This window comes from uncultured Maricaulis sp., from assembly GCF_963975345.1.
Classification (GTDB): Bacteria; Pseudomonadota; Alphaproteobacteria; order Caulobacterales; family Maricaulaceae; genus Maricaulis.
In genome coordinates this window covers 54,723-109,763 of sequence record NZ_CAXBGE010000012.1, presented here as the reverse complement: position 1 = coordinate 109,763, position 55,041 = coordinate 54,723, and the positions used below count along the sequence as shown (strand labels likewise).

Below are 55,041 nucleotides of genomic sequence, written 5' to 3'. Positions count from 1 at the left end.
GGCCGGCTGGCGCATCCGGCATCTGCACACCTCCTGAAGAAAGGGTGTCTCATGGATGACAATGATCTCGACCGGCTCCTTCGTGGGCTGAAAGACAAGCCCGCGCTGGAGCAAACGGGCGCGTTCGAAGCCGGGGTCTGGGACAGGATCCGGCGGAATGCGAACGGGCTGCAACGCCTGACGGCCAGCTGGAGCATACTGGCGCCCGCGATCGCTTGGCGGGCGGCGCCTGCGGCACTGGCGCTGGTGATTGGCGGCATTTCGGGGGCCGCGATATCGGCACCGCACGTGCATGATGAATTGGATGTATTTCGGGCGAACTCGTCCTATTTGATAGCCTCGAAACTTGATCCACGGGAGGACCGGCACTGATGCTTCGCACCGGACTTGTCGCAACAGTTCTGGGTCTGTTGGGCGGCTTCCTCGGTGTTTGGCTGGGGTTGACCTTCCTCGCGGGTGGCCCCGCAGTCGAGACCAATTTCCATGACCTCGTGCATGAAGACCTCGTCCTGACCCAACACCAGGAAGCGGCGATTGCCATGCTGGAACGCGAGTTTGCGACTCAACGCGCCAATGACGAAGCCCGAATGAGCAGCGCGCGCCACGTTCTCGCCGAAACCTTGCTGCGAGATCAGGCGCTCTCCGCTGACGTCACGCGCGCTGCGGCGGACATTCATCAGGCGATGGGTGATTTACAATTGGAAACCCTGAGCCACATCCTGGCCATGCGCGCCGAACTCGACCCCGACCAACGCGTCGAGTTCGACCGGCATTTGGCGCGAGCGCTAGATGCCGCGGACTGAAAGCCGCGATGATGCGGTGCCGAGCGATGCCGAGCTGGTGATCCGGGCCCGATCCGGCAACGAGCCGGCCTTCGGCCAGTTGATCTGCCGCCATCAGGACTCGATTTTTCGCTTTCTCTCGCACCAGATTCACGATCGCGCCGATGCCTCTGATGTCGCCCAAGAGACATTTGTCGCGCTGTTCCGGTCTCTCCACCGCTTCGATACCGGACGCCCCTTTCTGGCGTGGGCCTTTGTCATTGCCAGAAACAAGGCGCGCGACCATCACCGCCGCCGCGTCGCGCTGCGCTGGATCGGCATTGACGACCAGTTGGACCGGATGGCCTCGCCAACACCGGATCCAGAGCGTGAAGTCGCGGATCGGGAGGCGCTGTCACAAGTCGAGCTCTTGATCCGGGCCCTCCCTGAGGGGCTTCGAACCCCCTTGCTGCTTTCCGCCATCGAGGGCTTGTCGCATGAGGAGATCGGCGCGGTAATGTCCTTGTCGACCAAAGCGGTGGAAGTGCGCATCTATCGCGCCCGCAAGGCTCTAAAGGAGCAGCTCTCGCGTGAGGGCTGAGATGGTTTCAAACGTAAACCTATCATCGTGTGAGCGGCCTTGAAGTTGTCACGACAGGGCAAGCCATATTTGATCCAAGGAGAGAAACCATGAAGCCGATCATCTTGACGTTAATTGCCTCAGCCAGCCTGGGTGTGCTGGGTGGTAGCGCCTGGGCTCAGGAGCATGACCACGGCGCCATGAACGAGGAGTCGGCCAGCTCCGCCCCAACGATGGAAGATTGCCGGGCCATGCATCATCAAATGATGGAGGGCGGCGCCACCGCCGACACCGCCACTGATGCGCCGGCCATGGCCGGCATGTCCGATGCGATGCGCGAACGCATGACACAGTGCCATGCCATGATGGAAGAAGCCCATGGCGAGGATGCCGACGCGATGGGTCACGACCATGCCGGCGCGATGTATCAGCATGAGCCTGCCACGAGCGAGGATGAGGCCGGACACGAGCACGGCGAGGATTCCCAGCCGCACTAGGCTGGCCAATTCGATTCCTGAGGGCGGTGCTGGCGCGACCCGTGCCGCCCTTAATCTATCAGCCTCGAACCTTCCCGACTGCGGCCAGTCAGCGATGAAACAGCCGGTGGAGCGGAACGTACAGGACCGCTATGTACCAGCCGTAGAGATATGAGCCGATGGCACCGAACAGGGCCCCTTGCGGTGTCAGCCACTCGAAGCCGGGCAGAAGCGGAGCCCAAGCTTGGTGCATGTGAAACCGTTCCGGCGCGATCAGGCCGAGGATTATACAGAGCAGATAGGTGACCAGCAGGAAGCTGGACAGCGTTAGGCCTAGCGGCACAATGCGCGGCCCCTGCGGTGATGATTGCGCACTCATTTCACGATCCTCTCATCCTTGCACACAATAGCTACGCTCGAGATGTGAGTCCCCCTCACTTTTGCGAAGACTGGCCGCTGTGTCAGAATGAATTTCGTTCACGCTGCGGCAGATTCTGGAGTGGTGTTCGGGGCGCACATATTCTGGCGCGGCGCACGCGTCGATTCCCGATGCAGTGCGCCACAGAAAAAAAAAGGACGTCCGGACATCATGCAACGCTGCGCCTGGGTCAACAGCCCCGATCCAATCTATGCCGAGTATCACGACACCGAGTGGGGTGTGCCGGAATATGATAGCCGGGCGTTGTGGGAAAAACTGATGCTGGATGGTTTCCAAGCTGGCCTCGCCTGGATCACCATATTGCGCAAGCGCGAGACGATGCGCGCGGCCTTCCACGGTTTCGACCCGGATATCATTGCCCGTTATACCGATGCCGACCGCGCGCGCCTGCTCGCCGATCCCGGCATTATTCGCTCCAAGCTGAAAGTTGAAGCGGCGATCACGAACGCCCAAGCCTATCTGGATATGCGTGATCGCGGCGAGGACTTCTCGGACTATCTCTGGGGCTATGTCGAGGGCGTCCCGGTACAGAACGCCTTCACCGAACTGTCCGGTTTGCCGACCCAGACACCCGTCAGTCAGGCACTTTCCAAGGACCTCAAGAAACGCGGATTCAAATTTGTCGGACCGGTGATTGTGTACGCTTTTATGGAGGCGGTTGGGCTGGTCAATGACCACGAAATTTCCTGCCCGAGGCATGCGGTCGTGAGCGCCATGGTTCGGCGTTGATCCTGCTCGGGGACGGACATGGACGATGGGCGCCGCTGGTCAAGCCTGGTTGGGCTTGCGGTCAATTTGGTGTGTTTGAACTGATCGCCCAGGTCATCCAGCGCCAACGCTGCTAACAAATCACACTTTTCCCGCCGGGGCGTCGGGACGCAAATTTTCTGGGACGTCGATGCGGCAGGTCTGGCCGTCGGCTTGTGGGGCCTCGCTGGTGGCTTCGAGGCGGTCGAGGCGGATCAGGGCGATGGCGTCGTGGCCGTGCGATGAGGTGATCTCGCCAATCGTGCTGGTGCCGGCCAAAACGGGGGTGCCGCGCGCTGGGGCGTCGCCGGAAAAGCTCAAGGAAAGCGAGCGCTTGCGGATGGTGCCGCGGCGTTTCATGCGGGAGACGACCTCTTGGCCGATGAAACAGCCCTTCTTCCACCCAATACCGCCATAGACGTCGAGATTGACATCGGTCGGGAAGATTTCGGCCTCGCCGTAATCGCGCCCGAAGGCGGGAATTCCGTGCAGAATTTCAAGCACATCGATCGAGACGGTATCGCCCGCCTGCTCGCCGACACCGCGATGGACGGTGCCGCCGAACCGCGGGTCTTCCGCCGAGCCTTCAAACGGGTGTTCGCTCCACAAAGCTGCCAGATCGGTATTGATCACGATCTCGGCCTTGGCGCGCAGCTTGAACATCGACAGGCGTTTGGCGAGCGCTTCGGCGGGCGCGTTAGGTACGTCCAGCCATACTGTTTCCCCATCGGCGAACAACAGGAAGTCTACTGCCAGCTTGCCCTGCGGTGTCAGGAGTGCGCCGGGGCGACATTGACCGGGCTCGAGCGTTTCGACATCGGCGGTGATGACCCGTTGCAACAGCGCGCGCGCCTCGGGCCCGGAGACGGACAGGATGGTGCGGGCAGGGGCGGTGTGGATGCGGGGGGCTGAGGTTTCCATCCCCCTCCTATCGCATTGCCTTGATGACTGGCCAAGTGGGGTGATGCGGGGTATTTGCGCGAGCATGCATCATGTCCTTTTGATCACATCGACCCGGATCGGTGACGCCATCATCAATTCCGGCGTCCTGCGCTATCTCGTCGAAACCCGGCCGGAAGCGCGCTTCACGATTGCCTGTGGGCCCTTGGCGGCCCCGCTATTTGCCGCCGTGCCCCGGCTTGAGCGCGTGATCGTGATGAGCAAGAAGAAAGCCGGTGCCCACTGGTTTGATCTCTGGCGCCAGACGGTGGGGCAGAGCTGGGATCTGGTGGTTGATCTGCGCTGTTCGGCAACGGCCTGGGCGCTGTTGGCGAATGAGCGGCGGATTCTCAAACAGTCCAGCGCCCCGATCCACAAGGTCGCCGAGGCGGCGAGTGCGCTGGGGATCGCCACGGTTCCTGACCCGAAAATCTATCTCTCCGACGCCGCCGAGGCCAAGGCTGCCGAGCTCTTGCCCGATGGCGCGCCGGTGTTGGCGATCTGCCCGTCGGCCTCGATGCCGTACAAGGTCTGGCCGGGCGCGCGCTTTGGCGAGTTGGTCAAACGGATGACGGCGCCGGGCGGTGCGATGGCCGGGGCGCGGGTGGTGATTTTTGGCGGTCCGGGGGACGAGGCCGCAGCGGTGCCGATCCATGCGGCTCTGCCCGATGCCGGCTTGATTGATTTGACTGGCAAGCTTGGCCTGATGGATGTCGCCGCCTGTTTGCAGCGTGTGCGTCTCTTCATCGGCAATGATAGCGGGCTGATGCACATGGCCGCAGCGATGCAGACACCGACCTTGGGTCTGTTTGGCCCCTCCGATGAGCGCCGCTACGGGCCCTATGGGACGCATTGTGCCATTGTTCGCGGTCAAGCCGGATTTGACGAAATCGATGCGGCATTCGACGATCGCCGCCAGCACCCGGAAAGCCTGTTGCTCGATCTTGAGGTCGAAGGGGCGTATGAGGCAGCTGCAACGCTATTGCAAAGGACGTGACGAAATGACCCGGACTTTCGATCTCATTCTGCGTGGCGGCGAAGTCGTCAATCATGATGGCCGCCGCATCGCCGATGTTGGCGTTATCGGCGGCAAGACCAGCGAGATCGGTGATCTTTCTGGCGCCTCGGCGGGCGAGGAGGTCGATTGCACCGGTCTGATGGTTCTGCCCGGCGTGATCGATACCCATGTGCATTTCCGCGAGCCCGGTCTGGAATGGAAAGAGGATCTGCAGAGCGGATCGCTCGCCGCCGTGCTCGGCGGTGTGACGGCCGTGTTCGAAATGCCCAACACCGAACCGGCGACCACTTCGCCGGACATGGTGCGCGACAAGCTTAAGCGCGCGAAGGGCCGCATGCATTGCGATCACGCCTTTTACGCCGGTGCGACGTCAGAGAATGCCAAGGCGCTCGCCGAGATGGAACGGATGCCGGGCTGTTGCGGCGTCAAGGTCTTCATGGGTGCTTCGACCGGCTCCCTGCTGGTTGCCGATGATGAGGGCGTCGAGGGCGTGCTGCAGGCCATCGGCCGCCGGGCCGGCTTCCATTCTGAGGATGAGTATCGCCTGCAGGACCGCCGCCACCTCGCCGTGGCGGGCGATTGTACCAGCCACCCGATTGTCCGCGATGCGGAAGCAGCCCTGATGAGCACGAAACGCCTGGTGCGCCTGGCGCGCAAGACCGGCAAGCGCATCCATGTCCTGCACGTGACGACGGCCGAGGAGATGGAATTTCTCGCCGACCATCGCGATTATGTGTCCGTCGAGGCGACACCGCAGCACCTGACGCTTGAGGCGCCGGACGTCTATGAACGGATCGGTTCGCGCGGCCAGATGAACCCGCCAATCCGCGACGCCTATCACCGCGCCGGTCTCTGGCGCGGCCTGCAGCGCGGTATTGTCGATCTGCTTGGCTCCGACCACGCACCGCACACGCTGGAAGAAAAAGCCAAACCCTATCCGCAATGCCCGTCCGGCATGCCCAGCGTGCAAACAATGGTCCCGGTCATGCTCGACCACGTCAATGCCGGCCGGCTGACGATTGAGCGCTTTGTCGATCTGACCTCGGCTGGGGCGCAGCGCCTGTTCGGCATTGCCGGCAAGGGCCGCATGGCGGCGGGCTGGGATGCCGATTTCACCCTGGTCGACATGAAGGCCAGACGCGAAATCACCGACGCTTGGTCGGCCTCGAAATGCGGCTGGACACCCTTTGCCGGCCACATCGTTACCGGCTGGCCGGTCGGGACCATAATTCGTGGCCGCATCGTGATGCGCGATGGCGAGCTTGTGACCGGCGGCAGCGGCGAACCCGTCCGCTTCGAGGAATCCCTCGCCCGCGTTTGATCAATTTATCTGAAGGAAACCGGTGTGGAACGCCAAAGCTTCTATTTTTTCGATATCGACGAAAATATCCTGCATCTGCCAACGCGGATCCATTTGCTCAACACCATGACCGGCGAAGAGCGGGCCCTGCGCCAGCACGAGTATGAGGACATCAAGGCCTATCTCGGTGTGCCCGGACTGTGGGAGGACTGGGCCGATCCGCCGGCGCGCGCTTATCGTGAGTTTTCCGACGGCAAGGATCGCAATGGCGAGGAATATCTGCTGCGCGATGTCCGCCGCGCCCTCGACAGTGCCCATTGGAAAGGCCCGTCCTGGGATATTTTCAAATACGCTGTGCTCAAGCGCCGTCCGATTGCCGTCATCACGGCACGGCAACATTCGCGCGAGATCATCCGCCAGGGCCTGCGCCTGCTCGTCGATGCCGGGCATATCCCGGAAGAGCCCGATTATCTCGGCATCTATCCCGTCTCAAACCCGGAAATTCGCGATGAGCTCGGCGCCCATATGACGACAGCGGGCCTGAAGCGGCGGGCCATTCGCCATTGCGTCGAGGCGGGGCTGGACATGTATGGCCGAGATTTGCCGCATTCCTTCGGCATGTCGGATGATGATCTCAAGAATGTTGATCTGATCACGTCGGCGATGCTGGAGTGCAAGCTGGATTATCCCGACAAGCGCTTCTTCGTCATCTCCACCAATCGCCGCCGCCATGTGAAGATGGAAATCCTGCCGCCGCACAAGGCCGAGGAGAAATTGCGCGAGGCCGAGGACGATTATTACGGCTGACGATCTGTCGGCTCAATCCTCGATATCCTCAGTCAGCTCTTCCTTGGCGCGCGCCAGCCGAAAGGCATAATCGGCGCCGTCAATGACGGGCAGATGACCTTCCAGCCGATCGATCAGGGCGCTTGCTGCCAGTGCTTCGGCGTCATCATGCAGCCCGTCGCTATCGACCAGCCGGTTGAGGGCATCGAACAGGATGATGGCTTCGGCGGCACTCAGTTCGAGCTTCACCATGTCGCTCACTTTAGCTCCGGTGCACGGCGAGTAGCGGCACGGTCGCTGCACGGATCGCCGGGATCAGCCCGCCGAGGAAGCCAACGATCAGGGCGAGAACGATGCCGGTGATGATCGAGCCCGAGGTGACGGCGAAGGAGAACACCACCTGGGTGAAGCCGGATCCCAGCGTCGAGGCGCTGACACCATTGAACATCAGGTAGACAGCAACCGCACCGATCAACCCGCCGAGCGCGGCCAGGATCAGTGATTCCACCATCGTCCCGATGGCCGCGGCAAAGCCGGAAAAACCGATTGCCCGCAGGGTGGCAATTTCGCGCATCCGGGTATCGACCGAGGAATACATCGTGTTCCAAGCGCCGGCGAGGGCACCGATGGCCATCGCGATAGCCAGCGGCCAACCCAGATACATGATCAGATTGGAGGTGCCGCCCGCTTGGCCGGCGAAATAATCGACCTCGTTCTGGATATCCAGATTCAGCCGTGGTTCGTTTTCGGCATAGGCGGTGAGCTCTTCGATCGCTTCCGGGCTGGTCAGGCGGGCCCGGATTGATTGCACCGAGGTGCCGCGCTGATACAGATTCTGGATCACGGTCAGATCGGTCCAGATTTCACTGTCGAACACGGATCCGCCGGTTGAGAAGACCCCGACGACTACCCATTCATTGGAACCCAGTCGAACCGTTTGGCCGACATCGAAGCCGGAGAATTCACGGATAATGCCTTCGCCGACGATCAGCTCATTTGTGCCCGGCTCATAGGTCCGGCCTTCGACGATGGAAAAGCCCTGGCGCAGGGACTGGGCCTCGGGGCCAACGCCGCGCAGGGGCAGATTGGCTTCGGTCTGGGATGCACGCTTGAGGCCGTCTACGATGACATAAAGCTCACCCGAAACAATCGGCGTTCCGGCGGCATCGCGGGCAATGCCGGGCGCTTCCTCGATCAGGCGGACCTGATCCATGGAAAGGCCGGAATTGAGCTCGGTCTGCGAGCCGGTGCGCAACATCACGGCGACATCGGTGGCGCCAGTGCCTTGCAGCGTCTGCTTGAAGCCATTGGACATGGCGAGGAAGCCCAGCAACACCATCACCACCAGGGCGATGGAGAAGACCGTGGCACCCGAAAGCAGGGCCCGCTGCGGGATGGAGCGCAGATTGATCAGGGTGACGGCTGCGATTTGGTCGAACATCTGATCCGCTCCTAAAGCTTGCCGAGCGCGGTGACGATGGTCACGCGCTGGGCGTTGATGGCAGGCAGAATGCCGGTGATGAGGCCCAGCGCCAGCGCGACACCAGCGCCGACGATCAGCACGGTCGTCGGCATGGAGAGGCCAGGCAGGAAGCCGGCGACAGCTGCGGCGACACCGGTCACCGCCAGCGTTGCCAGACCGAGGCCAAGCAGGCCGCCGACCAGGCTGAGCAGGATGGATTCGATCAACACCATGCGGAAAATGCGCGGTGCCGGGAAGCCGAGCGTCTTCATGACGCCGATCTCCTTGGTCCGCTCATTGATCGCCATCACCATCGTGGTGCCGACAATCATCAAAATCGTCAGGAAGGCCGCGCCGACGACGAAGAGCAGGATCATGGCGATATTGCCCATCTGGGCGATGAAGGCTTCGTTGAAAGCCGCTTCGGTGCTGGTCTCGGTTTCGGCCGGTGAGTTGGCAAACAGCGCATCGATCTCGCGCGCGATCCGGTCATTCTGCGAGGCATCGACCGTGGTCAGCACCATCCAGCCGATATTGTCACGATTGAAGGCCAGCGCCTCATTGTAATAATCATACTGGAACATCGCGTAGTTAGCCGGAACCTTCTCGTCTTCCGCGTCGAAAATGGCGCAGATATTGAAGTCCCAACTCGATGTGCCGTCCTGTTTTTGCCAGATGTTGGAGAGCAGCGGGATGCGGTCACCAATGCTCCATCCATATTGGGTTGCCAAATCGTCACCGACCAGCAAGCAGTCGCGCGTATTGATGAAGGCGGCACGTTGGTCGTCCGGCATGGTCAGTTCGGGATAGACGGCGAGATAGGATTCCGGATCGACGGCGAATGTCTGGATGAAATTGGCCGGCTCCTGATAATAACCGCCGAACCAGCTGGCATGGGTCACCGCGGTGACGCCCTCGACAGCCTCAACCCGCGCCCAATAGGCGAAGGGCATGGAGACAGTGAAATTGATCCGGTTGACGGTCACCAGCCGGTTATCGGCCGCCGTCGAGGATCCCGAGGTCCAGACCGAATAGAAGGCTCCGAGCGCCCCGAAGATCAGGAAGGCAATCATGATCGAGAAGATCAGCAGGCCAGCCCGCATTTTTTTCCGGAATAGATTCTTCCGGATCAGGGTGAAGTCATTCATTGCGCCGACTCCAGGTTTTCGACGAAGCGGCCCTTGTCGAGATGCAGTTCGCGGCGGGCATATTTCGCCGCTGACGGGTCATGCGTGACCATGATGATGGTCTTGCCGAGATCCTTGTTGAGCAATTGCAGAGTCTGCAGGATTTCGTCGGCCGATTTGCGATCGAGATCGCCGGTCGGTTCGTCGCAGAGCAGGACTTTCGGGTCGGCAACGATGGCGCGGGCGATGGCGACGCGCTGTTGCTGGCCGCCGGACATCTGGCGCGGCGAATGCCGGGCCCGGTCTGACAGGCCGACAATGTCGAGCGCTGTGGCAACGCGTTCCTTGCGCGCCTTGCCCGACAGGCTGGTCAGCAAAAGCGGCAATTCGACATTCTGGGCCGCGTTCAGCGTTGGCATCAGATTATAGAATTGGAAAATGAAGCCGACATTGGCGGCGCGCCATTTGGCGAGCTTACCTTCGGACAGTTTGTCGACGCGCACGCCCTGGCATTCCACCGAACCCGATGTTGGCCGGTCGATGCCGCCGAGCAGGTTGAGCAAGGTCGTCTTGCCGGAACCCGACGGGCCCATGATGGCGATGAAATCACGCTCCTGGATCGACATCGTCAGATGTTCGAAAATCGTGATCGCTTCACGTCCACGCGTATAGCCTTTGGAGAGATCGGTCAGTTGGTACAGGTCACTCATCGACGGGTCCTCATTCGGGTCTCTTGGCCGCTATTGCGGACGATTGGTTTCATTCCGGCGTCGCGTCCATACGGACGGCTCGGCCTATTCTACAAATATCACTCGCGCGGCCATGTCCGGCAGGATGCGGTCGTCGCGTTCGTCGAAAGCGACGCGGACCTGGATGGTGGCGCGGCTGCGATCGGCGGTCGGAATGATGGCTTCTACATGGGCCGGGATGCGCCAGTCGGGATAGGCATCGAGGCGGGCTTCGACGCGCTGGCCGGGGACAACGCGGCCGATCTGGCCCTCATTGACATCGACTTCGATCTCCAGCGAATCCATGTCCACCAGTGTGGCGACGCCGGTACGGGTGAAGCCGCCGCCAGCCGAGGCCGGAGACAGGATTTCGCCGACCTGGGCATTCTTGGCGATCACGACGCCTGCGAAGGGCGCACGAACGATGTGACGTTCGATCAGGTCTTGCTGGCTGACCACCATCACGGCGGCGGCAGCCCGGTCGGAGCGCGCGGCGGCGAGTTGGGCGGTCAGGCTGTCGACCTGGGCGCGGGTGGCGCTGACATTGGCCTGGGGCCCGATATCGCGGGCAGCGAGCTCCTCGGCCCGGGTCGCCACCAGCCGCGCTTCGGCCAGCTGGGCGTCGAGCGAGCGGATGCGGGCGGTCGACGCATTGAGTTGGGATTGTAGCAGGTCGAGCTGGATGCGGGCGCGGGTGTCGTCGAGCGTCGCCAGAACCTGGCCGACTTCGACAACCGTGCCTTCTTCAACCAGCACGTCGCGGATACGGCCGGTAATCTCGGCCGAGACGGTCGCCTGACGGCGTGCCACGACATAGCCCGAAGCGACCAGGCCGGACGTGCGCGGTGCCGGGGCCGGCGCATCGGTTGCCGGCTGGGCCGTGGACGGTGAGCTGGTGGCGACAGGCTGCGTTGCCGCGGCCGGGGCCTGCGGGGTGACGAAAAACCACATCAGCGCGGCTGTCACCAGGGCGGTGACGACAAGCAGGCTGATGACGGTGACGAGCGAAACACCTGAGCGCGTCGGAGCTTCGTCGCGGTCAATGCTCAAGGATTGGAGTTGGGCACTGCGGTCGGTCATTCAATTCCCCCGGGTCGGCACGAATGCGAGACCCACCTATACATTGGCTGGTACGACAGAACACCCGGTATTGTGCGGGCTTTTGTCCCGCAAGGGTTGATTTCGCCAACGGCCACGCAGTCTGCGTCAATGACCGGGCGGGGTCGCAACGGTGCTCAGTCAAAATTGGCGGCGCGCATCATTTCCGACAGATCATGGCCGCGATGCGCCAGGGCGCGACGCTCGATATCCACCTCCTCGCCGCAGACCGGGCGGCGGCGTTGTTGTGAGCGATAACCGTCATTGAAGCTCTCGATCAACCGGTCACGCAGGCGCCCGGCCTCCGCAGCTTCCATCGCCAGCAATTCGATCATCCGCTGGCGCCAGGCCTGGGAGTCGAGGCCTTCGCAGGCCGAGGCGAGATAATGCAATTCGCCCAGCGTATAGGCGAGATAGGGCAAGGCGCGCTCGGTATCGCCGATATCGCGTTGGGTGCTCGGGCTTTGTGTGGTGTTGCTGGCGAGCCGGTCAATGCCGCGCTGGAGGTCTCGCTCATTGCGCTCGGCCTCGCGGGCACTGGCGCGCTCGGATGCCCGATCAGACGCACGTGGATTGCGGTCGCCCGGCTTTTGCGCATCAACAGCGCCGGCTGCAAACAGCAGGACAAAACAGGCAGCGAGGAGGGCGGGCAAGGTGCGCATCAGCGCCATATTGCCGCGATTTATGGCGTGGGCAAGGCAGCGATCATCGCGCGGGCGCGTCCGATCACATCGCGCGTCTTGTCCCAGTGCGTCAGGCGCAGGGCTTCGTCGAGCGGGAAGAAGGCGGCCTCGGTGACATCATCGGCTGCAACCGGCTCGCCTCCGGTCCAGATGGCGGCGAAATCGGCCAGCACATAATGCCAGTCGTCCGCCGCACCTGATGCGCCCGCTTCGCGTCCACCGATCGCATCGATGACATCGATCAGCCCGACAATACGCGCCGTGGTGCCGGTCTCTTCCATCAGTTCGCGCAGCGCCGCTTCACGTACCGTCTCGCCATATTCGACCTTGCCGCCGGGGATCGACCATTCGCCCGCATGGGGCGGCTTGCCACGCCGGATCAGAAGGACTTCGTCGCCGCGCCAGACCACGATGCCGGCACCGGGGATGGGCCGCCGGACATCAGGCATATTTGCCATGCTCCGAATAGATGGCGAGCTGATTGCCGCTCGGATCGGTGAAATGGAAGCGGCGGCCACCTGGGAAATCCAGCCGTTCGATGATCGCACCCCCGGCCGCTTCGACACGGCGTTCGGCGTCAATGATGTCCTCGGCGCGCAGCAGGATCAGGGCGCCGGTCGGGAAGGGCTTGTCCTCCAGCCGCAGCCCGCCATCAATGCCGGCGTTTTCGAAGGCGGCATAGGTCGGGCCGTAATCGAGGAAGGTCCAGCCGAAGGCCTTGGCGTAGAAGGCTTTCGCCGCTTCCATGTCGGTGACGGGCAGCTCGTTATAATCAATCTTGAGAACGGTGTCGGTCACTTCGCGGTCCAGCCCCCATCAATCGTGATCGCGGTCCCGTTGGCGTTGGCGCCCGCATCGGAGACCAGATAGAGCAGCGCGCCGGCGAGTTGTTCAAAGGTGACGAATTGCTTGGTCGGCTGTGCCGCCAGCATCACATCGCGCACCACTTCCTCCTCGGTGATGCCGCGCGCCTTGGCGGTATCGGCGATCTGGTTTTCCACCAATGGAGTTTTGACATAGCCGGGACAGATTGCATTGCAGGTGATGTCATCCTCGGCGATCTCCAGCGCCAGCGTCTTGGTGAAACCGATCACGCCGTGCTTGGCCGCGACATAGGCCGATTTGAACGGTGAGGCGACGAGCCCGTGGACCGAGGCGAGATTGACGATGCGCCCGCGCCCTTGGCGTTTCATGATCGGAATGGCCGCGCGCGCCGCATGAAAAACGGCAGTCAGATTGACCGCGATGATCGCATCCCATTTCGGCACCGGGAAATCCTCGACAGGGGAGACATGCTGGATGCCGGCATTGGAGAGCAATATGTCCAACCGCCCGAATTCACGCTCCGCATAGGCCACCATGGCGGCGATCTCGTCAGGCACAAGCATATTGGCGCCATGATAGCGCACCTCGACGCCATGATCCGCCGCGATCTTCGCGCGCAGGGCCCCGATCTCGTCCGCATCGCCCAGCCCATTGAGCACGATATTCGCGCCATTGGAGGCAAGCGCCTCGGCCATCGCCTGGCCAATTCCGCTGGTCGAGCCGGTAATGAGGGCTACCTGGCCAGCAAGGTCGGTACGGATTGCAGACATGACTCACCTATCAGTTTGTGCAGGTGCGAAGAGACTGGATTGGTGGGGGCGGGTCAAGGTGTCGTATGCGCGTGTTTTTGTATCATACACGTATAGAGAGCAATTGTGCTAGAATGAAAACGCCGGCCACGTTGGGGCCGGCGCAATCCAAGGAGGGAGCAATGTTTCGGTTTCCGAAATGCTGCCTCGTCCTTTGGGTGAGGAGAAAGCGGATCGGCGGCTGGACGCTGTTGATCCGGTTCTCCATCGCCTAAGGGCGGCCAATGGAGGCGGTCGCACCCGTCTCCAGCGGCCCTTGGACCATATCACAGCTCTGGCGTGCGGGGAAGAAGTTCGCCGTCAGGCCTCCGCCTTCGCTTTGGCACCCGGTGCGGCCGGCTGTGGCCGCGTGAACAGCAGATCGCCTTCGCTCGATCCCGCCGCGTCAAACGCATAGCCACCGGCATCGAACTTCACCAGATCGGCCGGATCGCTGATCCGGTTCTCGATTGCCCAGCGCGCCATCATGCCGCGGGCCTTCTTGGCGAACACCATCAGCATGCGCGCTTCGCCGTCTTTTTCTTCCTTGAAGCTGGCGGTGATGACGCGCGCTTTCAGCGCTGTGCGGTCGACGGATTTGAAATACTCGTTGGAGGCCAGGTTCAGCACCACCGGATCCTTGTCATCAGCCTGGAGTTCATTGAGATGCTGCGCGATCTTGTCGCCCCAGAAATCATACAGGCTCTCGCCGCGCCGCGTGTGCAGCTTGCGGCCCATTTCGAGGCGATAAGGATGGATCCCATCGAGCGGACGCAGGGCGCCATACAGGCCCGATAGAATGCGCACATGGTCCTGCGCCCAAGCGAGATCATCATCGCTCAGCGTGCCGGCTTCAAGCCCGCGATAGACCTCGCCGGCGAATGCCAAGGCAGCCTGCTTGCTGCCGGGCTGATCGGCGTCAAAGGCCCGGAACCGCTCACGATTGAGCTTGGCCAGATCGGAACTGATCTTCATCAGCGATTTGATCTTCGACGTCGAAAGCCCGCGCGTCGTCTTCGACAGCGTTCGCGTCTCGTCGAGCAGCGCGGGCGTCGTTGCGGGCAGCTCACGATCGATGTCGTCGAAATTCATGTTCTTGGCGGGCGAAAGCAGAATCAGCATGGGTGGTCTCCTTGGGGGGAGAGATAGGCAAAGGATCGCTGCGGGGGAAGGGGCAGGGTGTTGGCTAGCCCAGCAAAACCCGTGGGTTCATGATCCCCTTGGGGTCCAGCGCCTGTTTGATGGCGCGCATCACGGCGACATCGACCGGTTTGCGGGCCGCCAATTCTTCGCGTTTCAAAATGCCGATCCCGTGTTCGGCCGAGATTGAGCCGCCGAATTCATCGACAGTGTCATAGACGCAGGTCGAGATGGCGTCGGACTTGGCCATCATCGCCTGTTGCGTTGCGGCGTCGGGGCCGACGAGATTGTAATGCACATTGCCGTCGCCGACATGGCCGAAGGCGACGACGATGCCGTCGGGGAAGATGGTTTTGAGCCGGGCTGAAGCGAGCTCGATGAAGGCGGCCATTTTGGAGACCGGGATCGAGATGTCGTGCTTGATCGCTGTGCCCTGCTCGCGTTCGGCCAGCGCGATGCTTTCGCGCAAACGCCAGAAATCGAGCGCCTGGCTCTCATTTTCGGCGATCACGGCGTCCTGGACCAGCTCGGCCTCGAAGGCTTGGCCCAGGGCATCCTCAAGCGTTTCGCGCGCGCCATTGAGGCGGCCAAAGCTCATCTCGCAGACCACATACCAGGCGTGCGAGGTATCGAGCGGATCGCGCGTGCCCGGCACAAAGGCGCAGACGAATTCCAGCGCCAGTCGCGGCATGATCTCGAAGGCGGTCACGGCACCGCCGGAAACTTTCTTGGCGAGGGAAAGGAAGGAGACTGCATCCTCAACCGATTTCAGGCCGCAAAACGCCAGCTCCATCTTGGCCGGGCGCGGGAAGAGTTTCAGGGTTGCAGCCGTGATGATGCCGAGCGTGCCTTCGGCCCCGATCAACAGCTGTTTGAGATCATAGCCGGTATTGTCCTTGCGCAGACCCGTCAGGCCCGACCAGATCGTGCCGTCGGGCAGCACGGCTTCCAGCCCGAGCACCAGCTCGCGCGTCATGCCGTAGCGCAGGACGTGCACGCCGCCGGCATTGGTTGAGATTAGTCCGCCAATCATCGCCGAGCCCTGTGAGCCCAGGCTCAGAGGGAAAAGCCGACCGGCCTCGGCGGCGGTGGTTTGCAGGCTTTCCAGGATGCAGCCGGCCTCGACCGTCATCGAGTCATTGTCGGGGTCGATCTCGCGCACGGCGTTCATGCGCTTGAGCGTGATCAGCACTTCACCCTGCGGTGTCGAAGCGCCGCACAGGCTGGTATTGCCGCCCTGAGGGGTGATGGCGATGCCAGCGTCGTGGCAGATCTTCACCGCAGCCGCGACTTCGGCGGTATTGGCGGGCTTGAGCAGGATTGGCGTCTGGCCTTGAAAGCGACCGCGCCAATCGGTGATGTGGGGCTGCAATTCATGCGCGTCCTGGCTCCAGCCCTTGGCGCCAAGCGCGGCTCTGAGACGCGCGATCACATCGCCGGGCAGGGCTTGCGGGGCGGGCAGAGTCTGGGTCTCGGTCATGAAACTGGCCTCGTTATGGACCTGTCCTCGGCGCGGCGGCGCGTTGCAGGCGGTCATTGATCGCTTCGCCCAAACCTTCGTCGGGAATGGGCGCAACGGCAATATGTTTCGGGCCGCGCGCGTCCATTTCACGCAGGGCTGAGAACAGGCGGGCGGCGGCTTCGGTCAGATCGCCGTTGGGCGAGAGGTTGAGATCACCATCGATGGCGCCGAAACCAAGCAGGACTTCGCCGGCCTCGGCGTGGGTCGCATCGAGCCGGATCGGCGCTCGCGGCGCGTAATGGCTGGCCAGCATGCCGGGACTGGCCGGCGCATCGCCCTGACCAGCGCTGGCGAGCGGCCCGGTGATGGCCTCGATCCGGGAACGCTCCAATCCGCCGGGACGCAGCAGGGTGGCGCGGCCGTCGAGAATGGCGATGACGGTTGATTCCAGCCCAACGGTGCAGGCACCGCCATCGAGGATCAGGTCGAGCCTGTCGCCCAGCCCGTCGCTAACATGGCGCGCCGTGGTCGGGCTGACGCTGCCGGATGGGTTGGCGCTTGGCGCCACCAGCGGGCCGCCGAACGCCGTCAGCAGCGCTTGTGCGCCGGGATGACCGGGCGCGCGGATCGCAACGCTCATCAGCCCGGCATTGGCGAGATCGCAGATCGGAGCTTCTGCGAGCTTGGGCAGGACCAGGGTCAGCGGGCCGGGCCAGAAGGCTGCTGCCAGCTCGCCGGCCAGATCGGGCCAAGCCACCAACGTCTGCGCCATCGCGGCACCGGTGACATGCGCGATCAGTGGATTGAAGCGTGGCCGGCCCTTGGCGGCATAAAGCCGGGCGACGGCTGCGGCATTGCTGGCATCGGCGGCGAGGCCGTAGACGGTCTCGGTCGGCATCGCGACCAGACCACCCTCGCGCAAGAAGGTGGCGGCGCGGGCAATCGCGTGAGGGCTGTCGGCGGGCTGGATGGGTGCGGTCATGGCGCAGAGCTAGCGTCAGGAGGTATGACGAGGCAAGCCTACATCGCCGCATCGGCCTCGATATGCAGCACCAGTGTGACCTCGGCGGCGATCGTGCCCCAGCTGCGGGCACCGATGCCGTAATCGGCGCGGGCAATCACCAGGCGGGCATCGGCGATGGCGTGACCGTCTGTGATGGCGAGGGTGAAGGGCAGAGTGACCGGCTGCGGCGTGCCGCGGATCGTCATTACGCCGACGGCCTCATAGCCATCCGCAGTCGCCCGCACGTCGCTGGATTGAAACTCGGCCAGTGGATGGCCAGCGCTCTGCAGCCCGTCCTCGCCGGTGATGCTGTCGTCGATCTCGCTGCCGGCATCGGTGTGCGCGGTCGCGGTTTCGACCCGGGCCGAGATCGTGGCTGTGTCGAGGGCGTCGGGATCGAGCGAGATGTTCGCGCTCCAGCTGACAAATTGGCCCGAGAGCGGGCCGTCATAGCCCATCGTCTCAAAGCGGAGCGAGCTGGCGGCGCTATCGACCGTCCAGTCCTGGGCCATCGCCATAGCCGGCCATACGCCCAAGGCCAGCACGGCTCCGGCGGCAAACGCACGCAACACACAACGCATCAAATCAGCCTTTCATGAAGGGCAGCATGCGACGCATCAGCCCGTCCTTGTCGAGGTATTGATGCTTGATCGCTGCGGCGAAATGAAGGCCGGCGAGGATCAGGATCGCCCAGCCGCCCTTGCCGTGGATCTCGCCAACCAGCTCGTGGAAATCGTGGTCCTGCGACACTGGAAGGCGCGGCAGAATGAGATCGGGATTGTTGAACATCATCGAGGGGGCCTGGCTTGTCGACGCTGCGACCCAGCCCAGCAAAGGCATACCAACCATCAGCACGTAAAAGGCAATATGGGTCAGGCTGGCCACCAGCTTTTCCCAACCGGCCATGCCGACCGGCATTGCTGGCGGCGTGTGCGCGAAACGCCAGCCGAGCCGGGCAAAGCTGAGTAACAGGACCAGCATGCCGACAGTCTTGTGGGCATTCACCGCGAATTGAACGTCTGCCAGCGTCACGCCATCTGTCTGGGCCCGCAAGGCTTGGCGCAGATCGTCCATATGCCATGCGTAAAACACCATGCCGATCAGAAGGATTGCGAGGGTCCAGTGAAGAATGATGGCGACGGACGTATAATTCTTGCTCTCAGTCATGAATGGGCTCCCAGCCGCAGAAATTCGGCTTCAATGTGAATGCGTATCTCCTGGCCGACAATCGAGGCCGGAAGGCTGCCGACGGCGAAATCAGAGCGGTCGATCACCATATCGCCCGCGAATCCGACCGTGTCGTCGCCAGCCAGCATGTTGAAGCTTCCGCCATAAAACTCAATCGTCATGACCGCGCCTACAGACCGGCCATTCATCACAAGCTGGCCGGTGGCGCGGCCGTGCGTCGCGTCCACAACCTCGATCCGCTCGCTGGTGAAGACAATTTGCGGGTTTTGCGCCGCGTGCAGCCAACCATTCGCGAGTGTGCGGTCGAGATCGGGATGGCCCGAGGAAAGCGAGGCGGCATCGATGATCGCTGTCAGCTGTGCGGCCTCCGGGTGGGCCGGGTCGAAATCGAGGCTGGCGGAGAGCGTGTCGAACCGTCCCGTGTACCAGGACAGGCCGAGATGGCGCACGCGCCAGACCACGCTGGCATGTTCGGTATCGAGCGTCCAGCTGCCAGCGGGCAGGCGCTGGGGATCGGTGCTCGGCGTGGCACAGGCGGTCAGTGCGAGCAGGGCCAGAACGAGGATGGGGCGGGTCAGCATCGCGGCGATGATAGTGATTGATTCTCGCCTGAAAAGCGGCTTCTGCCCGATGGAGAGAAAAACACTGTTTCCGGGCTCGCATGTTTGGCCGCGCAGGCTATCCTGTGGCCCGGATTTCAGGAGAGATGGCATGAGTTATCGCGCACCCGTGGACGAGCTTCGCTTTACGCTTGTGGAAGTCGCTGCCGTCGATGTGTTGAAGGCGACCGGCGCCTTTCCGGACTTCACCGATGACATCACCCTCGCCATCCTGGAAGAGGCAGCCAAATTGGCCAATGACGTGCTCGCCCCGCTCAACAAGGTTGGCGATGCCGAGCATTGCAAACTCGCCGATGGCGTTGTCACCACGCCGACCGGCTTCAAACAGGCCTATGCCAAATTCGTTGAAGGCGGTTGGCAAGGCCTGCAATTCCCCACCGCCGCCGGCGGCATGGGCCTGCCGCGCGCGCTCGGTGTTGCGACGCTGGAAATGGTGCAGTCGGCCAATATGGCCTTCGGCCTGGGCCCGATGCTGACCTATGGCGCGATCGAGGTATTGCTGGTGCACGGCACCGATGAGCAGCGCGCGACCTACCTGCCCAAGCTTCTCAATGGCGAATGGTCGGCGACGATGAATCTGACCGAGCCGCAGGCCGGCTCCGATGTCGGCGCGCTGCGCACCAAGGCCGAGCCGAATGGCGATGGGAGCTGGGCCGTCTCGGGCCAGAAGATCTTCATCACCTGGGGCGAGCATGATTGCGCCGACAATATCCTGCACCTCGTGCTGGCCCGCACGCCGGGCTCTCCGGCCGGGACCAAGGGCCTGTCGCTCTTCATTGTGCCGAAAATCCTCGATGATGGCAGCCGAAATGGCGTCAAGGCGATCGGGCTGGAACACAAGCTGGGCATTCACGGCTCCCCGACCTGCACGATGGAGTATGCCGGTGCCAAGGGTTGGCTGATCGGTGCGGAAAATGCCGGCATGAAAGCCATGTTCACGATGATGAATTCGGCCCGGCTCAATGTCGGCGTCCAAGGCGTCGGCATTGCCGAGCGCGCCTATCAACAGGCGCTCGCCTTCGCGAAAGAGCGCAAGCAGGGCAAGGCGATTGATGGCAAGGGGCCGGGTCCACACGCGATCATCCTGCATCCGGATATCCAGCGTTCGCTGGCGCTGATGAAGTCGAAGATCGCCGCTGCCCGTGCCATCTGCATGGCTTGCGCCGTCGCAGCTGATTTGTCGGAATTCGCCGAAGATGAGGACGAACGCGCTGCCGCCAAGCGCCGCGAGGAATTGCTGACGCCGATTGCCAAGGCCTGGGCGACCGATATCGGCGTCGAGGTTGCTTCGATGGGGATCCAGATCCATGGCGGCATGGGCTATATCGAGGAGACCGGCGCAGCCCAGCATTTGCGCGATGCCCGCATCACGCCGATCTATGAAGGCACCAATGCGATCCAGGCGATGGATCTGGCCGGCCGCAAACTCAACATGCAGGGCGGCGCCGCCTTCACCGAACTCTATGCCGATATCGAATTGACGATTGAGGCCTGCTCCACCTCAAGCCATCCCGATTTGCCGCTGTTGGCCGAACGCCTCGAGGAGGGTCTCGATTCTCTGCGCGAAGCGGCGACCTGGCTGCAAACCGCCGATCCGGCCGATGTGTTGGCGGGCGCAACGCCATTCCTGACCTTGGCCGGCGAAGTCATTGGCGGCTGGATGCTTTGCATTGGCGCCGTCGCGGCGCGGCGCCGCCAGAAAGACAAGCTCGGCGACCCGGTCTTCGCCGCCCAACGCATCGCCCTGGCCGGCTTCTACGGCGAATCCGTCCTCACCCTCGCGCACGCCCGCGTCGACGACATCACGATGGGCGTGGAGATGATCTCGGATGTGGGGTTCGGGCTGGATTGAGGGGCGAGGTCCGCAGTCTGATCCAGATTTCGACGAGGACCAGGTTTGGGATCCAGCAGGCGTAGCTGATGAACGGATAAGCGTGCGCGAACTCGACGCCGGACATCAGCATGAGAGGCAGAAATATCCGCAGGCTGACCGCGGCGAGTGTGACGGCGAAGCTGCGAAGCATCCAGCGGCGGTGGGCCTGAAACTGCCCCGACATGGCGGCATGGATGCCGCGAAATGTCGTATATAGCCAGGCGATTGCCATGGAACCAAAGCCGATGGTGACGAGCGGGCCGAATGTCGTCCCGATCGCCAGGCCGAGGCCGGAAAGCCCGCCCAGAAAGCAGCCCGTAACATAGAGCCGGCCAATCAGGTGATGTACGCGCGGCCGTCGCTGCCGCAGGCCCGGCAGGAACTGAAACGGTCCGAGCACAATGGCAATCGATGCCGCGCCGGCGTGCAGCGCCAGAAGTCCGGGTCCAAAGCCGTTGATCAGCAGCAGGATACCTTCGATCTCCAACCAGGACGCGGGCAGGTAATAGACCGACGCATAGAGGGCCACGGCGAGACACAGAAACACCAGGACCGAATAGCTGGCCTTTTCAAAAAGAGACATCTAGAACTCCATCAACACTCAGGTGTCAGGGACTTCGCGGCAGGCCTCCCGGCTTGCAAGCCAGTATGCGCGGGGTGGTCAGCGAATTTCGTGAGCCGTCGCGCCGCACGCTTCGCGCAACGCGAAACGTGCGAATTTGACCGGGGCTTGGCCTCGCTGCAGGGCTGTTTCCATGAAACCTCATCGGTCATATCTGCCGCGCTACGGAACCTGGCCCTTCGAACTCGGTCTGATGCTCGCAGTCGGGGTGTTTTTCTCGGTGACCGGTGTCTATGGCACTGAACAGGCGCCGGCCGGCCTGCGTTACATCTATTGGGGTGTGGTGATGGTGGCCGGCGGGATCGTCGTGATCCTGGCCGAAACACTCTATGCGCGCCACGCCCCGGCCGCCGTGCAGGGCTACTGGATTTCCCTTGGCGTGGTCACGCTTTTGGCGACCCTGCCCCAGGGGGTGATCGTCGCCATGGTTGAGGCGGCGCTGTTTGGGGCCCGAAATGACGTCACCGGGGTCACCAGATTTCCGGCCGCCTGGATCAATGTCGGCTTCATTGTTTTGCCGATGGCCGCGCTGCTTCGCCTATTGCGGCTGGCGCTGGCACCGGATGTTGTCGCGGTGGCGGCCGATCCCGGCCCGGTCCAATCCGATCCGGTCGAGCCCGTCAGCCTTGCCGATAGATCGCCCCCAGCGGGGCTGGGCGAGAAACTGCCCGCCGGCCTGCGTCAGGCCGAGTTGTTGGCGTTGCAGGCTGAGGATCATTATGTCCGCATCCATACCAGCGCCGGCTCGGATCTGGTCCTGATCCGTTTTGCCGACGCCATGAAGCTGGTTTCGGACCGGGCCGGCTATCGCCTGCATCGTTCGTGGTGGGTCGCGGCGGGGAGCTTATGCGGGGCCAGTTTCAGCCGGGGCTCGGGCGAAGCCGAGATCGTTGGCGGGCTCAAAGCTCCGATCAGCCGCACCTATGCCCCGCAATTGCGCCGCGCCGGACTTCTGCCCTGAAAAACAGACACGAGGATGACGCCCTACGCCCGGGGGCAACCGGACGCAGGGCGGCGTGGCGTCTCAAGCCGGTCGGGATGGGCCCCGGGTCGGCACCCCGAAGGGCCTAGCCGTCGTTGACGATGTCATCGAGAACGTCCCCGGCGTCATGGATATCGTCGCCGGCACCCTTGAGGGTCTGACAAGAGGTCAAAAATACACAGCTAAACAAAATCAGTGCCAAAATACGCATGTGAGTCTCCAGTGATGGCGAAGCGCCATCGGTTCAATCACACTGCCAGATGGAATAAATGGCAGCGTGATATTCTTGAAATTCGCGCTTGAAGCGCGGCTGTAGCCAAAGTGTCAGGCGCGTCGCACCAGGCTGAGCAGAAACAGAACGACGACGGCGCCGACTGTGGCACCGATGATCGCGCCGACAATCCCGTGCAGGGCAACGATGCCCAGCACGCTGAACAGCCAGCCGCCGACGAAGGCGCCGACGATGCCGACCACGATATTGCCGAGCAGACCGAAGCCATAGCCTTTGACTATGAGACCAGCGAGCCAACCGGCAACGGCGCCGATAAACAACCAGATTAGTAATCCGCTGAGAGTCATGGTTTCAAACTTTCAAATAGCCTCTTGATAGCCAACCGACATGGATTGCCCGTCTGGAAATAATGTCAGATTTTCGGGGAAATCTATGGTTCGCTATCTCAAGTTGTTAACATAGCCGCACTTTCATAAATATGCAAATACATTCGAATATGTGACGCTTTTCTCTTGAAGAAGAGGCTGGAATAAATGGCCCGCTTCGATCCACGCTTGTGAATGGCCCTGCCGCGTGCGCCGCGCCAGAAAAAGAGGACGGGTATAATTAACGCGCACGCGCTGCGGCAGCCTGATGGCCAAACCGGCTTGAGTGCGCGTTGATTATACCCGTCCCCCTTTTCCCAGCGCCTGTGCTTAAACCCAATAGCCCTGCGGGTCGGCATTGCCGCGGCCATCGATCAGTCGGATCAGGCCAATGATGGAGCGGACCAGCACCCACAGCCAGATCAGGGCGAAACCGAGCAGGCCGAAGGGGGAGAGGATGACGGTGGCAACCAGGAGCGAGCAGGCGAGGATGCCGATCACGGCGGCCCAGAAAGTGCGGATCTGGAACACGTAGTGGGAATGTAGCCAGCCCGGCGCGGCATCCTTGCGCGCATAGGCGAGGATGACGGCGATCAGCGTCGTGACGCCGATAATATTGCCGACCAGGATCAGGACGTAGCCCAGCCCGGCCATCAGACGCTCGTCACGCTCGGTGGCTTGGCCGTTTTCCGGTTCGTAAATGGTCTGGGTCATGGGGTCGTCTCCTTCAATCTGCAGCTTCTCTGATGTGCGGGCGCGGGCCAAGGGGGAATAGAGCCGTAGTGGTCCCGGTGCGACCACGATGCCACGCCATGGTGCAAATTGGCGCTGCCAACGGTCACACTCTTGGTTATACCCCAATTTCGGCGTATGCGGCAGACAGGACCGGTTTCAGGGTGCTCGCAGACATGATTCAGACAGTGTGGAAGTGGATGCACGATCACGGCGGGCTGGCCCTGCTGGCCGTCGGGCTGGCGATTTATCTCGTCCTGCTGGTGCTCGACCTGTTGGTCGGCTGGCGCTTGGCCTATCCTTACAACATCGCTTGGGTCGGCGTGGTCGCTATCCCGGCAGCAGGTGTTGCGATCTTGTATCTGCAAACCTGTCATGAAGACGACGATGACTGGCCTGTGGAAGGGAAGACGAAATGAGTTTGATCGTAACGATGTCTGACACGGTTCCGGGCCGCGAAATCGACCGGGTGGTCGGTGTGGCGCGCGGCAATGTCGTCCGGGCGCGGTTTTTCGGGCGCGATTTTATTGCCGGGCTCCGCAATCTCGTTGGCGGCGAAGTGCCTGAATACACGCAGCTTCTCTCCGAGACGCGCGAGCAGGCGCTGGATCGCATGGTGCGCCATGCCGAAGAACTTGGCGCCGATGCGATCATCACCTTCCGCCTCGCTACCTCGACCGTAATGGAGGGGACAGCGGAAATTCTCGCCTACGGAACCGCGGTGAAGCTGAAATGAATTCTGTCATCAAACGCCTTGCGGGCCGCGCCGCCGAAGAAGCCGTTGAGACCGCCCGCTTTCTGGTCGGAGTCGCTGCGGTTTGGGCCGGCCTTGTCACCTTCGGTTTCGCCGCTTTTCACATCCCATCCGAAAGCATGCAGCCCTCGCTGGAAGTGGGCGACCGGGTGCTGGTGTCGAAATGGGCCTATGGCTATTCGCGCCATTCTCTGCCGCTCGGCATTGGCTATATGTTGCCGGACAACTGGAATGCGCGCCTCGCCTGGTCGCAGCCGCGTCGCGGTGACGTGATCGTGTTTCGCGATGAGCGCCAGAGCCCGCCGCGCAATCTGATCAAGCGCGTTATCGGCATCGGCGGCGATGTGATCGAAGTGCGCGAGGGTCGGCTTTACATCAATGGTGAGGCGCCGCCGCGCGTGCTCGACGATATTCGCAATTACCGCGAAAATTCTTCGCAGCGCGTCCAGACGGTCACCCATTATACCGAGACCCTGCCCGGTGATCGCTCGCATCCGATCTATGAGCGGGACGATACCCATGAACTCGACAATTACGGTCCAGTGACAGTCTTGCCGGGCACGGTCTTCGTGATGGGCGATAATCGCGATGCGTCGCGTGACAGCCGCGCATCGCCGGGGCCGGGTCTGGTGCCGCTGGCCAATGTGGTCGGGCGTGCCGAAACGGTGTTGTTCACCTTCGCCCGTTGCCGCCCCGAAGAGGGGATGTATTGCCCGACCGGCCGCGTCTGGCAGGGTTTGTGAAATGAACCGGCTGCAGGAAATCGCACGGCATCTGCCGGCTTGGGCGCGGAGCGGGTTGGGCGAGGCGCGTGACACCGTGCGCTTCCTCGCCGGCGTCGCGGCGCTGTGGTTTGCGATGACCTCGGTCGCGTTTGCTTTCTTCTACATCCCATCCGAGAGCATGCAGCCGACGCTTGAGGTCGGCGACCGTATTCTGGTGTCGAAATGGGCCTATGGCTATTCGCGCCACTCCTTGCCGTTGGGGTTGGGTGACCAACTGCCTGACAGCTGGGACGGACGGCTGGGCTGGGCCGTGCCGGAGCGCGGCGATGTCGTGGTGCTGCGCGATACCCGCCAAAGCCTGACCCTGATCAAGCGCGTGATCGGTCTGCCCGGCGACGAGATCGCGGTGCATGAGGGGCGGCTCTACATCAATGGCAATTTGATCGATCGCGAGCTGGTCGATGTGCGCAGCTACCGGCAACACCACGGCTATCCGGAAGTCGTCGAAGTCGCGCATTATGTCGAGACCCTGCCGGGCGGCTTTACGCACGAAATTTATGAGCGTGGTGACCGCGAACGCCTCGATGAGTTTGGCCCGGTCATCGTGCCGGCTGACCGGATTTTCCTGATGGGCGATAATCGTGACAATTCAACTGATAGCCGCGCCGATGGCGGGCCGGGCTTTGTGCCGATGTCGCATGTGATCGGCCGCGCCGAGACGGTACCCTTCACCTTTGCACGCTGCCGTACCGAGCCGGGGCTGTATTGTCCGTCGGGACGGGTCTGGCACTGGCTGTAATACCGCTCTAACCTCACGGTCTGAAACCGGATCGGGAGAGCGCCATGAGCCTCAAGGACAAGACGATATTCATCACTGGCGCGAGCCGCGGCATTGGCCTGGCGATCGCCGAGCGCTGTGCCCGCGACGGCGCCAATATCGTCATCGCCGCGAAGTCGGACACGCAGCAGGCCAAGCTGGAGGGCACGATCCACTCGGCGGCCGACGCGGTTGAGGCGGCGGGCGGCAAGGCGCTGGCTGTCAAATGCGATATTCGTGACGAAGCGCAGGTTGAGGCGGCTGTCGCTGCGGCGGTGGCCCGGTTCGGCGGCATTGATGCCGTGATCAACAACGCTTCGGCGATTTTCCCGCGCGGCACGGTTGATGTGCCGATGAAGCGCTATGACCTGATGCACCAGGTCAATGGCCGCGGCACTTTCATGGTGACGCAGAAATGCCTGCCCTGGCTGGAAAAGTCCGACAATCCCCACATCATCGCCCTGTCGCCGCCGCTCGATATGCGGCCGATGTGGTTTGGCCCGCACGTCGCCTATACCAGCGCCAAATATCAGATGAGTCTGTGCATTCTCGGTTGGGGCGAGGAGTTCAAGGGCCGTATCGCCGCCAATGCGATCTGGCCGCGCACAGCGGTTGCGACGGCGGCGATTTCCAACATTCTCGCCGATGATGAAGCGATGAAAGCCTGCCGCAAGCCGGAAATCCTCGCTGAAACCGCCTATCGCGTTCTCAACAAGCCGGCGGCCAGCTTCACCGGCAATTTCCTGATCGATGACAGCTTCCTTTATGCAGAAGGCGAGCGTGATTTCGAACAATACAGCTATGTGCCCGGCATTGAGCTCCTGCCTGATTTCTTCGTGCCCGAGGATGTGCCGGCCCCCCCGGGTGTCAAGATCATGAATGTGACGCTGGGGCATTAGGCGCGGCGTCACGGTGCGTCGCGGCTGAGCATTGCCGCTGTGCCATTCGGTTTTTTGCCAGTACGGTTTGTTGTCCATGAAATTCAGAACAGACTGACACCATGAGAACACTGGTTATCGACAATCCAGCCAGCCGGATGCATCGCGTACCGCCGGGCCATCCCGAACATGAGGGCCGTTATCTCGCCGCACGCGACGCGCTGACGGCATTGACGGGGCCGGTCTGGCACGAGGCGAGGCCGGCTGAAACAGCATCGGTCGAGCGCTTCCACACCGCCGACTATATCGAGCGTATCCGCGATGCCTGCGACACGGCGGCGGCTGATGAGTGGGTTTCGCTCGATCTTGATACCAAGGTCTGCCGCGACACCTGGCGGGCGGCGCTGGCGACGGCGGGCGCCTCGATCGATGCCGTTGACCGCATTATGGCCGGCGAGGCTGATGCCGCCTTCTGCCTGGCGCGTCCGCCCGGCCATCATGCCGAACCCGACCGGGCGATGGGCTTTTGCCTGCTCAACTCAATTGCCATCGCGGCGCTGCATGCGCTCGAAGTGCATGGACTGGCGCGAGTAGCGATCGTCGATATCGATGTCCATCACGGTAATGGCTCGCAATGCTTGGCCGAACTGGACACGCGGGTGATGTTCGCGTCCTTGCACCAGTCTCCCCTCTATCCCGGCACTGGCAGCGCCGATGAAACCGGCCTCAATGGCAATGTGGTCAACGTGCCCTTGATGGCGGGCACGCAAGGCCCCGCCTGGCGTGACGCCTTCACCCGGCAGGTCCGTCCGGCGTTGGCCGCCTTCCGGCCGGAATTTATTTTTGTCTCGGCTGGATTTGACGCGCACGAGCGCGATCCGGCCGGCGGCCTCGCCCTGTTGGAGGCCGATTTCGCGTGGGCTGCCAGCCAACTCGCGGGACTGGCCGCAGAATTTGCCTCATCACGGCTTGTCTCTGTGCTGGAGGGCGGATACGACTGCCCCGCGCTCGGCCGCTCGGCAGCTGCCTTTGTGCAGGCCTTGGTCGAGGCATGAGTTCTGGTCAGGCCGGTCGCGACGGGGCGCACCGTCTGAATGTGTCGGCCCCCGCCAGCCAGCCGATGACCCAATCTGACAATTTGCCTTCCCCGTCACAACCGGGACCGATCACCATTGCCCGGCACGGCAAGCCCGATGCCGACCGCAGCGCTGTGCTCGATTGGCGCCGCTATGAGAGCTGGTGGGATGAGTGTTATCAGCCCGCAGGCCTGGTAGCCGGGCAGGTGCCACCGGACGATCTGGTCGCGGCCGGCGCGGCAGCACAGATCATCTTTGCCAGCACATTGCGCCGGGCGATCGAGACGGCGCGTGCCGTCGCGCCGGGCCGTGAATTGGTGATCGAGCCCTGTTTCATCGAAGCCGAACTGCCGCCACCGGCCATGCCGGGCCGCTTCATGGCCAAGACTTGGGGCGTGTTTGCGCGCTGCTCCTGGTGGCTGGGCTTTTCGCGCGGACGTGAAAGCCGCAAGGATGCCGAGACGCGCGCCGCTCTGGCCGCGAGCATTCTGGTCGAGGCCGCCAAATCGGGACCGGTTTTGCTGTGTGCCCATGGCTGGTTCAACCGCATGCTGCGGCCACACCTGCGGGCGCTTGGCTGGCACTGCGTGCGCGATGGCGGCGATAACTACTGGTCTTTCCGCCGATACGAATTGCGTTCCCGATAATTTGTGCAATTGCCGCCCGGCGGGTGGCTGCCTATGTTGCGAGCCTGCAGGAGAATCGTGATGCCCGACGCACCCAATGCCGAGATCGAAAAAATGAGCTTCGAGCAGGCGCTTGCCGAGCTGGAAGCGATTGTGAAACAACTCGAGTCGGGCGAAGTCGAACTCGAGCGCTCGATTGCGATCTATGAGCGCGGCGCCGCCCTGCGTGCCCATTGCGATGGCAAGCTGAAAGACGCCGAGCTGAAGGTCGAGAAAATCGTCCGTGGTGAAGACGGCGCACCGGCACTCGAGCCGGCCGGGCTGGACTGATCCGGTGAGCGGTCAGAGCGCGACGATTGAAGATTTTCTCAAGCTTGATATCCGGATTGGCACGGTCGTTCGCACCGCCGCCTTTCCTGAAGCTCGCAAGCCGGCGATCCGGCTCTGGATCGATTTCGGCGGTGAGCTCGGTGAGAAACAATCCTCGGCCCAGATCACGACGCACTACACGCCTGAAAGCCTGGTCGGAAAGCAAGTGCTCGCCGTGGTGAATTTTCCACCGCGACAAATCGGTCCGATGCATTCTGAAGTGCTGACTCTCGGCGTTTCTGATGGCAAGGGAGAGATTGTGCTGATGGCACCCGATCAAAACGTGCCGAACGGATCCCGGCTTCACTAGGCCGGTAACGGATTTCGCAGGGCAGACTCATTCCAACAGGACAGGCAAGCGTGATGGAGAATTTCGAACAGCGTCTCAACGAGGCCGCCGATCGGGTCACGGTCGCACTCGATGCGCTATTGCCCCGTGCGGAGGGGCCGGAAGCCCAACTCAATTCCGCGATGCGCTATGCCGCGCTCGGGCCAGGCAAGCGCTTGCGCCCGTTTCTGGCGATGGAATGCGGCCGTCTGGTCAATGCCGATGAGCGCGGCCTGTTGCGCGTCGCCTCGGCGCTGGAGTGCATCCACGCCTATTCGCTGATCCATGATGATTTGCCCTGCATGGATGATGACGACCTCAGACGCGGCCGCCCGACCGTGCACCGCGCCTATGACGAGGCGACGGCCGTTCTGGCCGGCGATGCGCTACAGGCCGTTGCCTTCGAGATCCTCGCCCATCCGGACACCCATAATCGCGGCAGCGTTAGGGCCAAGCTGGTCGAGCGTCTGTCACGTGCCTGCGGCGCCTATGGCATGGTCGGCGGCCAGATGATTGATATTCTCGGCGAGAGCCAGGAGCTTGATATTTCAATCGTCACCCGCATGCACCGGATGAAAACCGGCGCGCTGATCGGCTTTGCCGCCGAGAGCGCCTTCATCCTGCGCGATGTGGAACCGCATATCCGCCGAGCGCTTGAAGGATTTGCGCATGATCTCGGTCTGGCCTACCAGATCACCGATGATCTGCTGGATGCCACTGGCAGCGCGTCGGATACAGGAAAAGCGGTCGGCAAGGATGCCGGTCAAGGAAAAGCCACCTTTGTCACCATTCTGGGGGTTGAGGGCGCACTGGATCGGTCGCGGCACCTGGCCGCGCAAGCCAAGGATCACCTTGAACCTTTCGGCGCGCGGGCAGACACTCTCAAAGAAGTGGTCGACTACGTTCTCACGCGCCGCTCCTGAAAGGCCAGTAATCGAATGCCCAACAGCACACCCAATCTTGATCGTATCGCGACGCCTGCCGATCTGAAGAATCTCGATCTCGAGACCCTCAAACGGGTCGCCAGCGAATTGCGTGCCGAGACGATCAATGCGGTTTCTGTGACCGGTGGGCATCTGGGTGCCGGGCTGGGCGTGGTCGAATTGACGACGGCATTGCACCATGTGTTTGAAACGCCGAAGGATATCCTGATCTGGGATGTCGGGCATCAATGCTATCCGCATAAAATCCTGACCGGCCGCCGTGACCGGATTCGCACGCTGCGCCAGGGGCAGGGCCTGTCCGGCTTCACCAAGCGCTCGGAAAGCGAATACGACCCGTTTGGTGCCGCACATGCCTCAACTTCGATCTCAGCGGCGCTCGGCTTTGCCGCTTCACGCGATTTGAAGAACGAGGCCAATAATGTCATCGCCGTGATCGGCGACGGCGCGATGTCGGCGGGCATGGCCTATGAGGCGATGAATAATGCCGGCGGGCTCGACAAGCGCCTGATCGTTATTCTCAACGATAACGACATGTCGATCGCACCGCCGGTCGGCGCGATGAGCCATTATTTCGCCCGGCTGGTATCTTCGAAAAGCTATCGCTCGCTGCGCAAGATCGGCAAGGGCGTCGCCAAGGCGATCGGTGTCGAGGGTCCGGCGCGCAAGGCCGAGGAATACATGCGCGGCATGGCGATGGGCGGAACCCTGTTTGAAGAAATGGGCTTTCGCTATGTCGGCCCGATTGACGGCCATGATCTCAACCAGCTGGTGCAGGTTCTGCGCAATGTCCGCGACGGCGATGACGGCCCGGTGCTGATTCATGTCGTGACCCAGAAGGGCAAGGGCTATGCCCCCGCCGAGGCCGCCGACGACAAATATCATGGCGTCGCCAAATTCAATGTCGTCACCGGCGAGCAACAAAAGGCCGCCAGCGGCCCGCCCTCCTACACCAAGGTATTTGCCCAGCAATTGATCCGCGAAGCGGAAGCCGATGACCGCATTGTCGGCATTACCGCTGCCATGCCGGCCGGAACCGGGCTGGACCTGTTTGCCGAACGCTTTCCTGACCGTTGTTTCGATGTCGGTATTGCCGAACAGCACGCGGTCACCTTCGCGGCTGGGCTGGCTGCGGACGGGATGAAACCTTTTGCCGCGATCTATTCCACCTTCCTGCAACGTGGCTATGACCAGGTCGTCCATGATGTGGCGATCCAAGGCTTGGCCGTGCGTTTCGCAATCGACCGGGCCGGTTTGGTTGGCGCTGATGGCGCGACCCATGCCGGCGCGTTTGATGTCGGTTATCTCGGTGCCTTGCCGGGCATGGTGTTGATGGCTGCCGCCGACGAAGTTGAACTGGCACGCATGGTCGCCACCTCGGCGCAGATTGATGATGGCCCGTCTGCCTTCCGCTATCCGCGCGGCAATGGTCTCGGCATCGACATGCCGGCGCTGATCGAGCCGCTCGAAATCGGCAAGGGCCGTATCGTTCGCGAGGGTAGCCGTATTGCCCTTCTATCGCTGGGCACCCGGCTGGAGGAAGCGCTCAAGGCCGCCGATGCGCTGGGCGCCCAGGGTTATTCGACCACGGTCGCTGACGCCCGCTTTGCCAAACCGCTCGATGAAGATCTGATCCTGCGCCTGGCGCGCGAGCATGAAGTGTTGGTGACGGTCGAGGAGGGCGCACGCGGCGGCTTCGGCGCGTTTGTGCTGCAGTTGCTCGCTGAACGCGGGGCACTCGATAACGGGCTGAAGATCCGCACCATGACCCTGCCGGATGTGTTCCAGGACCATGATGCGCCGTTCAAAATGTATGACACGGCCGGGCTCAATGCCCGCCACATTGCCGCCACCGCGCTGGAGGCACTCGGCCGCAGCCAGGATGTGGCCAAGCTCGTGGTCGCTCCAATGCTGGCTGAATAGGCCGGGTAGGCAGGGTGAAGCGCATGGACCGGATGGCGATGCCGCCGGAAGAAATGAGCGGCGGCGGGGTCACGATTCGGCTGGGCGAATATGTCGAGCCGCAAGCTCCGACCCATGTTCCAATTTTGAGCTACAAGATTGATATAGCCGGAAGGGCGGTTGGCGAAGTCCGACTCCGTCTCGGCGACAGCGATGATCTGAAACGGTATTTTGGCCAGATCGGTTATGAGGTCTACCCGGCGTTTCGCGGGCGCGGCCATGTCACCGCCGCCTGCCGGTTGGCGCTGAACGTGATGCGCGAGCTGGGTTATGAAGAGGTCTGGATCACCTGCAATCCGGAAAATTTCGCCTCGCGACGCGTGTGCGAGAAGATCGGTGGCGCCCATGTCGATACCGTCGATATCCCGGTCGGTCATGTGATGCATGAGCATGGCATTTTGCAAAAATGCCGTTACCGGGTCGTGTTGTGATGCGGGCCGATCTCTATCTGGTGCAGCACGGGCTGATCGAGACTCGCGCCAAGGCGCAGGAGGCGATCGCGGCCGGCACGGTCACTGTCGATGGGGTGGTCGTGATCAAAGCCTCGCAGAAAATCGCCGAAGGAGCCGTGGTGAGCGCCCAGCCGGCTCACCCTTATGTGTCGCGGGCGGCGCTTAAATTGCTGGCCGGACTGGAGGCGTTCGGGATCGATCCGGCAGGCCGTATTTGTCTGGATGTCGGATCATCGACCGGTGGTTTCACCCAGGTCCTGCTCGAAGGCGGCGCGGCGCGTGTGTATGCCGTCGATGTCGGCCGCGACCAGCTTCACCCGAGCTTGCGGGCTAACTCGCGAGTCGTCTCGATGGAAGGGGTCGATGCGCGATCATTGACCGCGTCGGATTGCACGCCGGCGCCATCGCTGATCGTTTGCGATGCCAGCTTCATTTCCTTGCTGAAAGTGATCCCCAATCCGATGTCCCTGGCGGCGAACCAAGCGGATTTGATCGCGCTGATAAAGCCCCAATTCGAGGTCGGCAGGGCTTCAATTGGCCGTGGCGGACTGGTGAAGAACGGGAAGGAGCGGGCGCGCGCCGTCGCTGAGGTCCGCGCCGTTCTTGACGGTCTTGAGAGCTTCTCAGTGCGCGATGTCATGGAAAGTCCGGTCAAAGGCGGGGACGGCAATCAGGAGTACCTAATCACCGCCCGCCGCAATGTCGAATCGAATTGCTGAAGCATTTCCAGCAAAAGTGGGAACCGGTTTTGCGGTTCGGAAATGCGACCATCGAGAACCCAGCATTTCCAGCAAAAGTGGGAACCGGTTTTTCGGTACACAAATGTGCCGGCACGCCAAAGCCGTCCCACCGAGATTGAAGTCGATGAAACGGCTTTGGCGATCACGCCCGGAAATTACTGCGTGTAGGTGTCGTAAGGGCGCCAGATATTGTCATTGCCTTGGCACATATAGACTTGGTCGACGATCGGTTGGCCGTATTCGTCCATCCGGCGGGTTGAGGTCCACTGGCAATTCGAGTCCTGCTGCGCACCAGCATTATAGGTGCGCGCGTAGGGATCGGCCTGCGCCCCGCCCAGCAATTGGGTGGATGAGCGCGAGTTCGAGCCGTCGATATAGCCATAATCACTGCCGTCATCGCGATAGGCTTGCGTTGGATAGCCACGATAGCCCTGGTCCTGATAGGAATTGTCGGCATAGCCGGGCTTGCCGGGATAGGCCTCGTAATCGCCATAGGTGCGGGTGGCGCGGCGATTGTCGCAACCATCACCGCCGGCGATACCGGCACCGATCAGGGCGCCAACACCAGCACCGGCGATCGTGCCGACTTCCTCGGCATTGCCGCGGTCATTGCGGTAATTCCGGCCGCGATAGTTATCATGGTGGCCGCGGCCGCCGCGGCGATAGTTCGGTCGGTTATTGGAATCATCGGCGATCTCATTGCCGATCACCGCGCCGAGAATGCCGCCGATGATGGCGCCGGCGACCTGGCGGCCCTGGCGATCAGATTGGCAATTGCCGTATGCCTGCGACTGGGCGGAGGCGGCGGGTGCCACGACAGCGAAGGCTGTGGCGGCGAGCAGGGCGGTTGTCAGCAGTTTCATGTCACTCTCCTGGCGTGGGCAGGCCATCTCTGGCCCGACTTTCACCCATACCATAAAACCGGGCCGATGAGCCTGGGATGAACGTTAATTTCCTCGGCTGCAATTGCGGTGCCGCGATTACTAAAAAGGGCCGGGCGATGGGCCCGACCCCCGATTGCAATGGTCTGTCTTATTGCTGGCGGGCCACTTCCCAGTCGCCATAGGCATCGCGGCACATGCGGACACGGTCGTAATTATACGTCCCGTCCGGCATGTAGATCTCCGCATCGCCCCAGCGGCACTGGGTGTTGCCAGAAGCATAGCTCTCGCGGATCGTGATGCTGCCGCGAACGCCGGAATAGGGATTGCCCCAGTAATAGGGTTGCCCGTTTTCGAAGGCGTAATTCATTGCGTACTGGTATTGGACCTTGTCGCAGTCATCGAGCTGGCTGACGGCGTTGCCCAGCAGGGCTCCAAAGCCAGCGCCGAGCAGGACGCCGGTGCCGACATTGTCGCCATCCGCCGCCGCACCGCCAATGATCGCGCCAAGAATCGCCCCGACAGCCGTGCCATTGCCATTGCGGTCATAGCGGCAGGCCTGATCGTAATAGGCAAATTGCCGGTTGTTATAGCCAGAGTCATAATAACGGGAATTATACCGCCACCGCGTCGAGGGACCGTAATGGCCATAATAGGGCGAGCTGCTCCAACCCACATTCATGTGGTGGAGCCAGCGAACATCGCGGCGATGATCGGTGTGGTAAAATGACCGGCGCCGTTGGGCGAATTCCTGGCGGCGGTGATCATTGCGATAATTGCCGGGGCGATGCGCGCGCGGATTGTATCCACCCGCCGTGCCGGGATGTGAATCGCGGCGATCATGCCCGACCCTCGGGCCACGCGGATTGTATCCACCCGCCGTGCCGGGATGGGAGTCGCGGCGATCGTGCCCGACCCTCGGGCCACGCGGGTTATAGCCGCCAGCCGTTCCTGGATGTGAATCTCGCCGGTCTGTGCCCGACCTCGCACCGCGCGGATTATAGCCACCACCTGACCCGGTATGTGAATCGCGGCGGCCGGATCCAAATCGCGCATCGCGCGGGTTGTTGCCACCACGCGTGCCGGGATGTGAATCGGGCCGGCTGGGGCCAGTTCGTGTGCCGTGATCTATTGCCGGGCCCGGCTGATGGCCGCCAAGGCCAGCGCGGCGACCACTGCCCTGGGTCGGAGCCGGCTGAAGGCGCGGATTGACGGGGTTCATGACCGGCGCGCCGTGACCGCGACCTGGATTCCCGCGCCCGGCGCTCGGAGCGCCGTGATTTTGCGACAGGTCGCCACGGGAGGCGGATCGTTGGGGGCGGGGGGGGCTATTACTACTACTATCGCGGCGTTGCGGTGGCGGGGTGGCTTGTCGCTGGCCGCGTTGATGGTCGGTGCGGGATGGTCTGTCGCCGCGCGGTTCTGCTCGTCCGCGATCATGAGAGTCTGAGGCGCCGGCTCGCCCCGACCCATTGCCTTCGTGACGGCGCTGCGCATCGGCGGCCTCCGTGAAAACCAGTCCAGGCAGCAGGATGAGTGCGGCGGCTGTGGCGGTGAGCAAGGTGAGTTTGGTCATCTGGGCGGGCTCCTTCAGGACGGCGAGCACGGAATCCCCGCGCCATTCTGAACAAGGTTAACCAAAACTTGATGAGCCGGGGATGAACACGCCCTTCATGTTTCTGGCTCAGAAGGCGGATTGCCCGGCATGGCGCAGCTTTTGATCGGCCAATATGATCGCCGCCATCGCTTCGCCAACCGGCACGGCGCGGATCCCGACGCAGGGGTCATGACGGCCGCGCGTCTCGATCGTGGTCTCGGCAAAATCGCGATCAAGCGTGCGCCGCTCGATCCGGATCGAGGAGGTTGGTTTGACCGCGAAGCGGATCACCAGATCCTGTCCGGTCGAGATGCCACCGAGAACGCCGCCATTATGGTTGGACAGAAAGACCGGACCGTCCTCGCCCATCCGCATTTCGTCGGCTGCGTCTTCGCCGCGCATCGCAGCGGCGCCGAAACCGGCCCCGATCTCGACACCCTTGACCGCATTGATCGTCATCATCGCCGCCGCCATCTCACTGTCCAGCTTGGCGTAGACCGGTGCGCCCCAGCCGGCCGGCAGGCCGGAGACAACGACTTCGACAATCGCGCCGGTCGACGAACCGTCGGCGCGCAGGGAATCCATGTCGGCGGCCCAAATTTCGGCCGTCGCGGCATCAGGGCAGAAGAAGGGGTTATTGCTGACAGCATCCCAATCCCAGCGCGCCCGGTCGATCTTGCGTGCGCCGACCTGAACCAGCGCGGCGCGAATGGAGATGCCGTCGCCGAGCACCTTGCGCGCAATGCCGCCAGCGGCGACGCGCGAGGCCGTTTCACGTGCCGAGGACCGTCCGCCGCCTTGATAATCGCGAATGCCGTATTTCATGTCATAGACATAATCGGCATGGCCAGGCCGCCATTTATCGCGGATATCGCCATAATCTTTCGAACGGGCATCCTGGTTTTCAATCATCAGATTGATCGGCGTGCCCGTGGTAACGGGACCATCGGTGCGATCATCGCTGAACGTGCCGGAGAGGATGCGGACCTGGTCGAGCTCCTGGCGCGGGGTGACGTGGCGTGACGTGCCAGGCCGGCGCAGGTCGAGCCAAGGCTGCAGATCGGCTTCGCTCAGCGGGATGCCTGCCGGACAGCCATCAATGACGGCGCCAATCGCCGGCCCATGGCTCTCGCCCCAGGTCGTGACTCTGAACAAATGCCCGAAAGTATTGTGTGACATGGTCGGTCCGCGCTTTTTTCAGACCATAGTCGGCGAATGGCCCGGCGTCACGCGGCGGACTGTGCCTTGCGGATCCAGCGTGCGAAACGGGCATTGGCCGAAGGCCGTGAAAACGCTTCGACGAAATCGTCCAATGGTTCGAAATCGGGCGCGGCCGGTGGCTTGCCGGGCTCATTTGTCGCCGCCAGAACGCGGACCTGAACGGTCGTGTCGGGCTCGCCGACAGCCTGTAGGCAGGCACCATCGGTTACGCCCGGCGGAATGCGCACGATGATCGCCCGATCGCCTGAGCGCAGTGATCGGGTCAGGCCTTGCCGGGCCTGGTGGGCGCTGATTCCGATTTCCATGCAGGCTGGCAGGGTCTTCTCGAGAAAGCGGATCGCATCGACAATGGCGGCCAGTCTGGACAGGGCTTCAGGCGTCGGTTCGGTCGTGTCTGGATGCAGGGTTTTGACCCGCTCGCGGAAGGCACGCTTGGCCGCGATCAGCCCGGCGCCCGGCTCCAGACCGAACGCGGCATAGGCCGCAACTACTGTCAAAACACGCGATGTCATCCTGCATCGATAACGCAAGAAGATTCCTGAAAGGTTGACGCGACCCGCAACAGCTTCATCCCGTCCTGCATCCCGATGTCGCACCACAAAACCGGTTCCCCCCGCTGTGGAAAATGCACTAGGACAGTGAGGTGCCGCCGGAGATCGATTGATGAGTGACAAAAACCTGATTCCGCCCAGTCCAGATGCGGCGGCCTATGCCCGGACCAATGAGGCCAATTCGGTCGAGATCTTTGATCGCGACGAGCCGTTGGAATTGTTCGCCGAATGGCTTGCCGACGCAAAGAAGAAAGAACCGAATGATCCCAATGCGATGGCCTTGGCGACAGTCGATGCAGAGGGCTTCCCCGATCTGCGCATGGTGCTTTTGAAGGACGTCGATCGCGGCGGGTTTGTCTTCTACACCAATCTGGGGAGCGCCAAGGGCCGCCAATTGACACTCAATCCCGGCGCCGCCCTGTGTTTTCACTGGAAATCGCTGCGGCGTCAGGTGCGGGTGCGCGGCGCAGTCGAGCCGGTCGATGCGGCCGAGGCCGACGCCTATTTCGCGTCGCGAGCTCGCGACAGCCGGATCGGCGCCTGGGCCTCGACCCAGTCGCAACCGCTCGAAAGCCGCTTTGCGCTGGAGAAGGCCGTGGCGCGCGAAGCGGCGCGCTTTGGTCTCGGCGAAGTGCCAAGGCCGCCGCACTGGTCCGGCTTTCGTTTGCGACCGACGGCGATCGAGTTTTGGCGCGACCGCCCATTTCGGCTGCATGACCGGTTGATGTTTAAAAGGGCAGATTTAACCTCGCCTTGGACGGTCAATCGGTTGTACCCTTGATCGACGGAACCAGCCGGAGGGGCTGAAATGGCGCGGTTCATCGAAATTTTGCGACGGGCGATTGACGTTATAGCCGCGATCTGTGGGCTGCTTGCGTTGACGATTCCGCTTTGGTTCGTCGTGGCGGCATTCGGTACCAAGTGGGAATTCTGGGACTGGCACACCGGTCTCGAGACGATGACTTATGCTTGGGGATTTGCACTCCTGCTTGCCGGTCTCGTGTCGGGGGTGTTGGCGGCGAGTTTCATCCTGATCCACCTCGCCTTCGCCAAGCGGTCGCACGGCAATTGGACGAGTGCCATCGCCATTCTGCTTATTGCTTCAACGGGGATGGGTTGGATGATCCATATCAACCGGCTGCAGCAAGCCCAGCCGGCGCTGCTCGATATCACGACGGATTTTTCCGATCCGCCGGGCTTTTCGACGGCGTTTCTGGAGCGTCGGCTGACCAGCGACTCAGACCTGGCCTATGCCGGAAAGACGGCCGCAGACGGGCAAGACCTCCCGGTCTTGCAGGCACAATATTATCCTGAAATCGCCTCGCTCCAGCTCGCGGAGCCCGCTGATAGCGTCTTTGGTCGCGCGCTTGATCTGGCGCGGGATCGTGGATGGCGGGTTGGCACAGCGTCCAGGCAAGCGGGCATGTTTGAAGCCGGTGCTGAGGGCTTCTGGTTCGGATTTCGCGACGATATGGCGGTTCGGATCAGGTCCGACGAGGCGGGAGGCAGCATCGTTGATATGCGTTCGCTGGCGCGCCAACCCGTCCATGATCTGGGTCGTAATGCGGGGCGGGTGAAAACCTTCCTGGAGGCCCTTGCCGCCGGCTAGGTCTGGCTGCCGAGTGCGAAGACTGACGTCAGGCTTGGCTCGCCCTCACACTCCACGCGCCCAGTTTCGACCAGATGGATCATATGGGCGAGCACTGAATGCGCGGCCGCAGGATGCAGGCGTCTGTCGATATGGGTGTAGATGGCCGTCACCAGTTCCGGAACGCATTGCGGGCCTGCGGCCAGTTGATCGAGGATCTGGTGCTCGCGCTCAAGCCGGTGATCGATATAGGCCTGCACGAACTCGGCCGGTTTTTCCACGGCCGGGCCGTGCGTTGGCCATAGCCGGGTGAAATTGCGGTCGCGCACACGCGCCAATTCCCGAAGATAATCGCCCATATGCCCGTCCGGCGGGCTGATCACGCTGGTTGACCACGCCATGACATGGTCGCCGCTGAACAGGATATTCTCTTCTTTCAGGGCGTAGCAGACATGGTTGGAGGTGTGGCCGGGCGTGTGCAGAGCTTCGAGTGTCCAGCCGGGGCCGGAGAAAACCTGTCCGTCCTCGATCTCGACATCCGGCCGGAAACCGACATCATCGCCGGCCTCGAGCCGGACCTCGCCGCCCGCCGGCGAGGCGCTCTGGGCGCCGAAGCCATAGACTTGCGCCCCGTGCTTGGCAGCGAGCGGGTGGGCCAATGGCGAATGGTCGAGATGATGGTGGGTCACGAAGACGTGCGTGACGCGCTCGCCGGCCAGTGCCTGGTCAAGCGAGGCCTCATGGATGGGATCAAACGGACCCGGATCGATGACGGCAACATCGCCATGGCCGATAATATAGACACCGGTGCCGGTATAGGTGAACGGCCCCGGATTGGGGGCGATCACACGTCGGACGGCCGGCGAAATTTGTTCGCAGCGGCCATATTCAAAGTCGAAATCTTTGAGAAACGGAATACTCGTCATGATACAGCTTGTTGTTCCGACACAGGTTTTTGAAGCAAGAAATCGAGAAATGCGGCGGCCAGTCTCTTTGTGATGCGGATCTTGTCGTCCATGGCCATGATAATGGGTGGCCCCATATCGGTCTTGTTGACATCGACAACGTAGAGCCGGCCGTCCGCCTTGTCCCGCAGCACGTCCAGCCCACCCCAATCGAGTCGCATGGCGCGCGCAAAATCGGACAATTGTGCCTGTTCGGATGCTGACAGGACGGTGTGGGTCTCGACGAGCTCCACATTGTCATTTGTATTGGCGAAGCGGTGCGAGGCCAGTCGCTGTTTGAGAATGACGAGCGGGATCGTGCCGCCAACCGTCGGGCAGCGGATGTCCTCGACCATGCCGCCCGCGATCGAATTGTCGATCACCCTTTGATAGACAAAGCCCGGTTCGGCTGCGCACGGCCCTTCAACGATCCGGCCGTCATGGGCCCCATTGGCCTCCGATTTTCGAACCATTTTGCCGTTGAATTGGGCCGGGTCGACGTTCAGCGAATAGCCGAAGCATTGCTCAAACACGGCGCCGACATGGCTTTTGGCGATGCTCTGGCAATGGCGATTGATCGCCCGCGCCTCCGGTGGCCACTCCATTGTGCTGCCACTGGTCGAATCGTCGAAAAAGAACACAGCATCGGCTTCGTCCGCAGATTTTGCGATCCGCGCCCCCGCAGCGTGCAGGACAGACCAGATCAGATACCAGGGCCGCGGCCGGTCAGGCGCGAACCAGATTTTTGGCCCAGAACGGGACGATCGGCCCAAGCGCCAGGCTTCGACCACGAAATAAAACGGGAACCAGGACAGGACTTCGCCGATCAAACCGGGTTCGAGTCGCAAGCGGGCGCCCGTCTTCTTGACGGTGACGACGCCATCTTGGAACTCAAAATCCTGCCACCAAAGCGCACGGTGCATGGACATGGCTCCTCCGGGTTTGCCCCGCGCATATTAAGTGCACGGAGAACACACGCAAATCACGCTCGTTCACAGACGGCGCAGAAATTGCGTGATCGACTTGGAACGCTGATATCGAGGGTTTGAATTTGGACGTCGCCAGGTTTCTAGGCAAGCGCCTTGTGCGCATGGGATGGATGCTGCTGCTACTTGCGGCCTGTCAGCTTGTCGGTGCATTAATGGTGGTCCATCCGGCGCCGTCGCGAACTGCAGCTGTTCCGCCCTTATCCGTCGACGATGCTGCATCGCAGCGACACAGGCTTCATTGACATCGCGACCGCCAGACTGAAACTGCATCAAAACCCGGAATGAGCCCTATTCAGTATGTTTGGTTTTATTTTCAGGCGAGTTCTAATCGCCATCCCCACGATTCTCGTGATCATTGCGGTCGCGTTTTTCATGATGCACGCCGCTCCAGGCGGGCCGTTCGACCTTGAACGCCCCATGCCGGACGAGACGCGCCAGCTTCTGCTCTCGCGCTATGGCATGGACCAGCCGGTCTGGCGGCAATTCCTTGATTACATGGGCAATCTGTTCCACGGCGATCTGGGACCATCCCTGAAAGTCCGGGACAAGGACGTTGCCGAGATCCTGAGCGAAGGCTTTCCGGTCAGCGCCACAATCGGCATTTCTTCGATGATCCTGGCCGTATTCGCCGGCTCTTTCCTCGGTTCGGTTGCCGCCCTGCGGCAGAACACCAGCGGCGATTTTGCCGTGATGACGTTCGCGATGGTCGGGATTTCCATTCCGCCCTTCGTGTCGGGCCCAATCCTGGCGCTGTTCTTCGGTCTCTATCTGGGATGGCTGCCAACTGGCGGTCTCGATCCGAGGCTGGGGATGACAGTGGACCGCTTGATCCTGCCTGTGATCACGCTCGCTTTGCCGCAGATCGCGATTATTGCCCGCCTGATGCGCGCCAGCATGATCGAAGTGCTGCGCTCCAATTATATCCGCACCGCGCGGGCCAAGGGATTGTCGCCGCCGGCGGTGATCGTGCGCCATGCCTTGCGCTCGGCGATTTTGCCGCTCGTCAGCTATCTTGGACCTGCGTCCGCGGCGCTGATCTCCGGTTCGCTGGTGATCGAGGTCGTGTTCCAACTGCCCGGGATCGGCAAGCATTTCGTCGATGCGGCGCTGCAGCGCGACTACACGCTGGTGATGGGCGTCGTGATTATTTACGCCAGCCTGATCATCGTCCTTAACCTGGTCGCGGACCTGCTCTATGGCGTCCTCAATCCGAAGGTGAAGTACGAATAATGTCAACGATTTCAACACCGGATGACAAGGCTGCGCTGATCGAGACGGCCGCAGTCAAAGGCCGCTCGCTCTGGGAGGATGCGCGCGCGCGTCTGTTGCGCAACAAGGCAGCGCTGGTCAGTCTGATCGTGCTCGGGACGCTGATCGTGCTGGCAGTCCTCGGCCAGATGGGTGTCTGGGTGCATGACTACGACACGATTTATCGTGACGAAGTCTGGGTGCCGCCCACGTTTGAAAACTGGCACCTCTTCGGCACTGACGCGCAAGGCCGTGACATGGTGGCGCGAACCCTGGTCGGGCTCGGCGTCTCCTTGATGGTCGGCATTGTCGCCACCATCGTCTCACTGGTGATCGGCGTCACTTGGGGCGCGACCGCCGGCTTTATCGGCGGCCGGGTCGATCAGGTGATGATGCGCTTCGTCGATATCATGTATTCCCTGCCCTTCATTTTCTTCGTCATCATCCTGATGGTCGTGTTCGGGCGTAATATCATCCTGATCTTCGTCGCCATCGGCGCCGTGGAATGGTTGACGATGGCGCGGATCGTGCGCGGTCAGACCATTGCCCTCAAACGGATGGAATTCGTTGAAGCGGCCGAAGCCGCCGGCGTGTCGCAATGGATGATCATCCAGCGTCACATCATTCCCAACGTGCTCGGTCCGGTCGTCGTCTATGTGACCTTGATGATCCCGGTCGTCATTCTGGCCGAGAGCTTTTTGAGCTTTCTCGGTCTTGGGGTGCAGGAGCCGCTGACATCGCTTGGCCGCCTGATCTCTGCTGGTGCCCAGGACATGGAAGTCGCGCCGTGGACGCTGATCGTGCCGGCCGTGACAATGATGCTGACGCTGTTTTGCCTCAACTTCATCGGTGACGGTCTGCGCGACGCGATCGACCCGAAGGATCGCTGACGGGCAGACACACTCCATCGCTAGATCAAAAGGGCTGCCTGGAAGGGCGGCCCTTTTTTTGTGCGAATCGGGGGTGGCTTGCGGGTTTGGGCAGTGCACTGACGGCGCCGCTGGCCAGGTGGGATGGGCCATTGTCATCCGTTTACGCCCGACATTTTCAAGTTGGATAGGCGTGAGATGCAAGTTTTTGCGATAGGATTCTCTTGGTTGCGCAAGGGTAAACGCTTAGCGGGTGGCCTGGATAAAATTTCCGTGTTGATTGAATTTGTCGATTGTGTTTACGATCACCCCTAGCGTGCATTGATGAGTTGTTTCGCGCAACTTTTGGTGACGTTTTTGGATGACACACCCGTCGAGAATTTGGCGGTGGGTCTCGATAGGGCAGGGGGCTCGCATGAGATTGTTATTGGTTCTGGCAGGGGCGTTGACGTTGTCCGCACCTGCTTTCGCATCCGAGACAGTGACTTATACCTATGACGCACATGGCCGCGTTATCAAGGTTGTCCATTCCGGCTCGGTCAATAACGGCGTCACGACGGATTATACGTATGACGATGCCGGCAATCGCATCGAGAAGAAGACGACCGGCGCCTGAGCGCTGTTCCTTCCTGAAATGTCACCTATCCAGAGCTGAATCCGGAGGACTTACGATGCGCGCCTTGTCGACTTTGTTTGCTGCAATTGTAACGGCCAGCCTCATATTTTTCTTCAACGCGAGCGCTGTCGCGCAAACGCCGCCCGACCAGGCCGTCCCGATCGTCAATCCGAACATCGATGCCAACGGCGTCAACCTGCCCTCAGGAGCCTCGGTGAACAATTCACCCGTGATCACGATCGGTAATCCCGGTTCGGGTGGTTTGAGCTATTCCCAGGTCTTCGTGGGCAATGCCTGGCGGCACAGTGTGGTCGGTGGCATCGATCAGAATCCGCTCAACAATGAGATCACGGTATTCATCGGTGGTTCGAGCGAATTGTTTACGGTGAGCGGCAGCACTTATACACCAAAATACGCCAGCCAATCGACGCTCACCAAAACGTTCGGCACTTATACCTACACGCTCGGCGACGGGACGGTGGCGGTGTTTCTGGCGTCCTATGTGGCGACGACACGCACCTATGGTGCCAGCTTGGCCTTGCTTCACACGGTCACGCGCCCGAACGGCTTCACACTGACGTATCATTATCGGCAAGGCGCGTATCTCATACAGGTTGGATTCAACCGGTATGAACCAGAATACGTTCTCTCCGATCCTTATTACCGGCTGCAATCGGTCACGACCAATACCGGCTATCAACTGCATCTCAATTATGCGCTCAATACGATGAATGATGTCGGTGATTTTTCGTCCTGGTACCGCGTTACCCAGGCGAGGCTGATCAATAACGCCGTTGATTATTGCGCGCCGACCGCCATTTCATGCACCGGTTTAACGCAGACTTGGCCCAACCTCATCATCGGTGAAACGATCTATTCGACCTATAGTGAGCGCACCTTCTACGACACGCTGTCACGGGCGACCAAATATGTGCGCGATCAATATGGCCGTCTGACCGCCGTTTATGGCCCCGGCGATATCTCGCCGCAGGTCTCGATTGGTTATGGCGCCTATGGTGTCAGTTCGGTCTGGATTGCCGGTGGCGGTGGCGGCACCTATGCCTATGCCGATGCCGCGGGTATCCGCACGACGACGTTTACCGACACGACCTCGCGCGTCTCGATCACCGAGAGTGAGATTGCGACCGGCCGCGTCGTGGCGTCTCAGAATGGCTACGGCAATCGCACCACTTACACCTATGACACCGGTGGACGTCTAACCCGGGTGACGGCGCCTGAAGGCAATTATACCAATTACACCTATGACAGCCGCAGCAATGTCACGCTGGTGCGCCAGGTCGCCAAGTCCGGCTCGGGCCTGGCCGATATTGTCACCAGCACCGCCTATCCGGCGAGCTGCACAAATGTGCGCACCTGCAACCAGCCGAGCTCAGTGACCGATGCGGCCGGAAATGTGACCGATTTCACCTATGATGCCACCCATGGCGGCATGCTGACCGCGACCTCACCGGCCCCGTCCGGCAGTGGCAGCCGGCCACAGACGCGGATCACTTACACCGCGCTCTACGCTTGGTACAAACGCACCTCCGCGAGCATCATCCAGGCGGCCAGCCCGGTCTATCTGCCGACCCAATCATCGACCTGCTCCAGTGGCACGGCGACGGCGGGCTGTATCGGCACGACCAATGAGCAGCTCACAATCGTCACCTATGGCGCGACCGGTGTCGCCAATAATCTCCTGCCCGTCACGGCAACCGCCCAAGCTGGCAACACAACTTTGGTGACAACCACGACGATGACCTATGACCATGTCAGCAATCTGCTGACGGTCGATGGCCCACTTGCGGGCACCGCCGATACGACGCGCTATCGCTATGACAATGGGCGTCAATTGATCGGCCAGGTCGGGCCCGATCCGGACGGCGCCGGCGCCTTGCTGTACCCCGCCCAGCGCACCACCTATAATTCCGATGGCCTGCCCACCAAGGTCGAGTTTGGCACGGTGACCAGCCAGTCTGATGCGGCGTGGTCCGCCTTCAGCCTGATCGACCGGCAGGAGGTCGTTTACAACGCCGGCGGACGTGCCACCCAGGCGCGGCTGATCACCGGAGCCAGTTCGGTGCAGGCGATGATCCAGTATTCTTACGACAATGCGGGACGGATTGATTGCGTCGCCCAAAGGATGAATGCCGCCAACTGGGCCTCACCGCCCAGCTCGGCCTGCACACTGGCCACAACCGGCTCCTACGGGCCGGACCGGATCACCCGCAACACTTATGATGCGGTTGGTCGGGTCGCGACCACGACCAGCGGCTATGCCACGGCGGGCGCCATCGTTGAGGCAACGCGCGCCTACAGCAATAATGGCCAGCTGGTCAGCCTGACCGATGGCGAAGGCAATCGCACCCAGTATCTGCGCGACGGTTTCGACCGGCTCGCCTCGATTGAATACCCCAGCCCGACCACGCCGGGCACCAATACGGGCAGTGATGACGAGATCTATACCTATGATGTCTATGGCCGTCTCGCCAATCGGCGGGTGCGGAGCGACCAGCAATTCTTCTACACCTATGACAATCTTGGCCGCGTCACCCAGGTCAACGCACCCGGTACCACGATCGACACGGACTACACCTATGATCTGCTGGGTCGGGTTTTGAGTGTCGCTACCAGCTCCCAATCGATCAGCAATAGCTATGATGCTCTGGGGCGCCTCACTCAACAGACTGGCGGTGATGGCGCGGTGTCCTATCAATATGACGCAGCAGGACACCGCTCCCGGATCACCTGGCCCGACGGCTTCTACGTCAAATACGACCATAATACGGCTGGCGCCGTCACGGCGGTCCGTGAAAATGGTGCCTCGTCCGGCTATGGGGTGTTGGCGACCTACAGCTATGACAATCAGGGCCGTCGCACTTCAATTACGCGCGGCAATGGCGTCACCACCAATTATACTTTCGATTCCGCTTCGCGGCTCGCAAGCCTGACACAGAATCTGACTGGAACCAGTGACGATCTGACGGTGACCTATGCCTATAACCCGGCCGGTCAGATCACCAGCCGGACCGCGTCCAATGACGCCTTCGCCTGGACCGGGCATGTCAATCTGGATCTACTCTACGGCACCAATGGCCTCAATCAGATCACGAGCGTTACCGGCCAAAGCGCGCCGACCTATGACGGTCGCGGCAATATGACCGGCGATGGCGTCCGCACTTTCGGCTATGATTATCTCAACCGGCTGACCTCGGTCTCCGGCGGGGTGACACTGAGCTATGATCCGCTCGGCCGTTTGGTGCAGCTGACCGGCACGGCGCCGGACGTGCGTTTTCAGTATGACGGCGTCGATATGATCGCCGAATACAATAGCAGTCACGTGCTGCAACGCCGTTATGTTCATGGCCCTGGCACCGACGAACCGCTGGTGGAATATGCCGGCTCCGGGACCAGCATGCGGCTCTGGCTGATCGCCGACGAGCGGGGGTCAATTGTGGCGCGCACCAATCAGTTCGGGGACGCCGCCAATACGAATACCTATGACGAATACGGCATGCCCGGCGCCTCCAATAGTGGCCGCTATGGCTATACCGGCCAGGTCTGGCTGGAAGAGACCGGCCTTTATCACTACAAGAACCGCGCCTATAATCCCCGGCTTGGGCGGTTCATGCAGACCGATCCGATCGGTCAGGCTGGGGGCATGAATATCTATGCTTATGTGGGTGGGGATCCTGTGAATTTGGTGGATCCGATGGGGCTCGATGTATGCGACGGTATCGGCGGCTGTTTCACTGTGACAGGAGGTCGTTGGAGTTGGGGTTCGTTTATGGGTAGTCTATGGGTCAGATCTGGCCGAGGTGATCGTGGGAGCTTTCCTCGCGAGAATAATGGCAACAGCCGTGGGGCGCGAGATAGCGACGATCAAACCAATTGCTACCAAACCAAGTTCGAGTTTTCGCTGGGGGCTCAAATTGCGCTCCAAGGAAATTATGAAGGTCTCGCTCTTGGAGGTCTTTTTGACGCGGGTACTTACCGGGCCGATTTGGCTTCGAGCACTGCTTCATATACGCAAGGAGCATCCGCGTCGTTCGGCATTAGTGGTGTTGATTTTCTCGACTTGGGCACACGTACAACTTCCAGGTCGGTTAGCGCACCAATGCCAACAGATGCCGTGGACTTCTTGCTGCGGGCTGGGGTTCCTGCAATGGAGCAGAGGATGTACACAGGACCGAGTGCGCTCGCGCCACGTGGTCCACTGGATGGCGCGCCGTGGGTAACCTCAAACAGCGTTGCCCCAAATGTTAGTTTTGCCGCTGCGCTAGGTTTCGGTGTTAGCGTTAGTCTAACGTATGATTGTGGAGCCTCGGAATGAGAAGAATGCTAACGCACCCTGTAACTTTCTATGTTTTCATTGTGGCAGCTTTCTTTGCTGGCGGGGATGTCAGCACGTCCAGCGATGTTCTTCTTGATCGGGCACTTAGCGCCACATCTAAAGTGGTCATGACGTCGACATTAATTTTGATCCCATATTTGATGATTAGATGGAGGGCCAAGGTCGATTTCGGGCCGATAATTTCGCTATTGGAAATTGTGTCCCTCGCCTCATTTACATTTATCGTCCTTGTTGGTGCCTTTAGCTCAGTTTCCTATGGTGGCTTGGCGACAAATATCCACGAGAAAGCAAAAATTTTCGGCCCCTTCGTTACTTTCTATTTGGTTTGGATTTCCAGTAGACGTCTATTGTTAAATGAAATTGTAAGGCTCACTAACCCTTTAATAGATCAGATCATTTGTTTCGTAATGGTAATGGTAGCACCGATTACCTATCCATTTATATATATTCGGACGAAGGCGACCGCAAAATTGAGTGAATCGACGCAGTAAAGGTTGGTAAAGAATTAGAAGGTGAAAAATCGGGGACACACCATTTAGCGCGCCTCACCCTTTCGCATCCCGCCTGGGTCGGCCACGGCGCCCCGGAGTCGGGGTTTGCCCCGTGCTCGCCTCCAGTGCGTCCAACCAGTCCGGCGCCCCCAAGAATAAATAATAAATGGTGACAGGCACCCACTATGAAACGAAAAAACGTAAACCGGGGACATCCACAATTTCCGCACCCCAAAATAAATGGTGACAGGCACCTATTTCAACGCTGCATTAGCCGTGACCCTGATACAGGTTCTACTTTTGGGTGACTGACCTTCCACAAATGGTGCCTGTCACCATTTACCCGAAGAAATCGTTCCGGCAGCAATCGGCGCTTGCGGAGCTCCAGCGCCCGGAGGGTTGGTGCAAGCTGGTGCGACTCTCTTTACGCGCGTGGATGGTCGCAGACGCGGAAACGGCAGCTTGAGGCATGCTCAGATTGGGGGTTTTGTGGAAAGTTCCCATAAATAAATGGTGACAGGCACGCATTAACAGGGCCGCCGCACCTCGATCACGCGCGGTACTGGCGTCACCACGAGCTATGCGTTCAACAGCGTCACGCGCTTGCAGACGCTGGCGCACAACCTGCCCGGCACGACCAGCGATCTGACCACCAGCTTTACCTATAATCCGGCCGGTCAGATCGCCACGCGCAACGTCTCCAATGATGCCTATGCCTGCGAAAAACGGGGACACTCACTAATTAGCGCGCCTCACCCTGGCGCGTTCCGCCTGGGCCGGCCACGGCGGCCTGGAACCAGGCTTTGCCCTGTGCCTGCCTCCTGCGCGGTCAGCCCGTCTTGCGCCCCCATCGGATAGCCGGTCTGTGTGAAATAGCCCTCAAAAAACGGGGGCATGGTCGCAATCGCGGCCGGTCGCGGATCATGTCAATGAAAAGGGCCGCCTGGCAGGGCGGCCCTTTTGCATGTTTGAATGCGGTCTCAGGCCGTTGCTTTAGCGTTGACGCTCGACGGCGATGGCGCGTCCGCGGCCATTGACGCGCAGCAGGAAGCTGCTCATGGCCCCGCGACGGATTTCGGCCGTCACGCCCTCGAGGTTCCGTGGCATGCGGACGGCAAGATCATCGGTTTGGCGCCAGACCTGGCCGTTTTCCATGTAAAAAATCGTCGTGTTGTAGCCAACAACGCGGGTGCGCGCGATCTGCATCATGACCCGGTCGACATTCCCGTCTGAACCACGATCGAGAATTTGGACATCGGTCGCGGCGGCGGTGGCGGCATCATTGACCGGTGCGCTGGCGGCCGGGGCTGCGGCGTTGGGGGTTGGCGTGGCGTCTGCAGTCTCGCCGCCGGCTTCTGCTGCCGCGATCAGGGTGTTGGCGTCGCGGACATTGGCCTCGGCCCGTCCCGCCAGTAGCGGGATGCGGAAGCGGGGCAGGGAGGGCATGGAGAAGCCGAAACTGTCGCGCTCGACGGCCTCGACATCCTCGCGCATCACCGTAACGATGGCACCGCTCGAATGGGACGTGTCCAGCGCCTCAGCAGCGGCGTCGAAACAGGCGAGGCGGGCATCGACCGGCTCGACGGCGCGGCAGGCCAGGATGTCCGCGATCGGATCATCGGCCAGCGCCGCTGTCGGCGCCAGGATGGCGATCCCGGCGACAGCGGCGATAAGGGCAAGGCGTGACGTCATCATCAATCTACTCCCGAATGAATTATTGTGTACGCCGGGCGCGGAACCAACGCCCGTTATCGCCGATTTTCACCATGTAAGAGTCCAGTGCCGCGCTGCGAATGCTGGCACCGGTGTCGGCCTCGATACTGCGCGCGATATGGGTCGAATCGGAATCGAGCTGTTGCCAGATCTGGCCATTGGCCAGCGTCACAACGACGCGCCGCGAGCGGTTGAAGCGGATATCCGTGATTGCCAGATGATCAATCCGCTCGATCTGGCCGTTGGAGTCCCGCTCCACGGTATGCGTACCGGAGGTCTGGGTGGTCTGTTCGGCGGCAGCCAGGTCGCTCGCCTCACTGCGTGGTATGGCGAAGCGGGGCAGGGATGGCAGCCGCAAGCCGGGGATTCTCAGGCCATACGTCGCTTCCTCGGCCGCCTCGACCTCGCCGCGCTGTACGGCAATTACATTGCCGCTCGCGGTTTCGCTGTGCAGCGCCGCGACCGCGGCGTCCAGGCAGGACAGGCGTGCGGCATCATCGACGACCGATTCGCACGCGAACAGGCCGTCAAGCGGCGCGGTGGGGGGCTGCGCCAGCGCCGTCGAGGGCCAGCCAGCTGCAACGACAAGAATCAGTAATCGCGTATTCATGTTCACCAGTATATCTAGAACCTGACCGGACTATGCGCGACCGCTCGGCAAGTGTCGACCGGTAGATGATGTTGCGTTAGACAGTGCGGCAGTGAATCGCTTGGAGACCTCGGAGGGGAGACCGAAACCGTGACCCGCAATAAAATTCTGTCAGCCATATTGATGTCAGTGGCAGCATTGGCGCTCGTTAATTGTGGCGGCAACCAGTCGGAACCAACCGGTGAGATTGTCCTCAACCGTGGCAATAACGCGGAACCGCTCACGCTCGACCCGCACAAGGCCAGCGGTACCTGGGAGAATAATATTATCGGTGACATGTTCATCGGTCTGTTCACCGACGACCCGGATGCCCACCCGATCCCGGGCATGGCGGAGAGCTGGGAAGTCAGCGAGGACGGTCTGGTCTGGACCTTCCATCTGCGCGACGCTCTCTGGTCTGATGGCGTGCCGGTCACGGCCGACGATTTCGTCTTCGCCTGGCGCCGGATCTCCAATCCTGAAACCGGGGCCCAGTATGTCTCCCTGCTTTACCCCATCGTTGGCGTTGCCGAGGCCAGCCGCGGCGAAGCGCCGCCTGAATCCATTGGCGTTCATGCCCTTGACGAGCACACGCTGGAAATCCGGCTGGTCAACCCGGCGCCCTATCTGCCTGGCCTGTTGACGCATTACACCACTTTCCCGCTGCCGCGGCACATCGTGGAGCAATTCGGCGATGAGTGGGTTCGTCCCGAAAACATTGAGGTCAATGGCCCCTACAAGCTGATTGATTGGCGCACGAATAATTTCGTCCATCTCAGCCGCAACCCGCTTTTCTACGACGATGCCGACAGCTGCGTTGACGAAGTGTATTTCTACCCAACCGTCGACAATAGCGCGGCTGGCCGGCGAGTACGCAATGGCGAACTCGATTTGAATATGGAGTTCCCCGGACAGCAGATGGAATTCCTGCGTCGGGAAATCCCTGACTATGTGCGGGTCCACCCCTTCATGGGCACGGTGTATTTCTCCATCAACACGACGCAAGAGCAATTCGCCGACCCGGCGGTTCGTAATGCGCTCGGGATGGCGATTGACCGCGACTTCATCGCCAATGAAATCCTGCGCGCCGGGCAGCTGCCAGCCTATTCGCTGGTGCCGCCGGGGATCGACAATTACCCGGGCGGTGTCGAAGCCAGCTGGGCTCACATTCCGGTGGAACAGCGCCGCGTCATGGCACGCGATATTCTTGTCGCGGCCGGCTACGGCCCGGACAACCCGTTCCGCTTCGAATATACCTATCGGGCGACCGGGGATAATCCACGCGTCGCTCCGGTGGTGCAGAATGACTGGTCAGCGATTGCTGATTGGGTTCAGCCCGAGCTGATCGTCAATGACACGCAGATTCATTATGACAATCTGCGGGCTGGAGATTTCCAGATTGCCGATGGCGGCTGGATTGCCGACTATAACGATCCGTATAACTTCCTGTTCCTCGGCGAATACCGTTCGGTGCCGATGAATTATGCCCGCTACAATAACCCGGAGTATGACGCGCTGGTCGAGCGCGCCAACCAGGAGCAGGATCTGGAAGTGCGCGGCGGTTTGCTGGCCGAGGCCGAGCAGATGCTGGTCAACGATATGCCGATCATTCCGCTGGTCTTCTATGTCAACAAGAACCTGGTCAACCCGCGGGTGACCGGTTGGGTCGACAATCTCACCGACATCCATCGCACGCGTTATCTTTGCTTCGCCGATGTCGACCGCAGCACGCCTGCAGCCGAATAATCGGACACTTGTCAGGTGCGGGCCTCCCGACTTAGCTTGAAACCAATCGAGCAAGGTCGGGGGTCCGCTCATGGCAGGTAGCGACAGCATTACAGACGCGATCATCGGCGGGGCGGCCGGTGACGAGATCGGCGATGCGATCAACGCGTCGAAGCGCAAGAAGCGTCGGCGGCCATCGGCTTTCGAGCCGGCCTATCCTGCGGGCCTTTGCAGCAATTGCGGCAGCAAGCTGATTGGCCCCGTTTGTCATAGTTGCGGCCAAGTCGCCGAGAGCTTCCATCGGCCGATTGGCGATTTGCTGCTCGATATCCTTGATGGCTTGTTTGGACTTGAAGGGCGGTTGTGGCGAACCCTGCCGCCGCTCTTGTTCCAACCCGGCAAGCTGACACGGCGATATCTGTCCGGCGCGCGCGCGCGCTACGTCACACCCTTCCGGCTGTATCTGAGCGCCAGCGTTCTTTTCTTCCTGCTGGTTTTCGCGATCAACAGTTTTCAGGACAATCCCGAGACCCCGCTGCTGACGATGGGCGCGCGCGACGCAGCAGGCGCCGTAACAGAGCAGCTCCAGAACGGGGAGCTGGATGCGCAATTGGCGCAAGGCGGCCTGTCATCGGATCAACGCGCCGCGATAACCGACCAGGTGAACCGCGGTGTCGAAGCGCTTGTCCCTGTGATTGATGCAGCCGGGACGACGCAAGCACCGCCGGATGATGGCGTTCCGGACGCCGAGGAGCTCAAACGGGCGATTCGCGGGGCGCTCTTGCCGGAACAGGTACAGGAACAGGCACCGGAGGCGGCGCGCGAGGCTGCGGGAGATTCGGCCTCGGACGTGCCAAACGCGTTGGCGGTCAGCGGTGTCGATGAAATCCCGCTCGAATTGCGCGGACGTTTGGCCGACCAGGCGGACCGCATCATTGACGATGGTGGAGCCTCGGTGCTGGCCGCGATGCAGGTCTGGGCGCCGCGCCTGATGTTCGGTCTGCTGCCGATCTACGCCCTCTTGCTGGCCATCACGCATTTCTACAAGCGGGGCTATTTCTTTTACGACCACCTCGTTGTGTCACTTCACTTTCACTCGGTACTGTTTTTCGGCTTCATCATTATTTTCGCGCTGGGCGCAGTCGTCGGGACGGGCCCGGCCGTGATCGGCTTTATGTTGTGGTCAAATTATTATCTCTACCGGATCCATCGCGTGGTTTACCGGCACGGCCGATTCTCGTCGCTATTGCGCACGATCTTCATGGACATGGTCTACGGCTTCATTCTCGCGATCGGCATGTTCGTGCTGCTGATCATCGGCCTGGTGACGGCCTGAGGGCGCTTGCCGAATATGAAAAGGGGCCCGCAGCATGTGCTCCGGGCCCCTGATTCTGGTCAGTCGATAAAAGCGATCAATCCGGCTGTGGTGCCGTGCTGCGCAATTGAATCTGACCCGAGCCGATTTGCGAGCGGGCTTCGAGCGCAGCCCGAACCTCCGGCAGGTCGAGCACGGCATTCACCCGGATTGCCGTCTCGGCGGTCTCGGCCGACATGCCGAACAGGGCCGAGAAAGCCTCGATCGGAGTCTGTTGACGCGGGAAGCGGACCAAGCGGACATCGTCCTCCGGCGCCAGGCCGGCCAGATGTTTGGTCGCATCGACGGCATCGCGGAAACCGCCAATCTCGTCGACCAGGCCCAGATCGAGCGCTTGCGCCCCGGTCCAGACCCGGCCACGGGCGATTTCAAGCACGCGTTCGAGCGGCAGATCGCGGCCGTCGGCGACGCGGCGGGTGAAGTCGTCATAGGTATCGGCCATTTGGGCGCGGAAAGCCGCCCTTTGGGCTTCGGTCCAGCTTTGCTGGCCGGAGAAGGCGGTGGCGTAATCGCCGCCGACATGGACCGATTCCGAATGCAGGCCGGCCATCTCGAACGTGCCTTCCAGCGCGACCTTGCCGCCAAGAACCCCGATCGAACCGGTCAG

General features: G+C 61.5%; 63 protein-coding genes (2 of these 63 running past the window's edge). 32 read left to right on the top strand and 31 right to left on the bottom strand.

The features are described 5' to 3' along the window. From AAC029_RS13450 to AAC029_RS13430, 5 genes are all read left to right on the top strand, one after another. Positions 1-37, top strand: the end of a protein-coding gene (locus tag AAC029_RS13450) for a nuclear transport factor 2 family protein (RefSeq protein ID WP_339748679.1). 410 nt of this gene lie to the left of the window's left edge; the window shows 37 of its 447 coding nt (coding positions 411-447); the start codon falls outside the window, past its left edge; it ends in the stop codon at positions 35-37. A 14-nt stretch (positions 38-51) separates the two neighbouring features. Beyond that, positions 52-372 carry a hypothetical protein gene (locus tag AAC029_RS13445; RefSeq protein ID WP_339748677.1) on the top strand — a complete coding sequence of 107 codons (321 nt, stop codon included), beginning with the start codon at positions 52-54 and terminating at the stop codon, positions 370-372. Then, positions 372-803 (top strand): periplasmic heavy metal sensor, encoded by a 432-nt coding sequence (locus AAC029_RS13440; protein ID WP_339748674.1) that lies wholly within the window; start codon positions 372-374, stop codon positions 801-803. The genes AAC029_RS13445 and AAC029_RS13440 overlap by 1 nt, the downstream gene beginning before the upstream one ends. Beyond that, a complete protein-coding gene (locus AAC029_RS13435; protein ID WP_339748672.1) occupies positions 790-1,362 on the top strand; it encodes an RNA polymerase sigma factor in 573 nt (190 codons plus the stop codon). The genes AAC029_RS13440 and AAC029_RS13435 overlap by 14 nt, the downstream gene beginning before the upstream one ends. A gap of 89 nt (positions 1,363-1,451) precedes the next feature. Further along, entirely contained in the window at positions 1,452-1,838 is a 387-nt protein-coding gene (locus tag AAC029_RS13430) for a hypothetical protein (protein WP_339748670.1), read from the top strand. A gap of 88 nt (positions 1,839-1,926) precedes the next feature. Here AAC029_RS13430 and AAC029_RS13425 read toward each other — a convergent pair whose 3' ends face one another. Continuing rightward, on the bottom strand, positions 1,927-2,196 hold the full coding sequence (locus AAC029_RS13425; RefSeq protein ID WP_339748668.1) for a DUF5676 family membrane protein: 270 nt from the start codon (positions 2,194-2,196) through the stop codon (positions 1,927-1,929). Positions 2,197-2,406: 210 nt separating this feature from the next. Here AAC029_RS13425 and AAC029_RS13420 point away from each other — a divergent pair, with 210 nt between their 5' ends. Continuing rightward, the gene (locus AAC029_RS13420) at positions 2,407-2,985 is read left to right on the top strand and encodes a DNA-3-methyladenine glycosylase I (RefSeq protein ID WP_339748665.1); all 579 of its coding nucleotides are present in this window, start codon (positions 2,407-2,409) and stop codon (positions 2,983-2,985) included. Between the two features lie 120 nt (positions 2,986-3,105). Here the strand turns inward: AAC029_RS13420 and AAC029_RS13415 are convergent, their stop codons facing one another. Continuing rightward, the gene (locus AAC029_RS13415) at positions 3,106-3,924 is read right to left on the bottom strand and encodes a hypothetical protein (RefSeq protein ID WP_339748662.1); all 819 of its coding nucleotides are present in this window, start codon (positions 3,922-3,924) and stop codon (positions 3,106-3,108) included. Between the two features lie 64 nt (positions 3,925-3,988). Between AAC029_RS13415 and AAC029_RS13410 the strand changes: the two genes are divergently transcribed. Genes AAC029_RS13410 through AAC029_RS13400 form a run of 3 tightly spaced genes read left to right on the top strand, consistent with a single transcriptional unit; the run spans position 3,989 to position 7,067 of the window. Next, entirely contained in the window at positions 3,989-4,939 is a 951-nt protein-coding gene (locus tag AAC029_RS13410; protein ID WP_339748659.1) for a glycosyltransferase family 9 protein, read from the top strand. 4 nt (positions 4,940-4,943) lie between these two features. Beyond that, the gene (locus AAC029_RS13405) at positions 4,944-6,281 is read left to right on the top strand and encodes a dihydroorotase (RefSeq protein WP_339748657.1); all 1,338 of its coding nucleotides are present in this window, start codon (positions 4,944-4,946) and stop codon (positions 6,279-6,281) included. A 24-nt stretch (positions 6,282-6,305) separates the two neighbouring features. Then, the gene (locus AAC029_RS13400; protein WP_339748655.1) at positions 6,306-7,067 is read left to right on the top strand and encodes a hypothetical protein; all 762 of its coding nucleotides are present in this window, start codon (positions 6,306-6,308) and stop codon (positions 7,065-7,067) included. A 12-nt stretch (positions 7,068-7,079) separates the two neighbouring features. Here the strand turns inward: AAC029_RS13400 and AAC029_RS13395 are convergent, their stop codons facing one another. The 15 genes from AAC029_RS13395 to AAC029_RS13325 form a co-directional block, all read right to left on the bottom strand. After that, positions 7,080-7,307 (bottom strand): hypothetical protein, encoded by a 228-nt coding sequence (locus AAC029_RS13395; RefSeq protein WP_339748653.1) that lies wholly within the window; start codon positions 7,305-7,307, stop codon positions 7,080-7,082. A gap of 1 nt (position 7,308) precedes the next feature. Beyond that, entirely contained in the window at positions 7,309-8,487 is a 1,179-nt protein-coding gene (locus tag AAC029_RS13390) for an ABC transporter permease (protein WP_339748650.1), read from the bottom strand. An 11-nt stretch (positions 8,488-8,498) separates the two neighbouring features. After that, the gene (locus AAC029_RS13385) at positions 8,499-9,656 is read right to left on the bottom strand and encodes an ABC transporter permease (RefSeq protein ID WP_339748647.1); all 1,158 of its coding nucleotides are present in this window, start codon (positions 9,654-9,656) and stop codon (positions 8,499-8,501) included. Next, complete coding sequence (locus tag AAC029_RS13380) at positions 9,653-10,345, bottom strand: ABC transporter ATP-binding protein (protein ID WP_339748645.1); 693 nt, start codon at positions 10,343-10,345, stop codon at positions 9,653-9,655. Before AAC029_RS13380 ends, AAC029_RS13385 begins: the two co-directional genes overlap by 4 nt. An 84-nt stretch (positions 10,346-10,429) precedes the next feature. After that, entirely contained in the window at positions 10,430-11,443 is a 1,014-nt protein-coding gene (locus tag AAC029_RS13375) for an efflux RND transporter periplasmic adaptor subunit (RefSeq protein WP_339748642.1), read from the bottom strand. A gap of 155 nt (positions 11,444-11,598) precedes the next feature. Continuing rightward, the gene (locus tag AAC029_RS13370; RefSeq protein WP_339748640.1) at positions 11,599-12,132 is read right to left on the bottom strand and encodes a TIGR02301 family protein; all 534 of its coding nucleotides are present in this window, start codon (positions 12,130-12,132) and stop codon (positions 11,599-11,601) included. Positions 12,133-12,143: 11 nt separating this feature from the next. Beyond that, positions 12,144-12,593 (bottom strand): NUDIX hydrolase, encoded by a 450-nt coding sequence (locus tag AAC029_RS13365; RefSeq protein WP_339748637.1) that lies wholly within the window; start codon positions 12,591-12,593, stop codon positions 12,144-12,146. Next, positions 12,586-12,942 carry a VOC family protein gene (locus AAC029_RS13360; protein WP_339748635.1) on the bottom strand — a complete coding sequence of 119 codons (357 nt, stop codon included), beginning with the start codon at positions 12,940-12,942 and terminating at the stop codon, positions 12,586-12,588. Before AAC029_RS13360 ends, AAC029_RS13365 begins: the two co-directional genes overlap by 8 nt. Further along, on the bottom strand, positions 12,939-13,739 hold the full coding sequence (locus AAC029_RS13355) for a 3-hydroxybutyrate dehydrogenase (protein ID WP_339748632.1): 801 nt from the start codon (positions 13,737-13,739) through the stop codon (positions 12,939-12,941). The genes AAC029_RS13360 and AAC029_RS13355 overlap by 4 nt, the downstream gene beginning before the upstream one ends. A gap of 339 nt (positions 13,740-14,078) precedes the next feature. Continuing rightward, the gene (gene yaaA, locus AAC029_RS13350; RefSeq protein WP_339748630.1) at positions 14,079-14,879 is read right to left on the bottom strand and encodes a peroxide stress protein YaaA; all 801 of its coding nucleotides are present in this window, start codon (positions 14,877-14,879) and stop codon (positions 14,079-14,081) included. A gap of 64 nt (positions 14,880-14,943) precedes the next feature. After that, entirely contained in the window at positions 14,944-16,377 is a 1,434-nt protein-coding gene (locus AAC029_RS13345) for an FAD-binding oxidoreductase (protein ID WP_339748628.1), read from the bottom strand. Positions 16,378-16,390: 13 nt separating this feature from the next. Further along, complete coding sequence (locus tag AAC029_RS13340; protein WP_339748626.1) at positions 16,391-17,341, bottom strand: L-threonylcarbamoyladenylate synthase; 951 nt, start codon at positions 17,339-17,341, stop codon at positions 16,391-16,393. 38 nt (positions 17,342-17,379) lie between these two features. Then, entirely contained in the window at positions 17,380-17,943 is a 564-nt protein-coding gene (locus AAC029_RS13335; protein ID WP_339748624.1) for a YceI family protein, read from the bottom strand. Positions 17,944-17,947: 4 nt separating this feature from the next. After that, positions 17,948-18,529: a cytochrome b gene (locus tag AAC029_RS13330; RefSeq protein ID WP_339748621.1), complete on the bottom strand. Its 582-nt coding sequence runs from the start codon at positions 18,527-18,529 to the stop codon at positions 17,948-17,950. Further along, entirely contained in the window at positions 18,526-19,131 is a 606-nt protein-coding gene (locus AAC029_RS13325) for a YceI family protein (protein ID WP_339748617.1), read from the bottom strand. Before AAC029_RS13325 ends, AAC029_RS13330 begins: the two co-directional genes overlap by 4 nt. Positions 19,132-19,261: 130 nt before the next feature. Here AAC029_RS13325 and AAC029_RS13320 point away from each other — a divergent pair, with 130 nt between their 5' ends. Further along, positions 19,262-21,022 carry an acyl-CoA dehydrogenase gene (locus tag AAC029_RS13320; protein WP_339748615.1) on the top strand — a complete coding sequence of 587 codons (1,761 nt, stop codon included), beginning with the start codon at positions 19,262-19,264 and terminating at the stop codon, positions 21,020-21,022. Here AAC029_RS13320 and AAC029_RS13315 read toward each other — a convergent pair. Continuing rightward, complete coding sequence (locus AAC029_RS13315) at positions 20,973-21,626, bottom strand: DUF2306 domain-containing protein (protein WP_339748612.1); 654 nt, start codon at positions 21,624-21,626, stop codon at positions 20,973-20,975. The two genes, AAC029_RS13320 and AAC029_RS13315, sit on opposite strands and share 50 nt — an antisense overlap. A 172-nt stretch (positions 21,627-21,798) precedes the next feature. On the opposite strand from AAC029_RS13315, the gene AAC029_RS13310 reads away from it, so the two are divergent. Beyond that, a complete protein-coding gene (locus AAC029_RS13310; RefSeq protein WP_339748610.1) occupies positions 21,799-22,626 on the top strand; it encodes a LytTR family transcriptional regulator DNA-binding domain-containing protein in 828 nt (275 codons plus the stop codon). Positions 22,627-22,732: 106 nt separating this feature from the next. Here the strand turns inward: AAC029_RS13310 and AAC029_RS13305 are convergent, their stop codons facing one another. The 3 genes from AAC029_RS13305 to AAC029_RS13295 form a co-directional block, all read right to left on the bottom strand. Continuing rightward, positions 22,733-22,858: a hypothetical protein gene (locus AAC029_RS13305; protein ID WP_339748608.1), complete on the bottom strand. Its 126-nt coding sequence runs from the start codon at positions 22,856-22,858 to the stop codon at positions 22,733-22,735. A 113-nt stretch (positions 22,859-22,971) separates the two neighbouring features. Next, the gene (locus tag AAC029_RS13300; RefSeq protein WP_339748605.1) at positions 22,972-23,226 is read right to left on the bottom strand and encodes a GlsB/YeaQ/YmgE family stress response membrane protein; all 255 of its coding nucleotides are present in this window, start codon (positions 23,224-23,226) and stop codon (positions 22,972-22,974) included. 348 nt (positions 23,227-23,574) lie between these two features. After that, positions 23,575-23,958, bottom strand: a complete 384-nt coding sequence (locus AAC029_RS13295; protein ID WP_339748602.1) for a hypothetical protein — start codon at positions 23,956-23,958, stop codon at positions 23,575-23,577. A 194-nt stretch (positions 23,959-24,152) separates the two neighbouring features. On the opposite strand from AAC029_RS13295, the gene AAC029_RS13290 reads away from it, so the two are divergent. The 13 genes from AAC029_RS13290 to AAC029_RS13230 all read left to right on the top strand — a co-directional run bounded on the left by AAC029_RS13290 (position 24,153) and on the right by AAC029_RS13230 (position 33,623). Further along, positions 24,153-24,395, top strand: coding sequence for a hypothetical protein (locus AAC029_RS13290; RefSeq protein ID WP_339748599.1), 243 nt, complete (start codon positions 24,153-24,155; stop codon positions 24,393-24,395). Next, entirely contained in the window at positions 24,392-24,712 is a 321-nt protein-coding gene (locus AAC029_RS13285) for a YbjQ family protein (protein ID WP_339748597.1), read from the top strand. The genes AAC029_RS13290 and AAC029_RS13285 overlap by 4 nt, the downstream gene beginning before the upstream one ends. Continuing rightward, complete coding sequence (lepB, locus tag AAC029_RS13280) at positions 24,709-25,473, top strand: signal peptidase I (protein WP_339748594.1); 765 nt, start codon at positions 24,709-24,711, stop codon at positions 25,471-25,473. The genes AAC029_RS13285 and lepB (AAC029_RS13280) overlap by 4 nt, the downstream gene beginning before the upstream one ends. Before the next feature lies 1 nt (position 25,474). Further along, a complete protein-coding gene (lepB, locus tag AAC029_RS13275) occupies positions 25,475-26,254 on the top strand; it encodes a signal peptidase I (protein ID WP_339748592.1) in 780 nt (259 codons plus the stop codon). Positions 26,255-26,298: 44 nt separating this feature from the next. Continuing rightward, the gene (locus tag AAC029_RS13270) at positions 26,299-27,171 is read left to right on the top strand and encodes an NAD(P)-dependent oxidoreductase (protein ID WP_339748589.1); all 873 of its coding nucleotides are present in this window, start codon (positions 26,299-26,301) and stop codon (positions 27,169-27,171) included. A gap of 101 nt (positions 27,172-27,272) precedes the next feature. Further along, entirely contained in the window at positions 27,273-28,205 is a 933-nt protein-coding gene (locus AAC029_RS13265; RefSeq protein ID WP_339748587.1) for a histone deacetylase family protein, read from the top strand. Beyond that, complete coding sequence (locus AAC029_RS13260) at positions 28,202-28,873, top strand: histidine phosphatase family protein (protein WP_339748585.1); 672 nt, start codon at positions 28,202-28,204, stop codon at positions 28,871-28,873. The genes AAC029_RS13265 and AAC029_RS13260 overlap by 4 nt, the downstream gene beginning before the upstream one ends. A 60-nt stretch (positions 28,874-28,933) precedes the next feature. Next, on the top strand, positions 28,934-29,182 hold the full coding sequence (locus tag AAC029_RS13255) for an exodeoxyribonuclease VII small subunit (protein WP_339748583.1): 249 nt from the start codon (positions 28,934-28,936) through the stop codon (positions 29,180-29,182). A 4-nt stretch (positions 29,183-29,186) separates the two neighbouring features. Beyond that, a complete protein-coding gene (locus tag AAC029_RS13250) occupies positions 29,187-29,531 on the top strand; it encodes a tRNA-binding protein (RefSeq protein WP_339748580.1) in 345 nt (114 codons plus the stop codon). Between the two features lie 53 nt (positions 29,532-29,584). Further along, positions 29,585-30,472 carry a polyprenyl synthetase family protein gene (locus tag AAC029_RS13245; RefSeq protein ID WP_339748737.1) on the top strand — a complete coding sequence of 296 codons (888 nt, stop codon included), beginning with the start codon at positions 29,585-29,587 and terminating at the stop codon, positions 30,470-30,472. 15 nt (positions 30,473-30,487) lie between these two features. Beyond that, positions 30,488-32,413 carry a 1-deoxy-D-xylulose-5-phosphate synthase gene (gene dxs / locus AAC029_RS13240; RefSeq protein WP_339748577.1) on the top strand — a complete coding sequence of 642 codons (1,926 nt, stop codon included), beginning with the start codon at positions 30,488-30,490 and terminating at the stop codon, positions 32,411-32,413. Between the two features lie 23 nt (positions 32,414-32,436). Then, on the top strand, positions 32,437-32,883 hold the full coding sequence (locus tag AAC029_RS13235; protein WP_339748575.1) for a GNAT family N-acetyltransferase: 447 nt from the start codon (positions 32,437-32,439) through the stop codon (positions 32,881-32,883). Next, a complete protein-coding gene (locus tag AAC029_RS13230) occupies positions 32,859-33,623 on the top strand; it encodes a TlyA family RNA methyltransferase (protein WP_339748571.1) in 765 nt (254 codons plus the stop codon). The genes AAC029_RS13235 and AAC029_RS13230 overlap by 25 nt, the downstream gene beginning before the upstream one ends. A gap of 176 nt (positions 33,624-33,799) precedes the next feature. Here the strand turns inward: AAC029_RS13230 and AAC029_RS13225 are convergent, their stop codons facing one another. From AAC029_RS13225 to AAC029_RS13205, 5 genes are all read right to left on the bottom strand, one after another. After that, on the bottom strand, positions 33,800-34,507 hold the full coding sequence (locus tag AAC029_RS13225; protein ID WP_339748568.1) for a hypothetical protein: 708 nt from the start codon (positions 34,505-34,507) through the stop codon (positions 33,800-33,802). A 169-nt stretch (positions 34,508-34,676) separates the two neighbouring features. After that, entirely contained in the window at positions 34,677-35,207 is a 531-nt protein-coding gene (locus tag AAC029_RS13220; RefSeq protein WP_339748566.1) for a glycine zipper domain-containing protein, read from the bottom strand. Then, positions 35,204-35,581 (bottom strand): hypothetical protein, encoded by a 378-nt coding sequence (locus tag AAC029_RS13215; RefSeq protein WP_339748563.1) that lies wholly within the window; start codon positions 35,579-35,581, stop codon positions 35,204-35,206. The genes AAC029_RS13220 and AAC029_RS13215 overlap by 4 nt, the downstream gene beginning before the upstream one ends. Before the next feature lie 628 nt (positions 35,582-36,209). Then, a complete protein-coding gene (gene aroC / locus AAC029_RS13210; protein WP_339748561.1) occupies positions 36,210-37,301 on the bottom strand; it encodes a chorismate synthase in 1,092 nt (363 codons plus the stop codon). A gap of 47 nt (positions 37,302-37,348) precedes the next feature. Next, positions 37,349-37,855: a J domain-containing protein gene (locus tag AAC029_RS13205; protein WP_339748559.1), complete on the bottom strand. Its 507-nt coding sequence runs from the start codon at positions 37,853-37,855 to the stop codon at positions 37,349-37,351. A gap of 151 nt (positions 37,856-38,006) precedes the next feature. On the opposite strand from AAC029_RS13205, the gene pdxH reads away from it, so the two are divergent. Then, a complete protein-coding gene (gene pdxH, locus AAC029_RS13200) occupies positions 38,007-38,675 on the top strand; it encodes a pyridoxamine 5'-phosphate oxidase (RefSeq protein ID WP_339748557.1) in 669 nt (222 codons plus the stop codon). Between the two features lie 27 nt (positions 38,676-38,702). After that, the gene (locus tag AAC029_RS13195) at positions 38,703-39,503 is read left to right on the top strand and encodes a DUF1499 domain-containing protein (RefSeq protein WP_339748555.1); all 801 of its coding nucleotides are present in this window, start codon (positions 38,703-38,705) and stop codon (positions 39,501-39,503) included. Here the strand turns inward: AAC029_RS13195 and AAC029_RS13190 are convergent. Both AAC029_RS13190 and AAC029_RS13185 read right to left on the bottom strand, forming a co-directional pair. Continuing rightward, positions 39,500-40,408: an MBL fold metallo-hydrolase gene (locus tag AAC029_RS13190; RefSeq protein ID WP_339748553.1), complete on the bottom strand. Its 909-nt coding sequence runs from the start codon at positions 40,406-40,408 to the stop codon at positions 39,500-39,502. The genes AAC029_RS13195 and AAC029_RS13190 overlap by 4 nt on opposite strands. Further along, positions 40,405-41,349, bottom strand: a complete 945-nt coding sequence (locus AAC029_RS13185; RefSeq protein ID WP_339748550.1) for a hypothetical protein — start codon at positions 41,347-41,349, stop codon at positions 40,405-40,407. The genes AAC029_RS13190 and AAC029_RS13185 overlap by 4 nt, the downstream gene beginning before the upstream one ends. A 363-nt stretch (positions 41,350-41,712) precedes the next feature. Between AAC029_RS13185 and AAC029_RS13180 the strand changes: the two genes are divergently transcribed. The 4 genes from AAC029_RS13180 (at position 41,713) to AAC029_RS13165 (ending at position 48,481) form a co-directional block, all read left to right on the top strand. Beyond that, the gene (locus tag AAC029_RS13180; RefSeq protein ID WP_339748547.1) at positions 41,713-42,645 is read left to right on the top strand and encodes an ABC transporter permease subunit; all 933 of its coding nucleotides are present in this window, start codon (positions 41,713-41,715) and stop codon (positions 42,643-42,645) included. Beyond that, positions 42,645-43,553 (top strand): ABC transporter permease subunit, encoded by a 909-nt coding sequence (locus tag AAC029_RS13175; RefSeq protein ID WP_339748544.1) that lies wholly within the window; start codon positions 42,645-42,647, stop codon positions 43,551-43,553. Before AAC029_RS13180 ends, AAC029_RS13175 begins: the two co-directional genes overlap by 1 nt. 394 nt (positions 43,554-43,947) lie before the next feature. Next, entirely contained in the window at positions 43,948-44,148 is a 201-nt protein-coding gene (locus tag AAC029_RS13170) for an RHS repeat domain-containing protein (protein WP_339748542.1), read from the top strand. A gap of 55 nt (positions 44,149-44,203) precedes the next feature. After that, positions 44,204-48,481, top strand: a complete 4,278-nt coding sequence (locus AAC029_RS13165; RefSeq protein WP_339748540.1) for an RHS repeat-associated core domain-containing protein — start codon at positions 44,204-44,206, stop codon at positions 48,479-48,481. Between the two features lie 1,505 nt (positions 48,482-49,986). On the opposite strand, the gene AAC029_RS13160 is transcribed toward AAC029_RS13165, so the two are convergent. Further along, a complete protein-coding gene (locus tag AAC029_RS13160) occupies positions 49,987-50,688 on the bottom strand; it encodes a hypothetical protein (protein WP_339748538.1) in 702 nt (233 codons plus the stop codon). A gap of 19 nt (positions 50,689-50,707) precedes the next feature. Next, on the bottom strand, positions 50,708-51,316 hold the full coding sequence (locus tag AAC029_RS13155; RefSeq protein ID WP_339748535.1) for a hypothetical protein: 609 nt from the start codon (positions 51,314-51,316) through the stop codon (positions 50,708-50,710). Positions 51,317-51,445: 129 nt separating this feature from the next. Between AAC029_RS13155 and AAC029_RS13150 the strand changes: the two genes are divergently transcribed. Then, the gene (locus tag AAC029_RS13150; RefSeq protein ID WP_339748533.1) at positions 51,446-53,080 is read left to right on the top strand and encodes a peptide ABC transporter substrate-binding protein; all 1,635 of its coding nucleotides are present in this window, start codon (positions 51,446-51,448) and stop codon (positions 53,078-53,080) included. 70 nt (positions 53,081-53,150) lie between these two features. Continuing rightward, positions 53,151-54,395, top strand: a complete 1,245-nt coding sequence (locus tag AAC029_RS13145) for a DUF3667 domain-containing protein (RefSeq protein ID WP_339748530.1) — start codon at positions 53,151-53,153, stop codon at positions 54,393-54,395. 76 nt (positions 54,396-54,471) lie between these two features. Here AAC029_RS13145 and sppA read toward each other — a convergent pair whose 3' ends face one another. Continuing rightward, a protein-coding gene (gene sppA, locus AAC029_RS13140) for a signal peptide peptidase SppA (RefSeq protein ID WP_339748527.1) crosses the window boundary here: on the bottom strand, positions 54,472-55,041 show its 3' portion. The gene runs 1,215 nt beyond the window's last position; 570 of the gene's 1,785 nt are visible here — the last part of the coding sequence; the start codon falls outside the window, past its right edge; it ends in the stop codon at positions 54,472-54,474.

Bases quoted from the DNA above. Each gene is read 5' to 3' on its own strand.
- AAC029_RS13445 (WP_339748677.1), top strand. From the start codon at position 52: ATGGATGACAATGATCTCGACCGGCTCCTTCGTGGGCTGAAAGACAAG.
- AAC029_RS13440 (WP_339748674.1), top strand. From the start codon at position 372: ATGCTTCGCACCGGACTTGTCGCAACAGTTCTGGGTCTGTTGGGCGGC.
- AAC029_RS13435 (WP_339748672.1), top strand. From the start codon at position 790: ATGCCGCGGACTGAAAGCCGCGATGATGCGGTGCCGAGCGATGCCGAG.
- AAC029_RS13430 (WP_339748670.1), top strand. From the start codon at position 1,452: ATGAAGCCGATCATCTTGACGTTAATTGCCTCAGCCAGCCTGGGTGTG.
- AAC029_RS13425 (WP_339748668.1), bottom strand. From the start codon at position 2,196: ATGAGTGCGCAATCATCACCGCAGGGGCCGCGCATTGTGCCGCTAGGC.
- AAC029_RS13420 (WP_339748665.1), top strand. From the start codon at position 2,407: ATGCAACGCTGCGCCTGGGTCAACAGCCCCGATCCAATCTATGCCGAG.
- AAC029_RS13415 (WP_339748662.1), bottom strand. From the start codon at position 3,924: ATGGAAACCTCAGCCCCCCGCATCCACACCGCCCCTGCCCGCACCATC.
- AAC029_RS13410 (WP_339748659.1), top strand. From the start codon at position 3,989: ATGCATCATGTCCTTTTGATCACATCGACCCGGATCGGTGACGCCATC.
- AAC029_RS13405 (WP_339748657.1), top strand. From the start codon at position 4,944: ATGACCCGGACTTTCGATCTCATTCTGCGTGGCGGCGAAGTCGTCAAT.
- AAC029_RS13390 (WP_339748650.1), bottom strand. From the start codon at position 8,487: ATGTTCGACCAAATCGCAGCCGTCACCCTGATCAATCTGCGCTCCATC.
- AAC029_RS13385 (WP_339748647.1), bottom strand. From the start codon at position 9,656: ATGAATGACTTCACCCTGATCCGGAAGAATCTATTCCGGAAAAAAATG.
- AAC029_RS13380 (WP_339748645.1), bottom strand. From the start codon at position 10,345: ATGAGTGACCTGTACCAACTGACCGATCTCTCCAAAGGCTATACGCGT.
- AAC029_RS13375 (WP_339748642.1), bottom strand. From the start codon at position 11,443: ATGACCGACCGCAGTGCCCAACTCCAATCCTTGAGCATTGACCGCGAC.
- AAC029_RS13370 (WP_339748640.1), bottom strand. From the start codon at position 12,132: ATGGCGCTGATGCGCACCTTGCCCGCCCTCCTCGCTGCCTGTTTTGTC.
- AAC029_RS13365 (WP_339748637.1), bottom strand. From the start codon at position 12,593: ATGCCTGATGTCCGGCGGCCCATCCCCGGTGCCGGCATCGTGGTCTGG.
- AAC029_RS13355 (WP_339748632.1), bottom strand. From the start codon at position 13,739: ATGTCTGCAATCCGTACCGACCTTGCTGGCCAGGTAGCCCTCATTACC.
- yaaA (WP_339748630.1), bottom strand. From the start codon at position 14,879: ATGCTGATTCTGCTTTCGCCCGCCAAGAACATGAATTTCGACGACATC.
- AAC029_RS13345 (WP_339748628.1), bottom strand. From the start codon at position 16,377: ATGACCGAGACCCAGACTCTGCCCGCCCCGCAAGCCCTGCCCGGCGAT.
- AAC029_RS13340 (WP_339748626.1), bottom strand. From the start codon at position 17,341: ATGACCGCACCCATCCAGCCCGCCGACAGCCCTCACGCGATTGCCCGC.
- AAC029_RS13335 (WP_339748624.1), bottom strand. From the start codon at position 17,943: ATGCGTTGTGTGTTGCGTGCGTTTGCCGCCGGAGCCGTGCTGGCCTTG.
- AAC029_RS13330 (WP_339748621.1), bottom strand. From the start codon at position 18,529: ATGACTGAGAGCAAGAATTATACGTCCGTCGCCATCATTCTTCACTGG.
- AAC029_RS13325 (WP_339748617.1), bottom strand. From the start codon at position 19,131: ATGCTGACCCGCCCCATCCTCGTTCTGGCCCTGCTCGCACTGACCGCC.
- AAC029_RS13320 (WP_339748615.1), top strand. From the start codon at position 19,262: ATGAGTTATCGCGCACCCGTGGACGAGCTTCGCTTTACGCTTGTGGAA.
- AAC029_RS13315 (WP_339748612.1), bottom strand. From the start codon at position 21,626: ATGTCTCTTTTTGAAAAGGCCAGCTATTCGGTCCTGGTGTTTCTGTGT.
- AAC029_RS13310 (WP_339748610.1), top strand. From the start codon at position 21,799: ATGAAACCTCATCGGTCATATCTGCCGCGCTACGGAACCTGGCCCTTC.
- AAC029_RS13305 (WP_339748608.1), bottom strand. From the start codon at position 22,858: ATGCGTATTTTGGCACTGATTTTGTTTAGCTGTGTATTTTTGACCTCT.
- AAC029_RS13300 (WP_339748605.1), bottom strand. From the start codon at position 23,226: ATGACTCTCAGCGGATTACTAATCTGGTTGTTTATCGGCGCCGTTGCC.
- AAC029_RS13295 (WP_339748602.1), bottom strand. From the start codon at position 23,958: ATGACCCAGACCATTTACGAACCGGAAAACGGCCAAGCCACCGAGCGT.
- AAC029_RS13290 (WP_339748599.1), top strand. From the start codon at position 24,153: ATGATTCAGACAGTGTGGAAGTGGATGCACGATCACGGCGGGCTGGCC.
- AAC029_RS13285 (WP_339748597.1), top strand. From the start codon at position 24,392: ATGAGTTTGATCGTAACGATGTCTGACACGGTTCCGGGCCGCGAAATC.
- lepB (WP_339748594.1), top strand. From the start codon at position 24,709: ATGAATTCTGTCATCAAACGCCTTGCGGGCCGCGCCGCCGAAGAAGCC.
- lepB (WP_339748592.1), top strand. From the start codon at position 25,475: ATGAACCGGCTGCAGGAAATCGCACGGCATCTGCCGGCTTGGGCGCGG.
- AAC029_RS13270 (WP_339748589.1), top strand. From the start codon at position 26,299: ATGAGCCTCAAGGACAAGACGATATTCATCACTGGCGCGAGCCGCGGC.
- AAC029_RS13265 (WP_339748587.1), top strand. From the start codon at position 27,273: ATGAGAACACTGGTTATCGACAATCCAGCCAGCCGGATGCATCGCGTA.
- AAC029_RS13260 (WP_339748585.1), top strand. From the start codon at position 28,202: ATGAGTTCTGGTCAGGCCGGTCGCGACGGGGCGCACCGTCTGAATGTG.
- AAC029_RS13255 (WP_339748583.1), top strand. From the start codon at position 28,934: ATGCCCGACGCACCCAATGCCGAGATCGAAAAAATGAGCTTCGAGCAG.
- AAC029_RS13245 (WP_339748737.1), top strand. From the start codon at position 29,585: ATGGAGAATTTCGAACAGCGTCTCAACGAGGCCGCCGATCGGGTCACG.
- dxs (WP_339748577.1), top strand. From the start codon at position 30,488: ATGCCCAACAGCACACCCAATCTTGATCGTATCGCGACGCCTGCCGAT.
- AAC029_RS13235 (WP_339748575.1), top strand. From the start codon at position 32,437: ATGGACCGGATGGCGATGCCGCCGGAAGAAATGAGCGGCGGCGGGGTC.
- AAC029_RS13230 (WP_339748571.1), top strand. From the start codon at position 32,859: ATGCCGTTACCGGGTCGTGTTGTGATGCGGGCCGATCTCTATCTGGTG.
- AAC029_RS13225 (WP_339748568.1), bottom strand. From the start codon at position 34,507: ATGAAACTGCTGACAACCGCCCTGCTCGCCGCCACAGCCTTCGCTGTC.
- AAC029_RS13220 (WP_339748566.1), bottom strand. From the start codon at position 35,207: ATGAATGTGGGTTGGAGCAGCTCGCCCTATTATGGCCATTACGGTCCC.
- AAC029_RS13215 (WP_339748563.1), bottom strand. From the start codon at position 35,581: ATGCGCGATTTGGATCCGGCCGCCGCGATTCACATACCGGGTCAGGTG.
- aroC (WP_339748561.1), bottom strand. From the start codon at position 37,301: ATGTCACACAATACTTTCGGGCATTTGTTCAGAGTCACGACCTGGGGC.
- AAC029_RS13205 (WP_339748559.1), bottom strand. From the start codon at position 37,855: ATGACATCGCGTGTTTTGACAGTAGTTGCGGCCTATGCCGCGTTCGGT.
- pdxH (WP_339748557.1), top strand. From the start codon at position 38,007: ATGAGTGACAAAAACCTGATTCCGCCCAGTCCAGATGCGGCGGCCTAT.
- AAC029_RS13195 (WP_339748555.1), top strand. From the start codon at position 38,703: ATGGCGCGGTTCATCGAAATTTTGCGACGGGCGATTGACGTTATAGCC.
- AAC029_RS13190 (WP_339748553.1), bottom strand. From the start codon at position 40,408: ATGACGAGTATTCCGTTTCTCAAAGATTTCGACTTTGAATATGGCCGC.
- AAC029_RS13185 (WP_339748550.1), bottom strand. From the start codon at position 41,349: ATGCACCGTGCGCTTTGGTGGCAGGATTTTGAGTTCCAAGATGGCGTC.
- AAC029_RS13180 (WP_339748547.1), top strand. From the start codon at position 41,713: ATGTTTGGTTTTATTTTCAGGCGAGTTCTAATCGCCATCCCCACGATT.
- AAC029_RS13175 (WP_339748544.1), top strand. From the start codon at position 42,645: ATGTCAACGATTTCAACACCGGATGACAAGGCTGCGCTGATCGAGACG.
- AAC029_RS13170 (WP_339748542.1), top strand. From the start codon at position 43,948: ATGAGATTGTTATTGGTTCTGGCAGGGGCGTTGACGTTGTCCGCACCT.
- AAC029_RS13165 (WP_339748540.1), top strand. From the start codon at position 44,204: ATGCGCGCCTTGTCGACTTTGTTTGCTGCAATTGTAACGGCCAGCCTC.
- AAC029_RS13160 (WP_339748538.1), bottom strand. From the start codon at position 50,688: ATGATGACGTCACGCCTTGCCCTTATCGCCGCTGTCGCCGGGATCGCC.
- AAC029_RS13155 (WP_339748535.1), bottom strand. From the start codon at position 51,316: ATGAATACGCGATTACTGATTCTTGTCGTTGCAGCTGGCTGGCCCTCG.
- AAC029_RS13145 (WP_339748530.1), top strand. From the start codon at position 53,151: ATGGCAGGTAGCGACAGCATTACAGACGCGATCATCGGCGGGGCGGCC.